The following is a 55,480-nucleotide window of genomic DNA, read 5'->3' as shown; positions in this document are numbered from 1 at the left end:
GAGGTGACGACAATCCCGACTCCTGCCGCACCCCCGTTCACCCGACTCCCCTCTGCCGCTGTCCCCGCCCCGCGAGGACGCTACTCCAACTGTGAGCTATAGCGGCTTCCTCTACCTTCGCTATTTTCTGAGCACAAACCCGCACTACATCGTGTTATACAGATCACATTTATGGTGGTGGCGGGCTCCTTGACTCTGTGTGGTGCACGCCTGGCCGTGGAGGACAGGTGGCACGGCTCGCTTGGGATGTAACGCGGGGACGCTGTCAGCAAATAGAAAACTGTGAGAGGTGCGATTGGGACGAGCCAGATGGGGCGGGCATGATAGCGATCAGGGCGGTCGTATCTGAAGCTGTTCTGAAGTCTCTCATCGTGCCGAGGAGTGATGTTCGGAGGGCATCGATCCGATCGATCGGAAGGAGACGAGGTGAGGCAGGAAGCCGACGGCGACAGCGTGGCGCACGCCGAGGTGTTCGCGCACTTCTATGCTCGACACTATCGCCTCGTCCTCACGGTTGCCCAGCAACGTCTATCGGGAGTCGCCGATGCCGAGGATGTGGCAGCGGAGACCTTCCGGATCACGTGGGCTCACCATCAGTCCGGAGGTGATCTCTCTCTGCCCTGGGTGTACAAAGTGTTGCGCAATATCATTGGCAACGAGTACCAGCGCGTGGCTCGTTCGACGGAGCTGTTTAGCCGGATCGGTGGGCTCAGCGGCGATAGCTCCTACAGGATGGAGACCGCAGATGCACTGGATGTTCGCCGGGCTCTGGCAGGACTGAGAGAAACCGACCGCGAGATTCTCTACATGGCCTATTGGGAAGACCTCACTCGTGCGGAGATTGCGTCGATCCTTGGGATATCGACGGTGACCGTGCGGGTACGGCTGTTACGTGCCCGACAGACGCTCAAAGCGTTGCTGTACAACGCCGTCGAGGACGCTCACAGTGAGGAGGTCAAGGATGGACGAGTTTGAACGACGCATCCGCGATGCGCGACCACTGAGTGGGCACCGACACCTCCCGTTGACGGGGCGCGCGAAACAAGAACTCGCTGACTTGGTTCTCTCCTCCCCAAATGTCCCACCAGCGAGTCGACGACTCGGGCCCAGCCCGGGTCACCCTCGACGATTCAGCCGGCGGCTGATGCTCATCGCATCCTCCCTTGCAGCGTTCGCCATAGCCGGGGGCGTCACACTCAACATTCTCCCCGACACACCGGCATCAGCGGCGACCCCACCACTGCTCGTCACCGATCACATAGATGCTTCCGCGGAAGAAATTCTCGACGAGTCAGCAAAGTTGATGTTGCAGCGCGACCCGCCGCCGAACAGGATCCGGATGGAAACCTGGGTGCTGAACACCGAAATCGACGCCAACGGCACTATTATCTCCTCGTCCGTCGAACCGCGGCACGAAGAGATCACGTTCGTCGGCGACGGGAACGTACACGTCGTAGTTACCGTTGCGCCCCCATTCCCTGGACAAAAGACCGAGCATCTGGCCACGCCGGGGACGGTGCTGTCAGACGAGACGTTCGCACCTGGCGAATTTGACACTCCTTACCCCGAAGCAGTGCCGACTGAACCGACAGAGATCGCTGACTACCTCGCCACAGTGGCAGGAAGCGAACAGCCGCTAGGAGCTGGAGAGACGATCCAGGAGGTCTCCAGCATTCTCTCCAGCAACGTCCTCTCTCGAGACCAGGAGAGCGCGCTTCTCTCCTACGTCAGCGGTCTGCCTAATCTGGAGGTCGCGGGCCGCGTCACCGACCGCCTCGGACGTGACGGCATCGCCATCCGCGCCACAGACCGCGACCCCGGACACGTCGAAGACCTACTCATCATCTCGCCCCGCGCGGGCTCGATCACCGCAGCTGAGACCATCTACATCGGCAACGACCGTACGGACATTGCGTCACCATCTGTCATCCATTACGTAGCCTGGGACCGCTGACCGGTCTCGTCTTTCTCACAAGAAAGTGACCACGACATGCGAAGAGCATCTCGCCTTACCGCCACGCTCACCTTGACCTTGATCTTGCTTCTTGCCCCGCAGAGCTCCTGGGCAGCAGGTCCGACAGACACATCGATGCAAGAACGCGTCGATGACGTAATCGAGGACTTCGGAGGCTCCCAAACCGGTTGGAACGAGGTTACCTGGGGCGAAGGCGCGATCGTGCTCACTCTCGATCCCACCGACACTGCGCCGGGCTCCACTCCCAGAGCAGCGACTGCGCGAGAGGTCTCCGCCAAATGCGCATCGGGACGCTACTGCGTCTACTCCGCAGCAGGGTTCCGGGGCAACAAACTCAGTTACGCGACCTGCCCTGCAACATATACCTCGTTCGCTGCGCTCCATGGGAAGGTGCGTTCCGTAAAGAACTCCCGCAGTTCCGGCACAGTGCTTGCCTACGCTGGTTCCCAGGTGAAGGCAACAGTCAAAGCAGGCAGAGGTGCCAGCAGCGTTTCCCGCATCACCAAGATCAGATGCTCCTGACAGCACATCGATTCCATGTGGCATCGACTGGGGAAAGTAAGTGCCCGCCGCACGAAGAAAGAGATCTTTGCGCGGCGGGCACTGTCGTCAGGCACGGCGTGGAGCCGTGACGAGGGCGGCTACAACCATCGAGATGATGAAAGATGTCCACGCCTCGCCCGTGAGGCCGAAGAAGTAGTGAATTCTCTCCAGCGCTCCGCTCACACGCATGGGCACCTGCTCGGCCACAGCATCACCGATCTCCCCGAGTAGAGCGTACGAGAGGATGAACACAACGGCCGCGAGGACCGCAGACCAGGCGACGCGACGAATCCGTCTCTCCCGTCCCCAGGTCGCGACCGCGACAACCACGACCATGACACCGGCAGCAACGACAGGCGGCCACCGGCTATCCGCCGGGACTTCCAGAAGCGCGGCGAACGCAAGGCTGTAAAGCGCCTGCGCGGCGAACCCGCCCACGAGCGCACCTCCCATGATTGCGCGACGCCGCAACATGACCTTAGATCCGTGCAGCCGATCAGTACTTTCCATAACCCACCATCTGCGCCTCGGGGCACAACCAACTCACCAGGCACGCGGCACTTGCGTACTTCCGCTGGTAGACAGTCTTCCACTTTCCACTGATCGAAGAAACGTACACCTCGTGATTCGGCATTTGACGATGACTGCCGGAAATGATGCTGTACGACCCGTTTTTGGTGATCGTGATCGTAAAAGCACCCTGAATCGAGTTGTACTTACAGAACGGGTTTCCCGCTTTTAGCCGGAAGCGAAGATCGACATCGGTCTTCGTTTTTCCGAGCTGCTTGATAGACATATCCTTTGTAGAAGCTGTCTTCGTAGCCACAAGCTTTCCCTTGGAGTTGTAAACCTTCGTTGCGCCGACGTTCTTGGAACTCCCGATGAGTCCCCGGCCGTCCCATCGAACGTTCGCGTTCATACTCGTGCGAGACGTGCCTGAACTGGCACCGAAGCCGCGGTTGTCCCCACCGAACTTGTAGCTGCTCCTATAGCTGCCGCAACCTGCCCGCGGTGCACTGAGCTTTGCTTGCGGAATGAACGTCCTGTATCTCACCGTCGATCCCGTATAAGCGGCCATTGCTTCAATCTGGGTGTTATGTTCCGCAGCCTCTGCTGCCAGGTCCGTCGAGTCAGGTACCACGACGTCGAACCCCTGGATCGTCACCTCGTCGTCGTGAAGAGGGGCTGCCCCTTCAGGAAGGATGGTCTCCACCCGATAATGATGGATTACGCCCGGGACCGCGTCCGAGTCGCGGAACGACCGCTCAGACGTTTCTGCGAGGAGTTCATCGTCGCGAAACACTGCATAGCTGCGTGACGCGTCGACACCCTCCCAGGAAAGATCAACGTGCTCCGTGTCCACCGCCGCGAGCGCTCCATGATCGGCGAGAGAAGCATCAACGATCACTGTCTCATCGCCCTTGAACGTGCCGAGCTGCACCCCATCGGTGATGTCAGCGTTCGGTGCCGCTCGACGCCCCAAATTCCCATCGGGTTCGGCACCATCGATGACAAGGTCACCACTGGACAGCGCGTCGAGCGTGTACTCAGCGTCTTGACCGTTCGGACCTTCTGCATGCGCTGGCGCGACCATGCCCGCTACGAACACCCCCGCTGCGATCGCAGACGCACACGTCCACACAACTCGTCTTCGTGGTCTCATGGCTGTTCCACCTCCGGAGTCTCCAGGCGCGCGGGACTGTCCCACGCGCCCTCACTGGTCTTATTTGCCGACCTGCGCTCCGCGTTACACCCCGCCACGTCGACCACCACATCCCTGTCACGGCCACCCCTGCGACCTCCCAACCGCGGGCTGTGGCGTAGACACGACAGCCAGCCTCCTGCCGTTCCACCCCACGCTCGGTGCCCTCAGGACCGTCACTGATCCTGACGTACACCACCGCCGGCAACGACGATGCTGATCCCGTAGCCTGTTCCTGCTCTTCGTGGCCCATGTCCTGGCTCCACCTTCCTACTCGTGTGAAAGGTAGGCGCGTTTACAGAACCTCGGCTAGCTCAGCACTGCTCACGGCGCTTCCAATCAATCTCGACGGTGTCGGAGGCAGACTCAAAGGTGGTGCCCCGCCTGACGTATCCAACAGGGTGAATGATGACCGTCATGAGCGCCTCCACCACTGAACGCCGACGCGAGAGCGTTCACTCCTCATCGTTCCACCACGCACGGGCGTCCACGACTCCGACGAGTTCGGCGAGCGGATCGATGTCGACCAGCAGGAGCCCTTCACCCGAACAGCACCGACATGTCGTCGATGAGGGTGAGCACCACGGGAACAACGCCCAGCAGAATGAACGCCGGCAGAATGCACGCCCCCAGCGGAATCACCAGCTGCACTCCAAGTTTCGCCGCCGCCAGCCTCCGGCGCTGATGTTCAGCCCGGCGTAGGTCGTAGGCCATAGCGGACAGCAGGCCGGCAAGTGCCGCTCCGGTCTGGGCAGAGAAGCGGATGAGCACAATGACTTCGCTCAGATGCTGATCGTCAAAATCCGTCTGTCCCAGCTCAAGGGCTCGGCTCAGCGCACCCAGATTCGACCGGTCACCGCCAGCCGCAGCGGCCAAAGCCAACGCTCGCCCAATCGGCAAACCCGCGCGAAGACAGATGGCGGTGAGCTCAAGGTCGAAGGCGAGCGCCTCAACATCAGATTCGCCGGGGTCGCTCTTCTGCTCACGACTGAGCCCCAGCAGACCCTCCAACAAACCTGAGGACCTCTTTTCTTCGCCCGAGCCCGCGTTCTGCGTATCAGCGCCGGCTCGATCACCAAGGCTGACTCCGCCATCAAGCACCCGCTTGAGCCGCGCATCCGCATCCCCGATCCACAGCCACACGGCAGCAGCAATGAGAACCGCGGCGACCACCCCGGCCATCACAGTGCCCTCTTCAACATCCGGCGCATCCACAGTCGACCGACCACCAAAAGAACCGCCCCGCTGATGCACGACACGGCCCCGGGAACGGAAGTCAGGAGTTCCGCCGGATCGGCGCCGATGAGCACCGCCAGACCGAGTGACAGAAGCGGCAGCGCGGTGAGCACCTTCACGGTCGACTGGGGTCCGGCCAGCGCAATGGCCCGCTCGCGGGCTGAATCCGTCTGCATCCGCGCGGTCTTTGCAAACCGCTCGAGCAGGTTTGCCGCAGGGGCTCCCGCAGATTCGGCGACGAACCACACCGACGCCATGTGAAGCAGAATGTCTTTCGACTGCGCGGGAAGACCTTCGGCCTGCGCGGAGATCGCCTGATGCGGAGCAGACCCAAGCTCAGCAGAACGCGCCGCCGTAGCCAAAGCTGCCTGCAGGTCCTCTGGCCCGGGCAGCTTCGACAGGTGTTCCAACACCGCCGCCGGTGCCGCACCCACACGCAGCAGTTCCGCAGCCCGGTCAATGACGGCGATAGCGGCCGCCGCATGTTCGTCATCAGCTGCGCCCGACTTGCGAAACCGCCGCACCAGCCCCTGCAGACCATCACCCGCACGCGTCCGAGGCCCATCCGAATCATCGCGCGGCAGCAGCTTATTCAGCCGCCTTTCGGCGGGGTCCCACACCCACAGCCCGGCCGCCGCGGCGGCCAGCAGCGCAGCGAGCACGATCATGACCGCTCCCCCTGCTTCCGCCTCAACCAGTCCACGAAACCATCCCAACCGGCACCAGCCCCGTGTTCAACGCTCCACACTGTTGCCAAGTCCGCCGAGGTGCCGCCGGCTTCCGCCGCCACCTCACCAGAAGTCTGGGGTTCGGTAGGGGCAGTGTGCTCGGCGCTTGTGCGCGCGGCGATTTCGGCGAGCCTCCTGTGCCCGTCACGTCTGCGGGTGATGTGCAGGATGACATCAATTGCCGTCATCGACTGGGAGCGCACAGCCTCCGGACTCATACCCGCAAGCGCCCCCAGTGCTTCAAGACGGGCAGGGACCGCCGACGCGGTATTCGCGTGAATAGTGGCACACCCGCCTTCGTGACCGGTGTTGAGCGCGGTGAGCATGTCGCGGACCTCAGCCCCTCGACACTCCCCGATGATCAGCCGGTCCGGCCGCATGCGCAGGGCATTGCGCACGAGGTCAGCCATTGACACTTCGCCCATGCCCTCGACGTTTGCCTGTCGGGCTGCCAGCTGAACCACGTGATCGTGGCGCACATTGAGTTCACGTGAGTCCTCAACGATGACAATGCGCTGGTCAGCCGGTATTTCGGCTAAAAGCGCGCCCAGCAGAACTGTTTTCCCGGACCCGGTTCCGCCCGATATGAGGATGTTGGCCCGCACTTCCAGCAGCTCCAGAAGAACCTCGGCGATCTCCGCGGTAAGAAAAGACCGCTCAATGAGCTCTGACAGTCGAAAGCCTTTGCTGCGGGGCACGCGAAACGACATCACGGTGTGCTCCCCTGCAAGCGGCGGGATGAGTGCGTTGAGCCGCACTCCGTCGGGCAGGCGGACGTCGACCAGGGGCTGGGAGTCGTCCAGGCGCCTCCCGCCGAGTGCTGCTAAGCGCACAGCGAGAGCCCGCACATCATCTTCGGTTCCCAAGGACAGCGGTACGGGCACCAGCCCGCTTCCCCTGTCCACCCAGACGTCCTGCGGGCTGTTGACGAAGACGTCCGTTGTTTCGGGCTCATCGAGCAGTGACTGCAGCGGACCGGCCCCACCCAGCTGAGCCGAGATCCGGCTGACCAGCTCCAAGAGCTCAGCCGAACCGACCACCCGGCCGCTGCGGGCGAGCGCGGTTGCAACAGATCCCGCTGTCACCGGCCCGGGGTTTTCCAGCAGGTGGGTTCTGACATCGCGGATGAGCTCCGCATCGAGCCATTGACCGTCAAGAGTCACAGCGAACCGCCTTCCACGATCTTTTCGGCCACACGCCCCACGTGGGTGCGTGCAATCGGCAGGCCTTCGCCGCGGTCAACGGCGGCCGCTGCCTGTGGGTCGTCCTTGATGACGCCCACCAGCGGCAGTCCGATGGTGTCGGCCACGAGTTCGGGCCGAACACCACCCCTGCCGGCGTCGCGCACAGCGATGCGCACGGCCGAATTGACCGCTTCCAGACGCCGGGCGACCCGCGATGCCGCAACCGCGGCGCGCACCCTCCCGGGCACCACCACGGTGAGTTCGCTGCACATGCGCGCCCACTGCACGGGCGCGTGCCGCGGTAAATCGACGACCACCAGCTCAAAGGCCTGTTGCGCGGCAGTCATAACGGCTTCGAACACTTCCGGGGTGAGCTCTTCCGTTCCCGTCCGATCCCACGACAGCACGGCCAGTCCCTCTGTGCGCGGCAGTGAATCTCGCAGAGTCGACGGCCGCAGTCTGCCGCGGGAAGCCGCCAGGCTGGGCCAGCGCAGGCCGTCTTTGCCCTCTGCACCCAGAACGAGGTCGAGCCCGCCTCCCAGCGGATCGGCATCAAGCAGCACCGTGTCGATGTCCTGCGCGGCGGCACTGCGAGCGACCGCGCAGGCGAGCACCGAGGTTCCCGCTCCCCCGACTCCGCCGACGAAACCCCACGTCTGCGCGGGCTCTGCCGGGGGTTCCACGGCGTTGATCATGCGAATGGTCAGCCATTCCGCACCGGCGGGCAGCACAGCCACGGTGTCAGCCCCCAGCCGCGCCGCGGTCGCCCACACCGCGTTGGACTGCGTCAGCGTCACAAGGACGGTGGGCACGTTGCCGACGTCCGGGGCTTCTGTGATGTCATCGCCGATCAGAACGAGTGCGGCATCCTGCCATCCGCCGTTTTCCGGCAGACGAATATCGAGCCCCAGGCCGATGCCGTCTGCCAGCGCGGCACAGTGATCAATGAGGCTGGGCACTCGGGTGAAGAGCACTACGCGAGGTCGATTCATGCCTCCACGATCGCGCCGTCTCTCAGCCCCGAACACCCGCAAAAACCCGCTGTGGACAAACGCTCCCCTATCCACAGCCGGCAGCACCCAAGTCACAGACAAGGCCGAGGTGGAACTCCCCAGGAGTTCCACCTCGGCCTTTGTCGTGGAGCGGCACGGCCGCCGACGCCTGCCGAGAGCTCAGGTGCGCGGAATGCGGCCGGCCTGCACGCTCTGGCAGATCTGCACACCTTCGCCTACGCCCTTTTCCACAGCCTCTGCGTTCATAGTGATCCAGCCGATCACGTCCCGACCGCTTGTGTAGGCGGCACCGGCTTCGCCGTAGCCTGCGGCATCGGACAGCAGCGCCGCTTCCGGCACTGCAACACCCGTCACATCAACGCCTGAGGACACCATGTGGATGCGGAACAGGGCGCGGGCAATGAGTCCGTTGCCGATCACAAACGGGCGCATCGCGAGGATCTCTCCGTGCAGAATGCACGCAACCACGAAGCCGGGCAGGCTTTCGTCCTGCAGCAGCGCTTCGAGGTCGGCCAGGCGCTGCTGGACTTCGTCAGGGCTCGGGGCTGCGGGAAGTCCGCCCATGTCACCGGGCTCTTCGCCGGCGCGGCGCGGCCTGCCCAGCTGATCGTCGTCAGCCAGGCCCGCCCCGGCCGCCAGGCTCAGCCTGGCCAGGTGACCCATAAAACCAGAGCGCAGAGCGTCCGGGGTCTGTGACAGTTCGTCGGCGACGGCAGCCACCCGCACCGCGGCGGTCAGCTGCACACCCGACATGTCGTCGGTGACTTCACGCCCAGCGCCGATGACCTCGCGCACATAGTTCAGCGGGTAGCGAGCACCCTCCAACGCGGCCGAGGTGCGCGCAGCCCGCACTGTCGCTTCGGCGCGGCATTCCGCCATCCGCTTGCGCAGCGCGTTGTGCCAGCGCAGCTGCGTGCAGGCGGTGCGGACCCGCTCGACGGCCTCTTCGACCGCCGGGACCTGCGCCAATGCGCGCAGGGCCTGTGAAAGATCCGTCATCAGCCGCGCTCAACTCCATGGACGTTGCGCAGTTCGCCGATCCGACCGTCTTCGCTCTGCACCGTGAACGAATCGCCGTTGTCCGCCATCGCCAGAATCCACTTTCCGGGCTCCAGCTGGAACGCCGGGTTGCCGGCTGGGTCAACGGCCACGCGCGGTTCCGGAACCGCAAACCAGAACGGGGTCTGCTGCGGCTGGGCTTGCTCGGACTGAGACGTGGGGAACGCCTGGAACAGCTGGGTCTCTTCCTGAACGGGCTCTTCCCGTTCCGGCTGGGGCTGCTCCTGCCTGCCCTCGTCTGCCGAGGCGCCGCTGAGCTCGGTCGTGTCCCGCCGGCGAGCGCCGTCATCCGAAGCGGTCAGATCGGATTCGCGGCCATAGTGCTTCTCCGCGTCGCTTCCCTTGGAGTCGGCGGTGGTGGAAAGACCCGCAGCCTCCGAGGGGGAAGTTTCCTCAGCAGAAGGCGCGACCGGGTCTTCGGGAACGGGCGTGAAGTCTGCCGGAGCGGCCGACGCTGCGGCGACATCGGCAGCCGGTGCAGCAGGCTCTGCTGTTTCCGATGCAGCGGGCGCAACGGGATCTGCTGTCTCCGATGCCGCAGCAGCCGCGGGCTTCGCGGTTTCTGCCTGCGAGTTTTCGCCCGTGGGGGCCAGCGCTTGTGCAGCGTCTGCCGACTGCGACTGCGCACTGCTGGCTGACGGCTGCGAATACGCCCCGATGTGTCCTGTACCGGCGTGCGAGCCACGCGCGGCGTCGCTCTGGTTCGGCTCCTGCTGAGCGGGCGCAGATTCAGCGGGTGCGGGCTGAGCGAAACCAGGGTGTGCCGGTCCGCTCTGTGCCTGCACGTGCTGGCCGGAGCCGGGCCACTCTTGGCTCTGCTGGGCAAAACCGGGCTGTGCCGGTCCGCCCTGAACCTGACCGTTCTGAGCAGGAGCACCCGGTACAGGTCCGGGCTGACCGAAACCTGGCTGCACAGCGGGAGCCTGCGCCGGGGCGCGACGCACGGGGCGGGCCTTGGGGTGCGCGGGAACGGATTCGCGGGCGTCGAATTCAGAAGCTCCGAGTGCCGGAATCATGGTGAATACGGTGACGAACGCCGCCAGTCCGGCGCCAAGCAGACCAATGAACGCACCCCACGACGGAGTGGAAAAGGCAAACAGGTGGATGAACCGCACGAACTGCACTGCCGCACCGGACACAGCCAGGGCCGTGACGAACTGATCCGGGCTGAATGATCCGATGTGCTGCGGGAACGAACGGACAGTCTTGTTGAGAACGCCGATGAGACCGGCAGCGAGGACCGGCAGAACTCCGAGCATCAGAACACCCGAGCCGTTCAGGCTGAACGACCAGAGCCATTCATAGCTGTCCGAGTAGAACGAGTCCGTCCCCCACTTGTACTGAGGCAGGAACATGGAGACGAAAACCAGAAATGCGCCGACGGCCAGAAGGATTTCGCGAAGCCCAAACGCGGAAGGCTGCTTGGGTGCTTGAGGCTGTCCGAATCCTCCGGCGCCACCGGCGGCAGAACCGCTGGCTGCCCCGGGGGCGGATGCGTTCGCTGCTCCGGGCGCTGCACCGGCGGGCGGGTTCTGGCTGAACGCCGGCTGGCTCGCGGCGTATGGCTGTCCCTGGCTGAAGGCCTGCTGGCTTGCAGCCGGGCTCGCCCCGTATGGCTGTCCCTGGCTGAAGGCCTGCTGGCTTGCAGCCGGGCTCGCCCCGTACGGCTGTCCCTGGCTGAAAGCCTGCTGCGCGGCCTGAGGATCCTGCGGGCTGTTGTAGGGGCCGGGCTGCGAATCACCGCCGGAATAGTGCGGCTGATTGCCGTATGGACTGCTCATGCTCAATGACTCCTTAGTTCGCGGTTGGAGGGCGAGCCTGCAAACCGGGCGGGCCCCGTCAGTGCACAACGGCTATGTTTTCACACGGCGGCATGAACGTGAACTGAACAAGACACAATCGGCCTCTGCAGATCGCGCCGCGAATACATTCACCCCTTTTGCACCGAGTGCTGCCGGCGTTAGTGTGAAGATCACAGCCGCCGCGTGCGCAAAGAAGCTCACGGGGTCGGGACTCACCGACGAAACGAGGATGTTTTGGCAGACGAGAACACACAGAGCCTTTTGCAAGAAGACCGCACCTTCGCTCCCCCGCAGGCATTTGCAGACCAGGCCAACGGAACCGAAGACCTCTACCGGCGCGCAGAAGCCGATCGCCTGGGCTTCTGGGCTGACCAGGCCCGAGAACTCATTTCGTGGCACAAAGAATTCACGGAAGTCCTCGACTGGACCAACCCTCCTTTTGCCAAATGGTTTCAGGACGGCGAACTCAATGTGGCCTACAACTGTGTGGACCGGCACGTGGAAGCCGGCAACGGCGACCGCGTGGCCCTGCACTTCGTGGGCGAACCCGGAGACACCCAGGACATCACGTACGCGGAGCTTTCACGCCGCGTCAACCAGACGGCCAACGCCCTGACAGAACTGGGAGTCAGCCGCGGTGACCGCGTAGCCCTCTACATGCCGATGATCCCCGAGGCAGTCATCTCGATGCTCGCGTGCGCCCGTCTGGGTGCCGCGCACTCCGTGGTGTTCGGCGGTTTCAGCCCCGATGCCCTGCACTCGCGCATCATGGACGCTCAAGCAGAAGTCGTCATCACAGCCGACGGCGGTTACCGCCGCGGCAAGCCCAGCGACCTCAAGGCCACGGTCGACGAAGCCCTGGCCCACGGTGACACCCCTGTCCGTCACGTGCTCGTCGCACAGCGAACCGGCGAAGACGCCCACATGGTCGAAGGCCGCGACCAGTACTTCCACGATGTCGTCGACCGCCAGTCCACCGAACACTCCCCCGAGTTCTTCCCAGCCGAACAGCCGCTGTTCATCCTCTACACCTCGGGAACCACCGGAAAGCCGAAGGGCATTCTCCACACCTCCGGCGGCTACCTGACCCAGGCGGCGTACACCATGAAGTACGTGTTCGATGCCAAACCGGAAACCGATGTCTTCTGGTGCACCGCGGACGTCGGCTGGATCACAGGGCACACCTACATCGCCTACGGCCCACTGGCCATGGGCATGACAGAGGTCATCTACGAGGGCACCCCGGACTCTCCGCACCAGGGCCGCTGGTGGGAGATCGTCGAAAAGCACGGTGTCACCCAGCTGTACGCCGCCCCCACCGCCATCCGCACGTTCATGAAATGGGGCGAGGAGATCCCGGCGAAGTACGATCTTTCGTCGCTGCGCCTGCTGGGCTCGGTGGGCGAACCCATCAACCCGGAGGCCTGGATGTGGTACCACCGGGTGGTCGGCGGCGAGAAGTGCCCAATCGTCGACACGTGGTGGCAGACCGAAAACGGTGCGAACATGATCGCGCCCCTGCCCGGCGTTGTCTCTACCAAACCCGGTTCGGCGCAGCGCCCGCTGCCGGGAATCAGCGTCGACGTCGTCGACGACAAAGGTGAGCACATCGGGAAGAACCAGGCCGGCTACCTCGTCATCACCGAACCGTGGCCGTCGATGCTGCGCGGTGTTTACGGCGATGACCAGCGCTACAAGGACACGTACTGGTCGCGCTTTGAGAACATGTACTTCGCCGGTGATGGCGCGCGCTTCGATGACGATGGCGACATTTGGTTCCTCGGCCGCGTCGACGACGTCATGAACGTATCCGGCCACCGCCTGTCGACCGCGGAAATCGAATCGGCTCTGGTGTCGCACGACGCTGTTGCCGAAGCTGCTGTCGTCGGAGCGGACGACCCGACTTCCGGCCAAGCCGTCATGGCCTTTGTCATCACCCGCGGTGATTTTGCTGACGACGAAGGGGCAGAAGAACAGCTGCGGCAGCACGTCGGACGCGAAATCGGGCCGATCGCCAAGCCCAAGCGCATCTACTTTGTTGATGACCTTCCCAAGACCCGTTCGGGCAAGATCGTCCGCCGACTGCTGAAAAACCTCGCCGAGCGCAAAGACGGCGGGGACTCCTCGACGCTGGCCGACGCTTCCGTCATGACGAGCATCCAGGCGGCCGTTGATCGCGCACACAACTCCTGAGCAGGGCTCATGCACGAGCGCTTCGGGGCGGGCGGGGACTCCTCTGCCCCTCCCGAGGCGCCTGTGAGGGTCATCTCATCCCCACCTATCGTTGGTGCTGATGAACAGTTCCCACTAGTATCGTGACAAAGGCCTGCATTTCTAGGAGGACAACGCCCCATGTCTGATCGTTCCATTGCGCAAATCGTGCGGGACATTTCTGCCGACTCGAAGGCTCTGGCAGAAGAAGAAGCCGCACTGGCCAAGCAGGAGATCAAAGAGGGTTCCGTCAAGCTCGGCACCGCCATCGGTCTGACGGTCGTCGGCCTGGGCATCCTCATCATGTCCCTGTTCGTCCTCACCGCGTTCTTCGTCGCGATCTTCCACGACTTCGCCGGATGGGGCTGGTGGGCAAGCACGCTCATCGTGTTCGGCATCTACGTGGTGATCGCCTCGATTCTCATCGCAATTGCGGTACCGCTGCTCAAGAAGGGCAACCCCACGCCGACTCGCGCCATTGACCGCGGCAAGTCGGTCATCGCGGCGGTCAAGACCGCACTGACCAACCCATCGGGTCCGCGCGTGTGAATCTCTGAACCCCAAACACAAGAGGGGCCAGTCCGTCTGGATTGGCCCCTCTTGTGTTTGGGGTTCTTCATGCCCGGAGAGCTCAAACATCCTGCCGAGGTGAAGGTCAGGTGGGTTCACATGTCGATGTGCAGGCGATTGGATCGGTCCCACTCCCGCGACCAGCCGAGGGCCTCGAACGCGCTGTCGAGAAGCCCCGCAGTGAACCCCCAGGACCGCAGAACGCCAGCGTCGAAAACCGGCGAATGCCACCCGGTTTTCGGCACCTCGAACACCCCGCGGTTGTCCGGTGCCACAAGATCGGCCACCGGGACCCGGTACACGGACGACGATTCCGCCTGGTCCACGGCCCGCAGCGACTGCAGACCCTCCCACGAGGCGATCACGGGCGTCACACTGTGCCTGCTGACGGGAACCCACAGCGACGGCCACGTGCCGATGACGTCCACACGACCCGGGTCAACTCCCGTCTCTTCCTGTGCTTCTCGCAGAGCGGCATCAATCGCGGTTGCGTCCTCGGGGTCTTTGCGCCCACCCGGGAACGCCACCTGGCCGGGATGATTGCGCAGAGTTTCGGCCCGTTTGAGCAGCACGACATCGACATCGCCGAAATCCCCCAGACGGTCCTGTTCGCGCAGACCCGCTTCGGTACGCGGCTGTGTACCGCGGCCGAACAGCATGAGCACGGCCGCTGGACGCACAGAATCGTCCTGTTTCGGCCTGCGGTGATGAATCCAGTGATCGGAAATATCCGACTGCGCCAGACCGCTGAGAGCTTCCACCAGGCGATCATCGCTCACAGCTGCCACCCGCCGTCCGGAACCTGCAGGCCGTAGGCGAGCTTCGCCTCGGCCTCGGCAGGATCAAGCGGACCGGTGCCGAAACTCGGACACAGGCGGGCAATCGGGCACACACCGCAGGCGGGCCCGCGCGCGAGGCAGATGCGCCGGCCCAAGAAGATCAGCCGATGCGACACCATCGTCAGATCAGACTTCCTGTACAGCGGAAGCAGATCAGCCTCCACCTTGTCGGGATTGTCTTCGGTCGTGAAGCCCAGCCGCCTGGCCAAACGCCCCACGTGAGTGTCAATCGTCAGCCCGGGAGTTGAAAAGGCATTGCCGAGCACCACGTTCGCAGTCTTCACCCCAACCCCGGGAAGGCGAACCAACGCGGCCTGGTCGGCAGGCACCTCGCCCCCGTGGTCCTCGACCAGCTGCTGGGCTAAGGCGATGATGTTCTTCGCCTTCGACCGGTAGAAGCCCGTGGGCCGGACAATCTCCTCGACGTCTTCCAGCCGAGCCTGCGCGAGCGCCGTTGCATCCGGATAAGCCGCAAAGAGCTCCGGGGTCACCTGATTGACCCGAATATCCGTAGTCTGCGCAGACAGGACCGTCGCAATCAGCAGTTCAAACGCATTGCGAAAATCAAGCTCCGCACGCGCATCGGGAAACACCTTCTGCAGCATCCGGTCGATCTTGCGCGCCCTGCGGACCCTGCCCAACTGAGTTTCCTCGGCAAAGCGACGCTGACTGCGCTCAAGCATGCTCTTCTGCGCCACACACACTCCTTTATCTGCTGGTCAGCATAGAACACGGACCCGTGCCACACCCGGTGAGCATTGCTAGGATTGAGCTGAATCACATTGCGGCAGAAGTTGACTGGGCCGAAGAACCGCGTCCCAACGTCGCAGAACAGCAACCTGGAGGTACAGACGTGGATATCGAAGTAGTCCGCAGCGCGACCCTGTTCGCAGGACTCGATGACGAATCGACGAACGCCCTTGTCAAGTACATGAAGCCGCGCAGCCTGCGCCGTGCCGCCGTCCTCTTCCACGAAGGAGACTCCGGCGACGAGCTCTACATCGTATCCTCCGGCAAGCTCAAGGTCGGCCGCGAATCCGACGACGGCCGCGAAAGCCTCCTGTCGGTCGTCGGCCCCGGCGAAATCATCGGCGAACTCGCGCTCTTCGACCCGGGCCCACGCTCCTCGACCGTCACCGCTGTCAGCCAGACCGAACTGCTCAGCCTCAAGCACGAAGACCTCATGGCCTGGCTGGAAGGCCGCCCGCGGGCCGCAATGAACCTGCTGCGCGCACTCGCCCAGCGTCTGCGCCGCACCAACGAAACCGTCGGCGACCTCGTGTTCTCCGATGTTCCCGGCCGTGTCGCGAAGGCACTCCTGGACCTCAACCGCCGCTTCGGTCGCCCCGCACCGGACGGCAGCCTGGTGCAGCACGACCTCACGCAGGAAGAACTCGCCCAGCTTGTCGGCGCATCGCGTGAAACCGTCAACAAGGCTCTGGCTGACTTCGCGCAGCGCGGCTGGATCCGCCTGGAAGCACGCGCTGTCGTCATCCTCGACATGGATCGCCTGCACAACCGCGCACACTGATCCACCAGCCGCCGGCTCTGCCGGTGAAGGCTGAAAAGGCCCGCCCAGCCAAACTGGGCGGGCCTTCAGTGCCCTCTGGCGCTGCTCAGCCGCGGCAGCTCAGCCGTGCTTCTGCACGTATTCCAGCTGAGCGGCCACAATCGTATTGACGGTCTCCCGCATGTTCTGCGGTGCCGTGGCATACACGGTCCGGCCCACCTTCTCAGTCAGTTCGTGCTCAGGTGAGATTTCGACCCCGGTGAGCTCCGCCTCGTGCTCCTTGAGAGCCGCACGCACTTCGTCCAGCCGCTCGCGGCGGTGGGCAATGTAGTAGTCCAGAACCTCGCCCGGGTCCGTGATAGCGTCCCCGTGCGCAGGCTGGATCTCGGTGACAAGCCCCTCGTCCACCATGCTGCGCAGGCGCGTGAGCGAATCCAGGTACTTTTCGACCGAACCGTCACCGTGCATGATGACGGTTGTTCCGCGCCCCAACACGGTGTCACCGGAGAACAGCACACTGCCGAACAGCACGCTGATCGAATCGAGCGTGTGCCCCGGCGTTGGGATCAGCTGGATGCGGTCGTCCTCCGCTGGACCAAACTCGAGGACCGCATCGTCTCCGTGCAGATCGTCGTGCTCCAGTGCGGGAACGAAGCGCGCGAACCTGCTGTCAACAGCAAAAACCGGTGTCTGCGGCGCCCAGCCGTCGACCGTCTTCAGCAGGTCTGAATGATCCCAGTGGTGGTGGGTGAGCACAATGCCTCGCAGCTCACGGTCCCCCACGAGCTCGCCCAGTTCCTGCAGGTGCGCTTCGAGTTCAGGGCCGGGGTCGATGATGACGGCGGCTGTGTCATCCGCCGTGAACAGCACATAGGAGTTCGTGCCGTCCAGCGTCATGGGGCTGGGGTTGTCTGCTGTGCGGCGAACAAAACGAGGTGCCGCCTGCTGGTCTGGTGTCGTCATTCTTCTTCTGGTGGTTCGCTTTCTGATTCCGACAGCGTTGTCGGATCTTCTTCTTCACTTTCAGTTGTCAGCTGAGACAGTTCGTCAATTGCGTGGTCGGTCTGGTTGTCAATGCTGATGTACCAGTCGCCCTTGTGCTGCAGGACTGTCGGCTGCAGGGGCCTGAGGTCGCGAATCTTCAGCATACTTGCGGCCGCGCTTGGGACAGTGCGCAGGGATTCCAGCACGAGGCGCGTTGCCACGCTGATGAACTGGGCTGAGGCGCCTTGGCCCTCTTCCCACACATCGACGGCACCCAGGATTTCCTGTGGGGTCATCCATCCGCCCCACGACTGGTTGATTGATACGAAGTCCACGTGCTGGCCGGGTGGGACCACGCACACGAAGTACACGGTGTCGTAGCGGCGCAGCTGCCACGAGGTGTTGACCCACCGCATCCACGGTTTGAGGAGGTCGGGCCGGAACTCAACGTCACGGCTGCGCAGCACCGCGGGAAAGGACACACGGTGATCGCGCAGCTTCTTCCCCGCGGTGTGGAGGAACTGCGGTTCGATGTCGGTTACTACACGCAGGTCGTGTCCCTCAGCCAAGGTGATGCCCATGTTCTGCAGGGCCAGCCGGCCGGCAGCGGAGAAAAACGCAACAGCGCGGCCGGAACGGTTCAAGCGCAGAGCCCTGGCGCAGCGCTCTGATGTCCAATCGCCCATTGAAAGCTGGCGAGAATCCTCCGGGCGGACCACGCTGAAGGGGAACGAAAACCTGTTGCGGTCACTGACGCCGCGCTGGTCGGCCTGCCGAGTGATGAACACCTCGAGTCCCTTCTCGGTGTCACGCACCAGCACGAGGCTGACCGCCCTGCGCGGATAGTCGGGGTTGGGCTGTGTGTCAGCGGAGCGGAAAAGCTCGATGGTGCGCACCAGTTCGCTGGAGGCGCGAATCAGGCGGGTGGGTCTGTTCGACCCACCCGCCTGAAGACTCGGCGCAGACTTCTGCGCCGGCTGAGCGTCAGTCGCGGACGCGGAAGATGAATTCAATCTCGACGCAGGTGCCCTTGGGCAGGGCGTTGGTGCCCAGTGCCGAGCGTGCGTGCTGACCGGCTTCGCCGAAGATGTCGGCGAGGAAGTCCGATGCGCCGTTGATGACTTCGGGCTGCTGCTTGAAGTCATCGGTGCTGGTCACGAAACCGTTGACCTTGACCACGCGCTCGATCTTGTCGAGGTCGCCGATGACGCTTTTGGCTGCGGCGAGTGCGTTGAGCACCGAGTAGCGGGCGGATTCCTGGGCCTGTTCGACGGTCACGTTGTCGCCGAGGCGGCCGGGGTTGGCAAGTTCGCCGTCGCGGAACGGCAGCTGGCCCGAGGTGAATACGAGGTCACCCGACTTCACTGCGGGCAGGTAGGAGCCGGCGGGCGCTGCCAGCTGCGGCAGCGGGAAGCCGAGTTCATTGAGGCGGTCTTCGATCTTCGACATATCAGCCTTTCGGACGCTTCATGTAGGCAACGAGTCCCCCGTTGCCCTGGGGACCTTCCACTACCTGGACGAGTTCGTAGCCGTCCTCACCCCACAGATCGAGGATCTGTTTGGTGTTGTGGATCATGAGGGGCACGGTGACGTACTCCCACTTCTGCATTTTCTCCCCTTTCGGTGGACGGGTTCAATTGTACGAGCCGCAGGCGCTGCCGGCACGGTGCGCGTCATAGACGCTACAGCCGCGTGTCAGTCGTCGTCGCCAGCGTCGTCATCCGATTTCTTCGCGCTGTTTCCAACAGGGCCGCCAATGCCCTTGTTGTCCTTGACGATCTTGACCGCCTGGTTCATGTAGCTCTGCCAGGTGGCGCCGGAGTAGGTGGCACCGTAGACGCGGCCGCGAACAACGCCCTTGCCGTTCTTGCGCCAGTCGCGCGAACCATTCGGGTCGCCGGTCCACACGGCTGTCGACATATTGGAGGTGAAGCCCGCAAGCCACGTGGATCCGACTTCGAAGTTGGTGGTACCGGTCTTCGCTCCAGCAGGAGCGCCGATCTTCAGCCGCGTGGTGGTTCCGCCGTTGAAGGTCTGCGACAGTGCGTAGGCCACGTTCTGGGCGACGTCTTCATCGAGTGCACGGTGGCAGTCGGGGTCCGGGATTTTGACCTTCTTACCCTCGCCGTCCGTAATCTCCTCGATGGGAGTGGGCTGGCACAGCATGCCGCCGGAGGCAAACACAGAATAGGCGTTTGCCATGTCGATGGGAGCAACCTGCACAATGCCGAGAACCGACGACGGCAGGAGCGCTTCGACAACACCCAGCTGTTCGTGGACGCTTTCCAGCGACTGACCGTTGCCGTACTTGATGCCAAGAGCTTCGGCAGTCTTCATGATGCCGCACATGTTGAGCTGGTTGGCCATTGCAGCGTAGGCGGTGTTGACCGAGTTCTTCGTGGCCGCCAGTGCGGTCATCTTCTGAGTTACGCGCGAGTCACCGGCGTTGTTCGGCGACCAGTTGGAGCCGTAGCTGTCACAGCCGTCATACCGCCATGAGCCCGCCGAGAAGGTGCGCTTTGTGGCGTCGACAGAGCCGTTGAGGCTGTGGCCTTCTTTCAGCCATTCAGCCAGCACGAACGGCTTCCACGTTGAGCCCACCTGGAAGCCGTTTGCCCCGTTGTAGGCCTTCTGCACGTTGTAGTTGATCGCGGTGTCTTTGTTCTTCTTGCCCTCCGTGACGGAGTAGTTGCGGTTCTGCGTCATGGCAAGGACTTTCCCGGTGCCCGGTTCGACCGTCACGATCGAATGGCCTGCACCCGAAGGATCGCCGATTGGAACGCGCTTCTTGACCTCCTTGAAAGCGGCTTTCTGCAGCTTGGGGTTGATGGTCGTCTTGATGGTCAGACCGCCGCGCTGCAGGAGGTTGCGCCGTTCGTCCTTGGTCTTGCCGAAGGCCTCGTTGTTTTCGATGTAGGCCTGCACGTAGTCGCAGAAGAAGCCCATGTCGCCTGCACCCATGCAGCCGTTGGACGTCTTGGTGACCTTGAGGTCAAGGCCTGATTTTTTGGCTTCTTCGTATTCTTCGTCAGAGATTTTGCCCAGCTGGTGCATGCGGGCAAGCACCACGTTGCGACGATCCAGCGCGTTTTCCGGGAAACGTTCGGGGTTGTATGCGCTTGGGTTCTTCACAATGCCGGCCAGGGTTGCGGCCTGAGCGTAGTTGAGTTTGGAAGCCGGAATCGACCAGTAGTGCTGCGCAGCCGCTTCGACACCGTAGACATTCGGGGAGCCCGAATAGTTGTTGATGTTCATGTAGCGGTTGAGGATCTCTTCTTTGTCGTACTTCTTTTCGACCGCCACTGCCAGCTTCGCTTCGCGGAGCTTACGGGCGTAGCCCGCCATACCGGAAGCTTCTTTGGCCGCCTGCACGCCTTCTTCGTCGGCTTCGGCGTGGGCGTTTTCCGCAAGCACGTTCTTCACGTACTGCTGAGTCAGCGTCGATCCGCCCTGTTTGGAGGACGAAACGAGGTTGTGCACAAGAGCACGGCCGATGCCTTGGAAGTCAACACCGCCGTGTTCAAAGAAGCGGTAGTCCTCAATGGCGACCGTGGCTTCCTGCATGGGCTCAGAGATCTTGTCCAGCGGAACTTCTTTGCGGTTGAGCCAGTAGAAGCTCGCAATCTGCTTGCCGTCGGCATCGAGCATGCGCGACTGTTCGGCCAACGGCCTTTCGTCGAGCTGCGCGGGCAGGGCGTTGAATATCTTGAGAGCGTTGTTCGCACCGATGGATGCCACACCCACGGATGGGATCGCAAGACCTGCACCGACGATTCCGGCAACGACACTGACGGCAATGAACTGCATCCATGCCGTGAAAGTCGATGCCGCAGACGCTGATTCTGAAGACACCATGCCCAATATCGTACAGGCGACGCCTGACACGGGCACTCAATACAGGGCCCCGGCCGGACCGGTCAGCGGCTGATGAGTTCCAGGACCGACACCTCGGGCCTGCAGAACAAGCGGATCGGCGCCATCGGCGCCACCCCGACCCCAGCGGTGACGTTGACAAGCGCCCCGCCCCGGCGGAACAGACCGCGGGCTTCGTCGCGCGGACGGTCGCAGTTGGTGGCCGGCGCACCGTAGAACGGCACTCGGATCTGCCCGCCGTGCGTGTGACCGGCCGCAATCAGCTGCGCCCCAGCACCCGCAAGACGATCGAGCACACGCGAGTACGGAGCGTGTGTCACCCCGATCTTCACTTCTGAACCGTCCGGAAAAGCGGGAGCTTCGGGCGCATCGGCTTTCATGTGCGCATCACCCAAACCTGACAGACCGATCCGCGTTCCCTTGATGGTGATGACAGCGCTCCGATTGTCCAGCTGTGTCCAGCCGCGCTGCTCAAAGGCATCAATAAGCCCGCGAGCGTCGAGATCCGGCGGATTGCTGTGGGCCTTTGCTACATTCGACGGGCCCAGAAGATAGCGGGCCGGATTTTTGATCCTCGGCGCCCAGAAGTCATTCGAACCGAGAACAAATGCGCCTGGGATGTCCAACAGCTCATCAAGGCTGTCAAGCACGATCGACTTGGTCGAACCGCCGTAGTTATCGCCGGTGTTGAGGACGAAATCCGGCTGCAGACGGGCCGCCAGACTGCGCACCCAACGCGGCTTGCGTCGCTGCCACGCCGTCTGGTGAAGGTCCGATATGTGCAGAATCCGCACGGGTTCACGGCCCGGCGGCAGCACCGGGATTCGTTCGCGGCGGACAGCGAACATGTTCGGTTCGACCAGCACACCGTAGGCGGCGGTTGCCGCGGCAGCAGCGCTCAGCCCCAGTGCCGCACGGCGAAGAGGACGGGCAGCAGAACGTGTCATAGTGCCGAAGTCTAGTCGGCCGCGGGGACGTCCCGCCCTTCCGCAAGGTGGGGGTGCTTGTCGAGGTCGCCCAGACGGCGGTTGCGCGCCTCGAGCTGGTGTTTGGTGCGGTATCCGCCGATCATCCGGGCAATGATGTAGAAGAGGAAGCTGATGGTCGTCACGAACGGGCTGATGGGCACGACCGGAGATCCGAGTGCGATGAGGATCCCGCCGACCGATGACGTCACGGCGAAGACAACCGACAGGATCGGCACGACAATCGGGTGGGAGGACAGCTGCATGGCGGCCGCCGCCGGGGTCACCAGCAGGGCCATGACCAGCAGAACACCGACCACCTGCACAGACAGTGCAACCGCCAGGCCGAGTGTCACCATGAACACGACAGTGAGAGTGCCGGTGGGAACGCCTTTTGCCTTGGCGATCTCAGGATCGACCGATGCGAACTGCAGGGGTCGCCAGATGACGCAGATGACAGCCAGAACAACAGCTGCGCACACCATGAGTAGTTTGGTCTGGCCGGGGCTGATGGCGACGATCTGTCCGGTCAGCAAGCCGAATTTATTGGCTGAGCGCCCGTCGTAGAGCGCAAGGAACAGGATTCCCAAGCCGATGCCGAAGGGCATGAGCACGCCGATCATCGAGTTCGCCTCTGAGGACCGAATGCTGCCGATGCCGATGATGAATGCCACCACCAGCGAACCGATGATCGAGCCGTACACCACGTCGTAGCCGATGAACAGCGCGAAGGCGGCTCCGGCAAAAGACAGTTCGGCGATGCCGTGCACGGCCAGGGCGATGTCGCGCATTTTGACGAAAACCGAGACGACACCGCCGACAACGCCCAAAAGGGCTGCCGCGATGATCGAATTCGACAGCAGCGACAGCAGTTCGCCGTAGTCTTCGAATGTGAAGAGACCGTTCACAGTCCAGCCTCCTCGGGGTGGTGATGGTCGGCTTCCGTGCCGACCACAACCAGCTGGCCGCCGACGGTCACCACCTCGATCTTGGTGCCGAAAAGTGAGCTGAGAGCCTCGGAGGTCAGCACCTCGTCCGGGGTGCCCACCAGGAAATGGCCACCGGCAATGTACAGAACCCGGTCCACGTACTTCAGAATCGGGTTGATTTCGTGGGTGACGAACAGAATCGCCATGTTCCGTTCGCGCCGTTTTTCATCCAGCAGCCGGGCAACCAGGTGCTGGTGGTTGATGTCGAGACTCAGCAGCGGCTCATCGCACAGCAGCAGCTTGGGGTTACTGGCCAGTGCCTGGGCTAGCCGCAGGCGCTGCAGTTCCCCACCGGAGAGAATGCCGACGGGACTGTCGGCGAAATCAGTCGCCCCGACCTGAGCGAGGAGCTCATCAACCCGCCGCTCCTTTTTGCGGTTGGGCAGGCCGAAGCCGAAACGGTGTCCGTCGATTCCGAAGCGGACGAGGTCGCGAGCCCGCAGCGGGGTGTCACGGTCGACACCCCGCTGCTGGGGCACGTAGCCCACATCTGCGTCACCGCGGTAAGCCGCGTGGCCGTTGACTTCGACGGTCCCCTCATACAGTCGGTACTGTCCCAGCAGGGTTTTCAGCAGCGAGGTTTTACCCGTGCCATTGGGGCCGAGCACGGCAATGAATTCTCCGGGCTCAACGTCAATGGACAGGTGGTGCCACAGCACCCTTTCGCCGAAGCGAAGCTGGCCGTCAGTGATCGACAGTGCGGGACTGGAAATGAGGGAACACGTCCTTTCGGAGGGCTGGGTCTGATCAGCCTTTAAGGGCCTTTTCCACGTCGTCGATGTGCGATCCCATCCAGTCGACGTAGGTTTCGCCCTCATTGAGGGTTTCGGGCAGTTCGACAACCGGCACGCCAGCATCGTCAGCGGACTTGCGCAGGGTTTCAGCCTGCTCGTTCACTGCCTGCGGATTGAAGCCGAGGACAGCGACCTCCTTGTTCTTGACCTGGTCCTGGGCCTGCTTGAGAACCACGGGTGCTGCGTCCGAACCTGCTTCAACTGCCGACAGGAACTTCTGCGGAGTGATGGTTTCCAGACCGAGGTCTTCGAACAGCCACAGTGCAACCGGTTCGGTTGCCGCGCTCTTCTTGCCTTCACCGGTCTTTTTGACCTCATCAGCCTTCTTCATGAGACCGTCGAGCTCACCCTGAAGCTTATCGGCATTCTCTTCGTAAGCGGCTTTGTTGTCCGGATCTTCTTCAGACAGAGTTTCTTCGATTGAGTCGACGACGTTCTTCATAGCGCTGACGGAGTACCAGATGTGCTCGTTGAACGCGCCGTGGTCATGACCGTGTTCGTGGTCGTGGCCTTCCTCGCCATGATCGTGGTCGTGGCCCTCTTCGCCGTGATCGTGACCGTGGTCATGACCCTCTTCACCGTGATCGTGGTCGTGTGGTTCGTTCGCGGAGTTTTCCTCTGCTCCCGGCAGCTCCGAGACCTCAACGCCGTTGACGACCTTCGGGTCTTTGTCCGCTGCTTCAAGCAGGGTGGTCATGAACGCGTCGTAGCCGCCGCCGTTGACGATGACAACATCGGCCTTCGACAGTTTGAGCTGGTCGTTCGACGTCGCTTCGTAGTTGTGCGGGTCCTTTGATGCATCCGAAATGATCGGCTCGACGTTAGCGGCGTCACCGGCAACCTGAGACGCGAGGTCGGCGTAGACATTCGTCGAGGTGACAACCTTGAGCTTGTCACCCGAATCCGTCGATTCGGCGTCACCAGTTCCGCAGCCGGCAAGAACCAGACCCGCAGCAGCGGCAATGGCCGCAATGCGCACAGACTTCATGAGCGTGCAACTCCTTTGAATAGAAGGCAAATGACCTCAATGTAGGTTTCGCACTCGAACATCTACCAATAGACATATGCGCACGCGGGCATGCAAAAGCAGGGTGGGTGCGGCCATTTCAACCGCACCCACCCGCTGTGAACTCAGGCGACTGCGCGCGTCAGCGATCCAGCAGGGCCGCCAGCTGAACCGTGTTCAGAGCAGCGCCCTTGCGCAGGTTGTCGTTCGACACGAATAGAACCAGGCCCTTGCCCGCCGGCGCGGACTGGTCAGCTCGGATGCGGCCGACAAACGACGGGTTGCGGCCCGCGGCCTTCAGCGGTGTGGGAATGTCCGCCAGTTCAACACCGGCGGCTTCTGCAAGGATTTCCTCGGCGCGCTGCGGTGTGATGTCGTTTTCGAACTCCACGTGGATTGCCAGCGAGTGGCCGGAGAACACCGGCACACGCACGCAGGTGCCGGCAACAAGCAGTTCGGGCAGACCCAGAATCTTGCGGGATTCGTTGCGCAGCTTCTGCTCTTCGTCGGTTTCACCCGAACCGTCATCCACGAGCGAACCCGCCATCGGCAGAACGTTGAACGCAATCGGGTCGGTGTACACCTTCGGCTCCGGGAAGCGCGCGGCAGAACCGTCGCGCACAAGCTGCTTGGAGTCGGGAAGAACATCTTCAGCCTGACCGTAGAGCTCGTTGACACCGGCCAGTCCGGAACCCGAGACCGCCTGATAGGTGGCGACCTTCAGGCGCACAAGCCCCGCCTCGTCGTGGAGGGGTTTGAGGACCGGCATGGCAGCCATCGTCGTGCAGTTGGGGTTGGCAACAATCCCCTTGGGGATCGAGCCCAGGGCTTCCGGATTGACTTCGGAAACCACAAGCGGCACCTGGTCGTCACCGCGGAAGGCCGATGAATTGTCGATGACGGTGACACCGGCTGCGGCAAAGCGCTCGGCCTGTGCCCGCGAAGTCGCTCCGCCCGCGGAGAAAAGCGCCACGTCCAGTCCCGCGGGGTCAGCTTCGGCGGCGTCCTCTACAACAATCTGCTTGCCGCGAAACGGCAGAGTTGTGCCTGCCGAACGGGCCGAGGCGAAGAAGCGAACACTCGCGATTTCGAAGCCGGGTTCGGTTTCGAGAATGTCGCGGATGACCTCGCCAACCTGGCCGGTAGCCCCGACAATGCCGACATTAAGGCTCATCGTCCTGTACCTCCGTAGACAATTGCTTCGCTTTCAGATCCGTCGAGATCGTATGCGGTGTGTGCGGCGCGCACGGCGTCGTCGAGGGCGTCTGCGCGGGTCACCACGCTGATGCGGATTTCTGACGTCGAAATCATTTCGATGTTGACCTTGGCGTCTTTGAGCGCTTCGAACAGTGTTGCTGTCACACCGGGGTGTGAGCGCATGCCGGCGCCGACCACGGAGAGCTTGCCGATCTGGTCGTCATACCGCAGGTCTTCAAAGCCGACGTTGTCGCGCTGCGCTTCGAGGGCCTTCATAGCCTTGGCCCCGTCAGACATGGGGAGGGTGAAGGAAATGTCGGTCCGGCCGTTCTGCGTGGTCGAGATGTTCTGCACGATCATGTCGATGTTGATCTCTTCGCTGGCCACGATCCGGAAGATCTCCGAGGCCTTACCCGGAATATCCGGGACGCCGACCACGGTCAGCTTGGCTTCGGAGCGGTCGTGCGCAACACCGGAGATGATGGCCTGTTCCATGGCTTCCTTCTTTACGTCGTCTGCGAATTCGGGTGGTACGGGTTCGTCTGTCACCCAGGTGCCCGGGTGGGGGCTGAAGCTGGAGCGCACATGAATCGGCACTCCGTAGCGGCGTGCGTATTCAACGGCGCGCAGGTGGAGGATTTTGGCTCCGCTGGCGGCCAGTTCGAGCATTTCGGCGTAGGAAATGGTGCCGATCTGGCTGGCGGTGGGGACGATTCGCGGGTCTGCGGTGAAGACACCGTCAACGTCGGAGAAGATTTCACACACGTCAGCGCCCAGTGCCGCCGCGAGTGCCACCGCCGTGGTGTCAGACCCGCCGCGGCCCAGCGTGGTGATGTTCTTGGTGTTCTGGGAAACACCCTGGAAGCCCGCGACGATCGCAATGTTGCCTTTGTCGATGGCTTCCTGGATGCGGCCGGGGGTGACGTCGATGATGCGTGCGCGCCCGAATGCTTCGTCGGTGATGACACCGGCCTGGGAGCCGGTGAACGACTGCGCGGAGTAGCCCAGGTTTGCGATTGCCATGGCGAGCACAGCCATGGAGATGCGCTCTCCCGCGGTCAGCAGCATGTCGAGTTCACGGGCCGGCGGCAGCGGCGAGACTTCTTTTGCGAGGTCGATGAGGTCGTCTGTCGAATCGCCCATTGCGGATACGACGACTACGACGTCGTGGCCGGCTTTGCGGTATTCGACAATCCGTTTGGCAACGCGCTTGACGCCGTCGGCGTCAGCTACGGAGGACCCGCCGAATTTCTGGACGACTAGGCTCACTTCACACACTTTCTCCCGGCAGCGCTGTTTACCGCTGATCAGTTTAGAGGACGGCGTTCAGCTGACTTTTGTGCGGCCTTGGAACGCTCTTCCCAATGTGACTTCGTCAGCGTATTCGAGATCACCGCCCACTGGCAGGCCGGAGGCCAATTTTGAGACGGTGACTCCGATTGAGGACAGCAGGCGGATGAGGTACGTGGCTGTTGCTTCGCCTTCGAGGTTGGGGTCGGTGGCGAGAATGCACTCTTGGACGTCCTCGCTTTGCAGCCTGGGCAGAAGTTCGCGGATCCGCAGGTCGTCGGGCCCGATGCCGGACATGGGATCGATTGCGCCGCCGAGAACGTGGTACAGCCCGCGGTATTCGCGTGTCCGTTCGAGTGCGACAACATCTTTGGGCTCTTCTACGACGCAGATGAGGCTGCTGTCGCGGCGCGGATCAGAGCAGATGGAGCAAAGTTCGCCTTCTGCCACGTTGCCGCACTGGTCGCAGAAGCGGACGTGTGTTTTGACGTTTGTGAGAGCGCTGATGAGCGAATCAACGTCTTCGCGCGGTGACTGCATGACGTAGAAAGCCAGCCGCTGTGCGGATTTGGGGCCAATGCCAGGCAGCTTGCCGAACTCTTCAACAAGGTCGGCAAGTGCGCCTTCGTAAACACTCATTCGGTGATCTCTTCGAGGATGACTCCGCCCAGCAGGCGCTGGACGACGGGAATGCCGACTTCTGGGGATTCAGACACATCGAGGTCTTCGTCGACGTTGAAGTCGGGGTAATCGGATTCTGCGGCCTCACCCCAGCCGTCAGCTGGCGGGGTCTGGCCGGTCTCCTGCCAGCTGTTCGCAGGGTCGACGTGAGCCGGTTGATCCACGCTGTCGGGCCGACCCATGTTGCCCACGTAGGCGTACGGGTTTTCCCGCTGCTGCGGGGCCTGTTCCTGCACGGTCGATGTGGGCGGGCCTGCGAAGATGTCTTCGTCGGCGTAGGCGCCGATGAAGTCGTAGTCGTCAGCCGCTGAGCTTTCCTCCGCGGGCTGGCGTTCTTCCGCGGGGCTGTCCTGCTGTTCTGGTGTGTCGTCGATGTCGGCTGGCGGCGGCACGACGACCGCCGGGGCTTCGACGGCACCATCACCCCAGGACGTGCCGGCGTCTTCCGGCGCGGCGTCCCAGCTGTCTGACGAAGTGGGCTCAGGTTCCGGTTCCCAGTTGCCCGCCGAGGAGTAGTCGGCTTCCGCTGCCCCATCGCGGGCAGGCTCCGGTTCTGCCGTTTCGTTGCCCGCCGGGGCAGGGTCAGGTTCTGGTTCCGGCGCGGGCTCACCGTAATCGACGGCCGGCTGATCGCCCTCCTGGTCGTCGTCTTCGGGGGTTTGCTGCCAGTACTGTTCGCGGTCGGGGACTTCCTGGTCCATAGCCTGCTGACCGACGACCGCCTGGATCTGTGCTTCTGTTGGCCGGCTGGGCGGCCGGGTTTCGCGGTTCCCACCTTCCCGAGGTGCCTGCTGCTGGTGCTGGCCGCTGGAGTTTTCGTGGGTTGAGGGCGATTGGTACCCGGATGCGGGTGCGTCCATGCGCAGGTTGACGTGTTCGCCCACCTGCCCGATGTCGACTTTCACCGTCAGTCCGAGGACTTCGCTGACGGCGGCTTCGAGGGCCTGCGGATTGGATCCGCGCGTGAACGCACCGACCGCACCTTGGTTGTTAAAGGCCAGGAGCAGTCGGCCGTCCTGCAGATCTTGCGGCACGGCGTTGCCCGCCAGTACTGCGCGGGCCAGTTTGGCGCTGCGGCCGACCACGTCGAGAATCGCCTGCCACGAACGGCGGATGGCGTCGATGTCCTGCCCCGCGGGGCTTGTTGCCGCCTGCGGTTGAGCAGGCTGTTCGGCAGTCGGCGGCGCCGAGGCCGGAGCAGCTGCTCGCTGCGGCTCACTGGGCTGCGGCTTGCGGTTCTGCTGCTGGCCCCGTGGCGCTTCTGCGGCCGCCGCTGCCTGCGGTTCCGGCTGTTCGCCGCGCTGTTCACTGCGGGTGCCGCCGTCACGCTGTGGCACCGGTGAGGATTCCTGTGCTGGGGCCGCCTGCGGAGCCGATTCCTTCTGGCTTTCCTGCTGCGGTTCGGACTGTCCGGAGGCGAGCGCTTCAGCTTGCGAAGCGACATCGGCGAGATCGTCGAGATCATCCCAGGAGTCACGCGACTCCTGCTGAGCCGAGGATGTCGACTGGCCGGAGCGGCTTCCCTGCTGGGCAGCGTTCTGCGAAGCAGGCGTACTCTGCTGTCCAGCCTGCTGGCGGCCGGCTTCCGTTTGTTCGGCGCTCGGCTGTTCGACTGCCGGCATAGCGGCTTGTCCAGCCGTCGCCTGGGGCATACCCGGAACGGCTCCGGATGCCTGCATGCCCACCCGTCGTTCCATGCGTTCGACACGGGACAGCACGGAGCTGCGCGCGCCGTCCATGGCCGGCAGCAGGATGCGCGCGCAGATGAGTTCGAGCTGCAGGCGCGGTGATGTCGCTCCGGTCATTTCTGAAAGACCGGCATTGAGGAGGTCGCCGGCGCGGGACAGTTCTGCCGGACCGAGGGTCTGTGACTGCTGGACGAGCCGTTCCAGGAGGTCTTCGGGAGCCTGCGGCAGGAAGGCGCGAGCGTTCTGCGGGGAGGTGCTGATCACCAGGAGGTCGCGAATGCGCTCCAGGAGGTCTTCAACAAAACGGCGGGGGTCCTGCCCGGATTCGATAACCCGATCGACCACGCGATAGACAGCCGCACCGTCGCCCGCCGAGAAGGCATCGACGATGTCACCCAGCAGCGAATCAGGCGTATAGCCCAGAAGAGCCGTGGCCCGTCCGTAGTCGATTCCGTCTGGCCCTGACCCTGCGATCAGCTGATCGAGAACAGACAGGGAGTCACGCACTGAACCGCCGCCAGCGCGGACAACGAGCGGCAGCACGCCCTTGCCCACCGGCACACCTTCCTGCTGGCACAGGTGATCCAGGTACGAGGTCATGGTGTCCGGCGGCACCAGGCGGAACGGGTAGTGGTGCGTGCGCGAGCGAATAGTGCCGATGACCTTTTCGGGTTCGGTCGTGGCGAAGATGAATTTGACGTGCTCCGGAGGTTCTTCCACCAGTTTGAGCAGCGCGTTGAAGCCCTGCGGGGTGACCATGTGGGCTTCGTCGAGGATGAACACCTTGTAGCGGTCTCGAGCCGGCGCGTAGACAGCGCGTTCACGCAGGTCACGCGCATCGTCAACACCGGAGTTCGAAGCGGCGTCGATTTCCACGACGTCCAGCGATCCCGGACCGCCAGTGGCGAGATCGCGGCAGCTGGCACACTCACCGCACGGCGTGGGCGTGGGGCCTTCCGCGCAGTTGAGACAGCGTGCCAAGATACGCGCGCTGGTGGTTTTGCCGCAGCCGCGTGGGCCGGAGAACAGGTACGCGTGGTTGACCCGACCACCGGCCAAAGCGGCCTTGAGCGGGTCGGTCACGTGTTCCTGCCCGATCACCTGGTCGAAGGTGTCGGGGCGATAGCGACGATACAGAGCTGTTGACACGTCTACAGCCTACTGGGAGGCACTGACATGAGATCTGCGCCAGGCCCCATTCAGATCTTCTCCGAGCGCACCTCGACCTGAGCCTGCTCCTGTCGCCCAAGCGCATAGAGCACAATTTCAGAGGGCTTGCCGGAGACGACTTTCGACTTGACGTCGGTCTTGCCGAACGAGAACTCCCCAATTCCCGGGGCAATGAACTTCACTGCCGTTTCCGGCCGCCACGGGGGAAGGCGCACCATGGTCGGCAGCGCCGACCACAGCTGCTGTTCGAGTTCGGGCAGGATGTTGCGGCGGGTCCACCCGCGGCGAGCCCGGCGCACATCTTCTACGTGCACGTAGAACTCGACTGTGTTCGCAAGGATTTCACCTGGACCCCAGCCGACCGGAGACAACACCCCGGGACCTTCTGCGACCATCCCGACGAGCTGCTTCCAGTCGAGTTCGCTGAGTTCGTTCCGGCGCTGCTCAGAGCGCTTGCTCAGGAACGGAATTTTGGCGGTCGTCTCGGTCGCTTCGCCCGCCATGGCGGACGGATAGCGGTCGCGGATGACGATGTGGACGGCGAGATCGCGCGTGCTCCAGCCGTCACAGAGAGTAGGGGCATCTGGGCCGACTTCGCGGAGAAGAGCCGCGAGCGTGAGCCTCTCGGAACGGGCGAAATTCGTCATGTGTCCCAGCCTAGTCACACAGTGCGGATTTGGATACGCCCAAATGCGCAGAAGCTCCATTCAAAAGCGGCGCATCACCCAAGCACTCTGTCTTTCCAGGCCCGGAAGAATTCCCCCACACGACTGAGCGACCGGTAGTCGGCCAGTTCATCAGCCCGGGTCGGCCCATCGGTGATGATGACCACCGGTCTGCCTTCTCTGGCGGCTTGACGCACAAAGCGCAGGCCGGACATGACCGCCAGCGACGTCCCAGCCACTATCAGGCCCGGAGCTGCGGCAGCCGCGGCAGCCGCATCCAGGGAGCGCTCCCTGGGCACTGTTTCGCCGAAGAACACCACATCCGGTTTGAGCAGACCGCCACAGGCAGAACAGTCGATCATGCGAAAGTCCGCAGTGTCCCTCAGCGGAACATCGCCATCGGGAGCTATCTCAACCATGTCGATGACTTCCCCGTGATCGCGCAGGAAAGCCGCGTTTTCCTCATCAAGCCTCTGCTGCACCCATTCGCGGTCGTACATCGCCCGGCAGTCCAGGCACACAACGCGATCCAAGCGGCCATGGAGATCGAGAACTCCCCGCGAACCTGCCTTTTGGTGCAGGCCATCGACGTTCTGTGTAAGGAGTGCCGCCGGGTACAGCTGGGCCAACGACAAATGCGCTTCATTGGGCTGGGCATCACGCATGAAGGACCACCCCATCCAGGATCGCGCCCAGTAGTGGGTGTGGTTTTCCCGGGATGCGGTCAGCTGCTGAAACGTCATGGGACGACGGTTGACCGACGATGGGCCTCGATAGTCCGGCAGCCCCGAATCCGTGCTGAACCCGGCTCCAGTGAGAACGGCCCAGTCGCGAACCGGCCGGGAGCACAGCACGTCGAGGATCTCTTCGTCCGTGTGGCTGGGTTCCGGGCGGACGATCCCGCGCAGCGGGTCGCGAATAATGCTCATGTGGCTCCTTGCGGCGATACAGTGGCCGTATGGCTACCGTACTCTTGGTTCACCACTCCCCCACCGACACGGTCACACCGCTTGCCGAGGCGGCACGGGCGGGCATATGCATGCCAGAGCTGGAAGGCGTTGAACTCATTGAGCGCCAGGCTCTCGAGGCGACCGTTGACGATGTTCTTGCCGCTGACGCCTACGTGCTGGGCACCACCGCGAACTTCGGCTACATTTCCGGCGCGCTCAAGCACTTCTTCGACACCGTGTATGACGATGTGCGCGAACCCACCAAGGGCCGCCCCTTCACGTACTGGATCCGCGGCGGATTCGACACGACCGGCGCTGAAAGGGCAATGGAGCAGATCACCACTGGCCTGGGATGGAAGCTCGCAGCGCCCGCGGTTGTCTTCACCGGCGACGTCACCGACGAGCGCAGAGAACAACTGACAGAGGCCGCGGCAACTGTCGCCGCATCAGTCATGGGCTGAGCCACGGGCAAACCAAAGGGCGACTGCGGTGGATAACCGCAGTCGCCCTTTGGTTTGCCGGACAGGTCCGGACTTACCGGACCGTTCCGAACGAAGTCACTTGTTGAACTTGTCCTTGACTTCGTTCACCTTGTCCTTGGCGTTGTTGATGTCGTCCTGGTGTTCGTTGACGGTGTCTTTCGCGTCGTTGAACTTGTCCTTGGCGTCGTTGAACTTATCTCCGAGTCCCATTGTTCAGACTCCTTTCGTATCGACTACTCTTCCACACTTTCGCATCTGCCCCCGGCCTGTAAAGCTCAGCAGGTGAACTTCAGCTGAGAAGACCCCGATAAACTGATCTGCACAGAAGCCCCGTAGAAAGGCACTTGTGACCACGAATCCCGCGGAGCGTCCGCAGCTGCGCCAGGAGGATCAGCTGTGGATCACCTCTGAAATCAATCAGCCCAGCTGGAACTTCATCAGCGGCTTCGGTTTTTTCTTCTTCTCCGCCGGTCTTGTCTACACGGTCCTGACCTCGCCGCTTTCGGGCCCTGCCAAGACGATTTCGGCGCTCGCGTCGCTGCTGATCGTTGTGCCTGGCATTTACTTCATCAAAATCGGCCTGGCGCGCATCATCCCCCTGCGTCGCCTGCGCAAGGCCGTGACGCCGATTGCCCATCTGGATGTCGATGCTGTGCACGGGCACAATCCCGATGTCCTCATCGTCGAACTTTCCAACGCACACTCATATCTGATCACCGGTCCCGCCGTGAACTATTTGGCACACACAAATGTGCTGCACGGTTCCCAGCGCCCGGACGATCTTTCATTCGATTTCTTCTCGACCCCGCCCACTGCCGATGACGAGGCGGCCTCCCCCATCCGCATGCTCATCGCCGATCACGGTGCTGCTGTCGGCAATGCTGAGTGGTACGCCAAGGCCTGATCCCGGCCCACCCCAAATGACGAGGTGCCACTCACCTTTCCAGGTGAGCGGCACCTCGTGATCTAGGCGGTGATGAACACCGCGGCTGCGTCCAGCCGGTCAGTTCTTGAAGTTGTCGGCGACGTCCTTGATGTCGCCCTTGAGCTGGTCGAGCTTGGCCTTGCCCTGGTCGCCCTTGCCTTCGGCCTTGAGGCCGCTGTCGTCAGATGCAGCGCCGGCAGCTTCCTTGGCGCGGCCCTTGAGATCTTCAGCCTTGCTCTTGATGTCGTCTCCGAGGCCCATGTCTTCTCCTTGAGCTGTCAGCGGCGCCACTGGTGCGACGCCTGGTCTTCTCACCCTTTCGCACCAGCGGTCGGCTTTCAAGCGAGGTGACCACATGCGACGGTATGCCGAGGCTTTTCCCAGGCTGTGAACGCAGCTACGCGAGGGAACGATGACAAGTCCACATCAGGCAACGCGATGGCCTGCCTTGCTGAATGCGTCGTATATTTCCATGCCTTTCTGTGTGGAGCTAGCACTACACACACCGACCACTGACACATCCCGCGCACTTATGGTGTGCTCTCCTGCGTCCTTGTACGGGGGCGCAACCGTCTGACCATTGACGGACATTATGCAACTCTTTAGCATCAACAGTGCTGACAGGTGTCGGCTTTGCCGTCTGCAGACAGCAAAGAAAGGAAGACCCTTGACCCAGAAACCTATATCACTCCCCCCTGTCGTAGCCGTGGCCGCTGCAGCGCTCACCACCGGGTTGCTGCTGGCGCCCTGCAGCAGCGCATCACCGGCCCATGCCGAGGTAGGTGAAGACTTCACTGCCATGGCTCCGAAAGCTGTGGACTCAAGCTCTCATACACCGGGCGACTTGCGCTACAACGGCGGTGAAATCGAAGTTGTCGCTGGCGGGGACTCGATACTCATCACAGCCCCTCCACCATCGGCGTCGGCCCGGACAGCAGTACCGGTCCCGCACTGCGGCTATAAAGCAAAGAATCGGACGAAAGTTGCCACCTATTCGCGAGCAGGCGTCAAGGGATTCGGCGGCAACAAGGCATACCTCCGATGCGGTTCATACGGCAAAGCAGGCTGGGGACTGCGGCACATCGGCGAGCGACACAAGAGCGATTGGGAAAACAAAGCTGCAGGATCGGGCTGGTACGACATGATGGAGTTTGCGACTAAACAGGCCCTGAAGAAACCGAAATCCGCAACCAGACAAGCGAACGATACGTACGCCTACTGCGCGCCGATTGAGCTTCGGTATAACGGCAAGGTCTACGACAGGTTCGCGGTCAAGGCCCCCGTGTCTCATGGCGGCAAGAACGTAATCACCTCCTACCCAACGAAGAAGTGCTGATGGGAAAACCGATCAAAGACTCAGACCTGTTGCTTGCGGGGCAGCTCGCAGAGCTCCTCGGCGCCGTCGGTGACATCAGAATCGCCGGGCCGATCATGACGATGCCGATGCGCGGTGCCGAAGGGTCTGTGGTGTTCTTCGAGTTCGATGTCCGCGGCTTGGCGGATGCGGTCGAGGCAACGTCGTCGTCCGCTGTAGCTGCGATGGGCAACACACGCGGAGCGCAGCGCGCCGCGCTGGCGCTTATCGCCAACGGGATCCACGAGGACCATGCCGATGAGTGGGACCTGTCGGAATCCGGTGATGTGGTCTACGAGGCTGACGACGACTACCAGCCGGTGGTCATTGACATGGAGAACTTCCCTCCTCGCGGGTGAGGTTTCGGTGGACTAACCGGGGACATTGGTCGACAGCATCGGTTTATATTCGCGGGAACGGCGCTTCACAAAGAATGCACACCCCGCGGGCCAGATTTGCGCGGTAATGCAGACTCACGCGTTAATGCGCTGCAACAACGCGTGACTCTGCATTAAAGCGTGAATCTGCGACGGAGGCACCCAATGGAAGGCGACTGGGAGCACGCCGAGGTCTTCGACGTCGACGTCCCGGTCGCGGATGCAAATGCCGATGACTACGACATGCTCGTACTGCCCGGCGGCACGCTCAACGCCGACTCACTGCGCCTTGATGCAGATGCAAGCAAACTCGTTGAGGCGTTCTTCGCAGCCGACAAGCCTGTCGCTGCGATCTGCCACGCTCCCTGGATCCTCGCCCAGACCGGTCTGGCCAAGGGACGCACGCTGACCTCGTACGAATCGATCAAGGTCGACATGCAGAACGCCGGGGCAGCCTGGGAGGACTCCGAACTCGTCGTCGACGGCAACCTCATCACCTCTCGCAACCCCGGTGATCTGGAGGTCTTCAACGCCGCACTCATCGAGGCCCTCTCGAAGTGACGTTCAGCTACTGACCGGCGACGGTTCAGGACTGCAGGCGGCTGCGGTGGACGAGAGTGAGCACAGCGATCGTGTCACGGTCAGCATCAAGCCGGTGGGTCTCCTGTGGGATGTCGGCAGTCTCACCGGAGTCGAGGGTGATCGCCTCACCGGATTCGCCGGTCAGGGTGGCGGCTCCGCGGTGGATTGTAATGACCGCCTCACCGGGGTTGGGGTGGTCGGACAGCTGCGCGCCCGCACGCATCGCGATGAGCATGCACACGATTGCGGCATTATCCGAGGGGATCCGTTTGGTCGCCAGCTTCGTCGGTTCGTCGGCGGCGCGTTCGAGCAGCTCGTTGCCGACGTCAATGATCGAGAAGGTCATGCCCATGAGTCTAGACAAGTCCAAGTCCTCCGCTAGCGTGGTGTCATGCCGTTCGCCATCATCACCCCGCAGGCCACTCCACAGCCCGACGTCGAGCTCGGGGCTGCGATTGCGCGCGTGCACGTCGCCGGATGGCGGGAGGCCTACGGCCACCTGCTGGACGAGCGCTTCTACGACGATGCGGTGTTGGCCACCCGCACCGAGCAGTGGGCACAGTGGCTGACGCAGCCGGAATCATGTGCGCGCACGCGCCTGGCCGTTCGCACCGATCCCAGCACCCCGGTCACGTCACTGGGCCTGTTGCCGAGCACCGATGTCGTCGGGTTCGCGAGCGTCGGCGAGGCCCGCGATGACGACCGCACCGGCTTGGAGCTGTGGGCGCTGTACATCCTCAGCCGTCACTACGGGGCAGGCCTCGGCCAGGCGCTTTTGGATGCGGCGATCGGCACTGCGCCGGCCACCCTGTGGGTGGCTGAGGACAATCCGCGCGCCCGCAGCTTCTACGCCCGCAATGGCTTCACACCCGACGGCACCCGCAACGTCGATGCAGCCGCTGATGATCTGGCTGAGATCCGCATGACCCGCGGCGGCCAATGACCTGGAAGGCCGGCTGCCGTTTTGGGATCATCGGTTGAGCATGCTGGTCAACTGACGACAGCGGCGCCGACTGGACGTAGACTGCGGCCATGCGTTCTGCCGCTCTGACTGCCCGCCTTGTCATCCCTGCCATCTGGCTGGGTCTCATCATCGCCATCGACCTCATTGAGGCGCCGCTGAAGTTCCAGGCCCCCGGCATCACGATCCCGCTGGGGCTGGGCATCGGACGGCTTGTGTTCACTGCGATGAACATCGTCGAAGGCGTGCTCGCGCTCATCCTCATTGCAGCCGTCGTCACGACCCGGCACATCCGCCCGGCCTGGACACTGCTGGCGACGATCGCCGGACTGCTGATCGTCAAGGTAGCAGTCGTGCGCCCGCTGTTGAATACGCGCACTGAAGCCGTGCTCGCCGGCACTGCAGAAGCGGGCAGTTCAGTGCATGTCATCTACATAGCCCTCGACGCGGCACTCTTCTTTGTGCTCGCCGCCTTCACCTGGGTACAAGCTCGAGCACTCATCGCACCGGCCGCCGCAGCCGGTGTCTCCGGCCGCGGTGCCGTCACCGAGTCAGAGCGGAGATAACGACCGAGACGATCATCGCGAGCACGAGCGAGTTGAACCCGAAGGCGACGACGACGTTGGTGCGCACCTGCCTCCAGGCAGCCTTCGTACGGATCTCTGCTGAAAAGCCGGCAGCCATCGTCGAGGCGAGCACTGCCAGGGTGAGGTAGTCGTCGAAATCCTCGGGCGGTTCGCTGTGGAAGCGGATGTGGCGCTTGTCGGCATCGGGCACGTTTAGGTGCATGTAGGCGGAGGCGAAGGCGAGAACCATGAAGGCCCAGGCCGCGGCAACAGCGACGATGCCGAGTGCTAAGTAGAGCGGTGACTGGCGCACTACCTCAGTCTGGGCGAGCACTACGGTCAGGAAGATGGCGAAGGCGGCAGCGGTGACGGCGAAGTTCGTCGCACCAGTGAATCCGAGCGCCCGCGCCCACCAGCGCTTCTGCACCCGGACTTCGCGACGCACCTGGCCGATGAGCGCCGATCCGTTGAGGGGCTTGTAGCACCGTATCGTCCACGTGACGTAGATGATGACGAAAAAGTTCCAGAACAGCAGGTAGAAGAGGACGAGGAGCTCAGTAGACAGTGATCTGCCCGTCGAGTCGGGGCGCAGCAGGAGAATCCAGGCCGTTTCGATCAGCAGGGTCAGGAGAATCGCGGAAACAGTCGAAACAGAGTAGCGGACGGCATCGGTCGCAGTCTTCAACGGCTTACCCTCACTCGCATCGCAGATTCGGTGCTGGAAACAGTGTAGCCAGGCAGGAGCAGTGCGAATAAGTGCTCGACCGTGACGAATCCGGGCACCGTGGGCCGATGTACGGCCCACCATCAGCACTGGAGCGCTCCACCAAAACAAGAAGAAGGCCCCTGACCGAATGGTCAGGGGCCTTCTTCATCGCGCGGAGGATAGGGGATTTGAACCCCTGAGGGCTATTAACCCAACACGCGTTCCAGGCGTGCGCACTAGGCCGCTATGCGAATCCTCCGCAAGACAGCATACAGAAGTTTGTGCGGAAGGACGAATCAGCCGTAAACCGCAGATGAACACAGCCTGCGCAAACCGCACTGCCCGCATCGCGAAAAGAGGGGCTGTCCTATAGATGTCCTAAAAACTGCCCGCACTCCCCCACTCCACCCCTGCGCGTTCGCTTTGTCGTTCCCACATGGCCTATACTCGATTCGGCCCTTCGCGTGGCAGCATCTTGTGAACTCCCCCAGGACCGGAAGGTAGCAAGGGTAAGCAAGCTCTACTGGGTGCGCGGAGGGCCCTTATCGTCTTCAAGGCGCCCCACCGCGGTCTATCACTTTCTTATAACTTCCCTTCACGGCGCGGACCAGTGCTGATGGTGGGCACACATCGCCTGTGACCCTTTCGCAATCAAGATGCAACATTGCAACCAAAAGCGAAAGGTAGAATCGCGGAAGCTCAAAACCGTACCTCGGGCAGCATCAGCGCGTTGCCCGATCACTGCTCAACAGCGCTTTATATCAGCTTTTCCGAAGGGGTCCCGCGTGCGATTTCGCCTCTTGTCCGCTGCTGCAGCGGCAACGTCAGCTCTTCTGCTCATCAGCGGATGCTCGGTTGTTGACGAAACGAATCCGATCGCCAAAAAAGAGATTCCCAAGCCCACGGTTGAAGTGACCGCGGACGCGCCTGGAAAGAAGCTCGCGCTCAAAGTCACTGATGGCACATTCGAAAACGTCCAGCTGATCGACGACGACGCCGAAGGCGCCCTTGTCGACCTGGGTGAATTCAAGGACTCCTCCGACGGCGCTTCAGAAGAGCCGACCGACGGCGCCACTGACGCAGCCGACAGCTCAGACAGTTCAGACGAATCTTCAGAGGACGCTTCGGAAAGCGCTACCCCCTCCGCTGACTCTTCGGCAGACGCGTCCACTGACCCGTCGGCTGACGCATCCTCTGACCCCTCGGCTTCAACCGGCGAAGAAGCCTCCGACGATCAGCAGACCGCGTGGGAGTCTTCCTACCGGCTGGCCGGCGATTCGACCTACACGTGGACCGCTTCGGCACTCGATGCTGACGGCAAGGAGCACACGCTCACTGGCACGGTCGACACCGACAAGCTCGAACGCACCGAGATCAGCGCCCGCACCCTCATCGGCGACAACCAGAAGGTCGGCGTCGGTGCGCCCATTATTGTGAACTTCGGCAGCACAGTGCCGGAGGAGTTCCGCGCAACCGTGGAAAGCCGCCTGGGCCTGACCTTCAAAGACTCTGACGGCAACGACCGCGACGTCGAAGGCTCCTGGGCTTGGCTTCCCGATGTCGACGGGATTTCACGCATCCACTATCGGCCGCGCGAATACTGGCCCGAGCACACCGACGTTGACCTTCGGATGAACCTCAAGGACGTCCCCATGGGCAAGAGGCAGAAGGGCGAAAAGGACGTCGAACTGAAGTTCACGGTCGACCGCAACCAGGTGGTTGAGGGCAACACCAAGACCCACCGCATGGTCGTCAAGCGAAACGGCGAAACCAAGTGGGACTTCCCCGCGTCCTTCGGCCGTTCCGGTTCGCGCACGGAAACCCACAACGGCACGCATATCGTGATGTCCAAGCACGAGTACTACGTCATGCGCAGCCAGCAGTGGGACTACGAAACCCCCACCAGGCACGCAGTGCGCATCCACAACAACGGCGAGTTCATCCACGGCGCACCGTGGTCGGTCGGCTCGCAAGGTTCGGCAAACGTGTCGCACGGCTGCGTCAACCTCGCACCGGGCAGCGCGCAGAAGTACTTCAACTCCGCCCTCTACGGCGACCCCGTCGAAATCAAGGGCTCTAGCGTTTCGCTCAGCCCCGCCTCGGGAGATGTTGCGGACTGGACCTACGAATGGGACGACTGGACCGCCCTGTCGGCCATCCCGGCTGACCAGCGCGAAGCAGCCGAAGAAGCCATGAAGGAAAACGCCGCCTCGGCATCGCCGTCGGCTGACGCGACCGACCCCTCCACGGAGGGAACCTCGGCTCCCAGCGAATCGGCCACCGAGGAAAGCACCGACTGACCTTCTCCACACAAAGCACGAGGTGGGGCTCACCTTCCCAGGTGAGCCCCACCTCGTGCTTTGGGGTCAGTCCAGAAGCCGCGACCTGATGAGGAACCGCAGCCCCGTGGGGCTTTCGATGCTGAAGCCACCGCCCCTGCCGGGCACTGCATCAACCAGCAGGTAGGTGTGCTTCCAGTACTCGAACTGCTCCTTTGACATCCAGAAGCCGATCTCCGCAGACTCTGCGGGCACATCGGGCAGAGTGAACGTGCCCAAAAGCACGTCCGACCCTCCGGTGAGGAACTCACCTTCCGGATAGCACATGGGAGCAGACCCGTCACAGCATCCGCCGGACTGATGGAACATCAGCTGGCCATGCTGCTGTGTGAGCTTCTGCAGCAGCTCCACCGCCGCCGGGCTCAGCCCCACGCGCGAGCGCTGTTCACCATCGATCTCAGGCCGCGCTTCGACTTGCGCGGTCACTGTGGTGCCGTCCTGGTCTCCGGTGATGTCGTCAGCCATTGTCAGAAGAATCCCATGGGGTTTTCGTCGTAGCTGACCAGCAGGTTCTTGGTCTGCTGGTAGTGGTCGAGCATCATGAGGTGGTTCTCACGGCCGATGCCGGACGACTTGTAGCCGCCGAACGCAGCGTGCGCCGGGTAGTTGTGGTAGTTGTTCACCCACACGCGGCCGGCCTGAATGTCACGACCCGCGCGGTACGCGATGCCGCCGTTGCGCGACCACACACCGGCACCCAGGCCGTAGAGCGTGTTGTTCGCTTCCTTGATGACAGAGTCGTAGTCGGTGAACGATGTCAGCGCGAGGACGGGGCCGAAGATCTCCTCCTGGAAGATCCGCATGCTGTTGTCGCCCTTGAAGACCGTCGGCTGGACGTAGAATCCATCGGCGAGGTCGCCGTCGAGGTGGTTCTGCTCACCGCCGATGAGCACTTCTGCGCCTTCGTCCTTGCCGATCTGCAGGTACGACTTGATCTTCTCAAGCTGATCGGTCGAAGCCTGCGCGCCAATCTGCGTGTCCGTGTCCAGCGGGTTGCCCTGCTTGGTGTTGCGGACGCGCTCAAGGCCGAGTTCGACGAAGTCGTCGAAGATGCTCTCCTGCACGAATGCGCGCGACGGGCAGGTGCAGACTTCACCCTGGTTGAGGCTGAACATTGCGAAGCCCTCGGCCGCCTTCTGCCGGAACGTGTCATCAGCTGCCATGACGTCTTCGAAGAACACGTTGGGGCTCTTGCCGCCCAGTTCCAGGGTGACGGGAATGAGGTTCTGCGATGCGTACTGCATGATGAGCCGGCCGGTGGTCGTTTCACCGGTGAACGCGATCTTCGCGATGCGCTTGTTCGAGGCCAGCGGCTTACCCGCTTCGACGCCAAAGCCGTTGACGATGTTGACCACGCCGTCGGGCAGCAGGTCGCCGATCAGCTCAATGAGCACCATGATCGAGGCGGGTGTCTGCTCGGCCGGTTTGAGAACCACCGCGTTGCCCGCAGCAAGAGCGGGAGCGAGCTTCCACACCGCCATGAGCAGCGGGAAGTTCCACGGAATGATCTGGCCGACCACGCCGAGCGGTTCGTTGAAGTGATAGGCAACCGTGTTGTCGTCAATCTGCGACAGGCGGCCTTCCTGAGCGCGGATTGCGCCGGCAAAGTAGCGGAAGTGGTCGATGGCCAGCGGAATATCAGCCGTCAGCGGTTCGCGGATCGCCTTGCCGTTGTCCCATGTTTCGGCAACAGCGAGCATTTCGAGGTTCTCTTCCATCCGGTCGGCAATCCGGTGGAGGATGAGCGCGCGTTCAGCAGGGCTTGTTTTGCCCCATGCGGGGGCCGCTTTGTGCGCGGCGTCGAGTGCTGCCTCGATGTCGTCAGCGTCTGACTGCGCGACTTCGCAGAAGACTTTGCCGGTAACCGGGGAGGGGTTTTCGAAGTAGCGTCCGGCCTTCGGCGGCGTCCACTGCCCGCCGATCCAGTTGTCGTAGCGGGACTTGAAGGTCACCTTGCTGTCAGGTGTGTTGGGTGCTGCGTAGACCGTCATGATTCTCTCCTTTGAGACTTCAGGTGCAGTGCTGCAGGACGTCGATGTCCTCTCCTCAAACTACGCACCTGCTCGCGGGCAGACAAGGGGTGTCTCGAAATCAGGAGCATACTCACGAGGTGGGGCTCACCTTTCCAGGTGAGCCCCACCTCGTGCGCTTCGGTCAGCTGTTCAGCTGCTGGTAGATGTCTTTCGGCACCCGGCCGAGCGTGTAGAACTCGGGGTTTGGCCGCATTCCCGACACTGTGGCCATGCGGTTGGACAGGCCGAAGAACCCGGTGATGGCGGTGATGTCCCACACGTCTTCGTCATCGAAGCCGTGCTCGGCCAGGCGCGTGAAGTCGTCTTCACTGATGTCTGCGGGGTCGGTACAGACTTTCATGGCGAAGTCGAGCATGGCCTCTTCGCGGGGTTCAAGGTCGGCATGCTTGTAGTTGACGGCCACTTTGTCTGCAATGTCCGAGCTCTTCTTGAACAGGCGCAGCAGCGCCCCGTGGGCGACGACGCAGTACAGGCACCCGTTGGCTGACGAGGTGGCTGTCACGATCATTTCGCGGTCGGCTTTTGTCAGGCTGCCGGTGTCTTTGTCCATGAGCGCGTCGTAGTAGGCGAAGAACGCGCGGAACTCTGCGGGTCGGCGAGCCAGTTTGATGAATACGTTGGGAACGAAACCGGACTTTTCGGCTTCTGCTTCGATCCGCTGTCGGATGTCGTCGGGCAGGTCTGTCAGAACTGCGTCAGGAAATCGTTCAGTCATGTGAGCCAGGCTACATGCGGTCACGTGGTTTGGAAGGCAACGTTTCACATCTGGAGATCTGGGCCATTTAGTTCGAAACTGGCATAGAATTGAGGAAGGGTATCGCACAGAAATCTTCGCCGCCGTCACTGTTGACTATTGAACTGCGATTTTCAGCAGCGATCGTCGTGTCCAGACAGAGGAATAGAAGGTCATGCGCAAAAGCATCATCATCGCGATCGTGGCAGTGGTCGCACTCGTCGTAGGCGGGGTCATGTTCGCCGCCCTCGGAAAGAAACCCTCCACACTCACGCTCAAGCCCAACGTGCACATCGCCGGTGGCAAAGACGGCTTCACCGTCCACGATGTCACCGAGGACAGCGTCACGATCGACGAGGACAGCTCGATCGCAGAAGGCGCAATCGTCGCCGGAGGGACAGGCCAAGCAGCTCCGAACGGCTTCCTGCGCAAAGTCACCTCCGTTAAAAAGCAGGACGGCGAAATGGTGCTCGAGACTGAGCAGGCTGCTCTGACTGATGCAATCAAAAAGGCCGATATCAACCTCGACATCAACATCGACCCGGACGGCAATCACACGCTTGACGACCACGGCCCGTCCAAGGGGAACCCGCTTGGCGCGGCACCGGCGCACGCGGCCCCCGTCGCAGCCGATGGGGAAATCTTTTCGTATTCGGGTGACGAACTCGACGCCACCGGATCTTTGGCCCTGTCGCTCAACATGAGGGTCGCCGAGAACGGCAAAATCGACTTCGAGACGAAAGCCGACCTGAACCTCGACAGCGAGTTCAAGCTGCAGAACCCGGGCGATTGGAACAAAGACCTCTTCACCAAGCAGGTTCTGCCGGTGACGATCATCGTCGATGACTTCCCTGTCACTCTGGTCAACGAGCTTTCTGTTTCGGCCAACGGCAGTGTTGACACAGAAGCGGATGCGACCGTCAAATCAAGTCTCGAGCGGACCGTCGGGTACCGTTACCTGTCCGGCGAGGGTCTGTCGCCCATTGACGAAGAGAGCGAGCAGACATTTGAAATCGCCGCGGCAGATCAGGACAACCTCGATGCTTCAGGGCACGGCGCGGTCAATGTGAACCTCACCAGCAGCGTCTTCGGGATCGCCGGCCCAGAGATCACAACCGGCATTGACACTGACTTCGATGCTTCGCTCGAAAAGGCCGAACCCAAATCCGACAAAGCCGAGCTCATTGAGCTTCCCGGCCTTGACGGCACCTACGCCGGAAGCGCCGATGTGACGGCGACAGCCCCTCTGGAAGCCAAGTTCAACGCGAGCGAAAAAGCCGGCAACCCGTTTGACGGCAAAAAGAGCCGAGAAATGGTCAATGCCGAACTGTTCAAGGCAGAAGAGCCGCTGGAGCTCTACGCCTACTCACGCGAAATCTACCCCGAAGGCTCTGGCGGAAAGAAAGCCCTTGCCGAACTCGAGGGCAAGATGTTCGTATTCTCGTCTGGCGCTGGCGCGTGGAACACAAGCATCACGATGGAAAAGGACGGCAAGTTCACCGGCTCATACATAGATGCCAACGTCCGCGGCGAGCACACCGCTGAATTCAACGGTCGCTTCGAAGTCGCCAAACGGGTTGACGAATACACGTACAAGCTCAAACTCAAAGACCTGAAGACGACCACCCCGACGGGCGAAAAGACCGAAAGGGACGGTCGTACGATCGAATACGCTGAGCCGTACGGCTTTGAAAAAGGCGAGGAGTTCGAGCTCTACCTGCCCGGCCACTCCACGGACAGTCTCGATGAGGAATACACGGGCTGGACTGGCCACTGCAAGAGCAATGGCTCAACCATCGACCACTACGGGCTGTTCAACGTCGAACCGAAATACGGCATGTGCACGGTCGACGACTGATTTCCGAAGTGTCAGTGCTGAGGTTCAGCACTGACACCTCTCGCGTTGCGGCCACCCGTGCTCAGAGGGCTTCCGCTAGTGCTTCGCGTCTTGGCGTGGGACGACGACCCTGCGGTAGATGATGAGCAGTGACGCTGCGACAGGAATCGATGCAATAGCCCCGAGCACTCCACCGAGCGTCGCTCCGGCAATCGCGGCGATGATGACGATCGGCCCGGGAACGTCGGTCACAGCCTTCATGATGCGCGGGTTGAAGACGTAGGCCTCAATCTGCATGTACACCAGGTAGTAGATCGCGGCGATGAGCGCCAGGGTGGGTGAGCTCATCAGGCACGACACCACAATGACGCATGATGCCGAGATCGTCCCGACCAGTGGAATGAGCGAACCGAGGAAGGCGATGAACGCCAAAAGGGCAGGCAGCGGAGCCCCGATGATGGTGAGGAACACCGCCGACAGCACTCCGTTGGTGGCCGCGAGCGCGCTCTGGCCCAGGATGTAGCGGCCAACCGAACCGGTGATCTCCTCCGTGACGTCCTCAACGTCATCACGTTTGCGTGCCGGCATGAGCCGGTAGAACGCCGATTTGATGCGGGGCAGTCCCGCCGCGAAGTACAGGGTGAGGATGATGACGATGATGACGTTCGTGGTGAACGTCATGACTCCCGCACCGAGCGTCAGAACACCACCGCCGATGCTGGCGAGGTTCGCAGGATTCGAGGCCCAGGCGCCGGCGTTCTCAAGGCTCTCGTTGAGGTCGATGCCGAACGGCAGGTTGTCTTCGAGCTTCGCAAACCACGGCTCATGAATAATGTCGTCGATGATCCGCGGGATGTCGCCGATGAACTGCTGCACCTGCCGCACCACTGGCGGGACGACGAGCAGCAGAACGCCGGCTGCGACGATGACGACGGCCAGCGACGTGATGGTGACAGCCCATCCGCGTTTGATTCCCCGGTTGTTGAGGAACCGGATGACCGGCTCAAGACCGAGTGCGAGGAACAGCGCGCAGGCAATGCAGACGATGACACCGGCGAGGTCGTCGACCAGGTGAAAGAGCCCGTACGCCAGTCCTGCTCCGAGCATGCCGAGGAACCCGATGACAAACGGGTTCGCGTTCCGGCCGTTGATCGTGATTGCGCTCACCCGTTCAGTCTAGGTCCCACAGGCCGCAGCGCTCAGGCCTTCTTCGACTTCGCCAAACCAATCGCAATCAGCAGGCTCACACCCATGAACGCACCAGTCATCGCGGTGACACCCCACCAGCCGAAGTCCTGCCAGGCAAGCGGCGTGAGGTTCCCCGCTGCTGATGACCCCATGTAGTAGAACAGCATGTACATGCTGGCCGCCTGAGCGGGCAGACCGAGGCGGGCGGCGCCTCGGGAGGGGACCCAAGCAGACGCGATCGAGTGGGTGATGAAGAACCCCGAGGCGAGCACCAGCAGACCAAACACAATGACCGCCAAAGGCGAGGTCGCGAGCAGTCCAACACCGACCAGCGCAGTCAGAGGACCGAAGACAATCACCGCCCGCATTGAGTAGCGGTTGGCCAGCCGTGCCGCGCGAGCGCCGACAAAACCTGCCACCGGATAGGCCAGGTAGAGCAGACCGACCACGGCAACCGACAGACCGTAGGGGGCTGCCTCAAGGCGGAAGCCAAGAACATTGAACGTACCGACAAAAGCACCCATGCCGAAGAACGCCAGCACGTACAGGCCCACCAGGACAGGGTCGGTGAAAACCTTGGCGAAGTCGCGCAGAAGCTGCCGCGGATGCGCCGGGTGGGGCGCAAAGCCGCGCGACTGCGGCAACAGCAGCCACGCACCCACAGCACACGCAGAGGCAGCAAGTGCTGACACAAACAGAGCGAAGTGAGCCGCATCCAGCCCTAGGGGCGCGCCCAGATCCAGCCGTTCGTGCAGGCTGACAACACCGGACGTGATGAGGCGAGCGCTCAGACCTCCGAGCGTTGTGCCGAAGATGTAGATCCCCGTAGCAGCCGTCGCGTAGTCCGGGTGGATTTCCTCTTTCAAATACACCGCTGCGGTGGCGGGCAACCCGGCCAACAGAACACCCATGACAAAGCGCAGAATGAGGAAGGTCGGCCAGTCGGTGACAAAGGCGCTCACCAGGCCCAACGCGCTTGCTGACAGCAGGGAGAAGCGGATGAGTGCGACCCTGCCGATCCGCTCGGAAACGGGGGCTGCCGCAATGAGCCCAACCGCAAGACCCGCCGTTGCAACGGACACCGAAAGGGCTGACTGTGACGGGGAGATCCGCAGGTCCCGCGTGAAATAGGGCAAAATAGCTTGCGTGTTGTAAAGCAGCACGAAGGTTGCCAGGCCCGCGACGAGCAGACCGATTTCGATCTTCTTCGTCTGCCGGTGCCCGCGCGGATATCCGTCGAAGCTGCTCACGAAGTTCACGATACTCAGCGCTCGGCTGACATCGTCGGCAGGTACAGTCTGACGCCCGAGCCTGTAAGAGGAGAAGCACGTGTCCACTATCCCCGAACACACCGACGGCGCAGCCCCCGCGGATTCGCTGCTCGCCTGGATAACCCACCCGGCATCGCTGACGCTGCCGGACTTCCACCTGTCCGCCGAGGAGCTCCGCAGCACACTCGCAGCTGTTCTCACTCAGTTCCAGCAGGATCTCGAAGCGATCGCCTCGGACGAATCACCCGCTGACTTCTACAACACTGTCGTCGCCCTGGAAAAGGCGATGGAGCCGCTGCGCCGCCTGTCCGCAGTGGCCGGTGTCTTGCAGGGTTCAGCCCACACGGACGACAACAGCGACGCGCTTGCGGAAATCGATGCGGAACTGTCCTCGGCTTTCCTCGGCGTTGAGCTCAACTCCGCCCTGTTCAACAGGCTTGAGGCGATCAACGACACTTCCCTTCTGCCGGAAGACCGTCGTCACCTGCAGCTCCTCCTGGCTGATTTCATTCGCGCCGGCGCCCGCCTGGACGATGACGGCAAGAAGCGCGTCGAGGCGGTGTCAGCGGAGCTGACCCGTTTGGAGAACCGCTTTGCGAACACCGTCCTGGCTGAAACCAACGCTTCGGCTTTTGTGATTGAACGCGGCGGCCCGTACTCACCTGACGGGCTGACTGAGCCTCAGCTGGCCGCCGCCGCTGCCCAGGCGCAGGAACGCGGTGTTGACGGTTGGGTGCTGCCTTTGGAGTCGACGACAGTGCAGCCGCCGGCTGAATCACTCACCGATCCGGAGACCCGCTCGGCGCTGTTTGCTGCGTCCGCTGATCGGTGCAGTCGCGGCGGTGAGGGTGACACCCGAGGTCTGGTTGCAGACATCACGGCGCTGCGCGCCGCTCTGGCCGGTGTGCTGGGCTACAGCTCGTTCAGCGAGTACGCGATTGAACCGCAGCAGGCCGGCAACCCGGAACAGGCTTCGAGTCTGCTCATTTCGCTGCTGGAGCCGGCCAATCAGCAGCTGCAGCGTGAACTCGCAACGATTGAGAAGACCGCGCAGCCGCAGAGGCTTGCCGCTGAGGACATCCCGTTCTGGCTGCGCCGCGTGGGTTCGCAGCTGTACGGCATCGACCACAGCGAAATCAGCAAGTACTTCGAGTTCAACCGGGTGTTGCACGACGGTGTTTTCTACGCCGCGAGCGTGCTGTACGGATTGAGCTTTGAAAACGTCACCGACCGTTTCGCAGGCCGCCTGTGGGACGAAACCGTCACGGTGTGGGAAATCTCCGAGGGCGCCAAAGTTCTGGGCCTGGTCTGCATCGACCCGTACACGCGCCCCAGCAAGCGCGGTGGGGCGTGGATGGCGGAACTCGTGACCGGCGCCCGCCTGACAGGTGAACAGCCCATCATCACCATGACGATGAACGTGCCCCGCCCGGCACCCGGCGAACCGGCCCTGCTGAGCCTGGACGACGTCAACACGCTCTTCCACGAGTTCGGCCACGTGTGGCACGGACTGTTTGCCGATTCCACCTACCCCAGCCGGGCAGGCACCTCGGTCCCCCGGGACTATGTTGAGTTCCCGTCGCAGCTGAACGAAATGTGGATGCTCCACCCGGATGTTCTGCCGAACTACGCCCGCCACATCACAACGGGCGAACCGCTGCCGGAAAACCTGGTCGAGCAGATCAAGCAGGCGCAGAAGTTCGGGCAGGGCTTCGGCACGATCGAATACCTGGCTGCCGCTCTTCTGGACCTTTCGTGGCACGGTCTGGAACCGGGCGAACAGATCGAGGCGGTTCTCGACTTCGAATCCGAGGTGCTGTCTGCCGCCGGGTTCTCGCCGTCCGTGCAGCCGCGCTACCGTTCGCCGTACTTTATGCACGCCTTCAGCTTCGGCTATGCGGCCGGCTACTACTCGTACCTGTGGTCAGAGCAGCTGGCCGCCTACGTATCCGAGTGGTTTGACCAGCAGGGCGGCCTGAAGGCCGAGTCCGGTCAGGCGTTCCGCCGCTCCATTCTGGCGCCGGGCTTCTCGGTTGACCCGGAACAGGCCATCACCCAGTTCTTCGGCGAACAGCCCACCGTCGATCCGCTGCTGCGCCGCCGCGGTCTGCCAACCCGAGAACAGACCCAGGCCGAGGTGCCGGTCGGCTCCCCCGCCGACACCTCGGCAGCCGCCGGCTCCCCCGCCCAGGCACCTGCCGAAACCCACCCGGAAGCACCTCGGGAGGTCTGAACCGTGCACGAACGCAATCAGCGAGTCCAGGCTGACCTCGACAAAGCCGGCATCACCGGGGAGATCACGATCTTCACCGTACACCTGCCCACGGCTGCCGATGCGGCTGCTCACCTGGGCATTGAGACAGGTGCGATTGCCAACAGCCTCATCTTCCGGCTTGACGGCGAACCGGTGCTCATCATGACCTCCGGCGCGCACCGCGTGGACACGGGTTTTGTCGAAGAGCAGACCGGCGGGAAGATCAGCCGGGCCAACGCGGACGTGGTGAAGGAAGCCACCGGGCAGGTGATCGGCGGGGTTGCCCCAGCTGGTCACAGCAAGCCGATTCGCACGTTCATCGACCGGGCGCTCGCGGCCTATCCCATGCTGTGGGCGGCCGCCGGCACCGCGGATTCGATGTTCCCGCTGACGTACGCGGAACTGCTGCGCCTGACCGGCGGAGAGGAAATCGACGTTGAACGCTGACACTGTCCCGGGCTCCGGAAGACAAGAGCCCCACGAATCCCGTCCTGCTTCCGCACAGTCAGCCCAAACCGCGGGTGCGCGACTGGTTGCCTTCGCATCGTCACGTGGGCGCTACTACGCGGTTGTTCTGGCGTTCTTCTGCGTGGCTCTGCTCGTGTCGAACATTTCAGCCACGAAGGTCATCGCGTTCTTCCCCATGGGCGAAAGCACCGACAACTATTGGATTGTGGCCGACGGCGGCGCCTTCCTATTCCCGTTCGTGTACATCATGGGCGACGTCATTTCCGAGGTGTACGGCTTCGCAGCCGCCCGCAAGGCCGTCATCATGGGCTTTGTGTCGCAGCTGGGGGCCTCACTCATCTTCCTGCTGGTCATCATCGCCCCGCCCGGCCCCGGCTATGACGGCCAAGAGGCTTTCGCCGCGGTGTTGGGCTTCTATCCGCGGATCGTCGCGGCATCGCTTGCCGGCTATGCCGTAGGCCAGATGCTCAACGCCTTCGTTCTTGTGCGGATCAAACGTCGCATGGGCGAGCGCGCCCTGTGGGTTCGCCTGCTGGGTTCGACGGGTGTGGGCGAAGCAGCTGACACCGTCATCTTCTGCACCGTGGCCTTTGCCGGTGTGATTCCCGGCGGTGAGTTCATCAAGTACGTGCTGTTCGGCTTTGTGTACAAGGTCGCGGTCGAAGTGCTGTTCCTGCCCGTCACGCAGGTGGTCATCCGCTGGTTCAAGAAGCGCGAGGGCACCTACTCGATCGAAACCGACGCCGAGCGCAGGGCTGAAGGCGCCCGAGTGTGAACGCGCTGTCCCGGCTGAGTTCGCTTAGTTCGCAGGGCCTGCCCCTCTGGGGCCGGGCCGCCCTGGTCGCCGCAGGTGTGGCCGCCGGTGCGACAGCCGGCTGGCTGTCGAGTTCCGCATGGATGAACGGGGTGCAGGCCCGCACCCGCCGCGGGTGGTGGAAGCACTTTCACGAGGCGGAGCTCGCCTTCTTCCCCGACGGCTCGTTTGGTCCGGTGTCAGGTTGGTCCGGTGACGCGCCTCCCCTCAGGGTCAATGTTCTGGGTGATTCCGCAGCCAGCGGAGTGGGCGCTTCCAGCGCTGACCGCGGCTATGTCGGCCTTGTACTGAAGCGTTTGGCTTCTGAGGCCGGCGCACCGGTTCTCGTGTGCAATATCGCCCAACCGGGAGACTCTTCGTGGCTTCTCATGGAGCAGCAGCTTCCGGAACTCAAAGCTGGGCGCATGTTCGCTCAGGCTGATGTCACGATGTGCGTCATCGGCGGCAACGACATCGCCGACCGCGCGTTCACTGACGATGGATTCGCGTGGACTGCTGAGCGCCTGTATCCGGCACTGCCGGCGGGGACTGTCGTATCAACCGTGCCGAGCTTCGGTCTGCCCGCATTTGAGCGCAAATGCCGTGCAGCGAATGCCCTGATCCGCCGTCTGGCCGCTGAGAACGACCTTGAACTTGCCGAACTGTACGCGGCAACAGCGTCCCTGTGGTCGCGTAGCACCCTGGGGATTCCACGGCAATTCTTCACAATGGAATCGGACGTCTTCCACCCCAATGACCACGGGTACACCGTGTGGGCAGAAGCTGTGTGGCCGGCCGTCAGGCGCGCGTGGCTGCGAAGCTCTTCCGCAAAGATGTTCGCCTAAACACAGTCTGTACGGGTACGTACGCGCACAACATGTGTTCAGGCGGACACGTCTCCTGAGGCCGACGTCAAAACAGCAGCGCCCGGGCTCCTTGCGGTACCCGGGCGCTGTCTGCTTCTCAGCTCTGGACTTTCAGATCTGAGCTCAGTGCGGCTGTGTCAGCGGTGCTGATCAGGCGTCTTCGTGTGCGTCCGTTGCAGCGTTCTTGCTGGAGCAGCTCTTGTAGCACTCGCGCAGGTGAACGCCGAGGTCGGCGTCCACGTTGGTCCAGTACTCGAAGAACTGTTCGCGGATGCGGTCGACGGTGATGGCCATGCACTGTCCGCACAGCGTCTCCTTGAAGCGGTCCTTCTGCTCGTCGGTGAAGACGTCGCGGTAGAGGATGCCTGCCTGGCCGAAGTCATCGTCGTCCTTGCGCAGGGTTGCTGCAGCGCGGACGAGCGAGCCGTCGTTCTCCCAGCTTGCTTCCTTGACCGACTCGTCAGCCACTGGGCCACCTTCGGTGCCGTAGAAGTGCGGCGAGTACACGCGGTGCTCAGCAGGCGTGATCGCGTAGTTCATGTGGCCTTCGTGCATGTAGTTCTTGGCCTCGGTGGCACGCGGCTGGTTAACCGGCAGCTGGTTGTAGTTGGTGCCGACGCGGTTGCGCTGTGCATCCGGGTAGGAGAACACGCGGGCCATGAGCATCTTGTCCGGCGAGATTCCGGTGCCCGGAACCTGGTTGCCCGGCGTGAACGCAGCCTGCTCAATCTCCTGGAAGAAGTTCTGCGGGTTGCGGTTCAGGGTCAGCGTGCCGACCTTGATGCGCGGGTAGTCGGCCTTCGGCCACGTCTTGGTGAGGTCGAAGGGGTTGAGGCGGTAGGTCTTGGCCTCTTCGTACGGCATGATCTGGACGTACATGTCCCACTTGGGGAAGTTGCCGTCCTTGATCGAGTTGAAGAGGTCGCGGCGGTGGTACTCGGCGTCCGAGCCTGCCAGCTTCTCGGCTTCTTCAGCCGTCATGTTCTCTTCGCCCTGCTGGGTCAGGAAGTGGTACTTGACCCAGAAGCGCTCGCCGGCTTCGTTGATCCACTGGTAGGTGTGCGATCCGTAGCCGTTCATGTTGCGCCACGTGCGCGGCAGACCGCGGTCGCCCATGAGGTAGGTGACCTGGTGGCTGGACTCAGGCGAGAGCGTCCAGAAATCCCACTGCATGTCCGCATCGCGCAGGCCGGAGTCGCCCAGGCGCTTCTGCGAGTGGATGAAGTCGGGGAGCTTGATGCCGTCGCGGATGAAGAACGTGGGCGTGTTGTTGCCGACGATGTCGAGGTTGCCCTCGGTCGTGTAGAAGCGCAGCGAGAAGCCGCGGACGTCGCGCCACGTATCAGGCGAGCCCTGCTCACCGGCAACGGTCGAGAAGCGGATGAGCGTCTCGGACTTGGTGCCGGGCTGGAAGACGGCTGCCGAGGTGTACTTCGACACGTCTTCGGTGACTTCGAATTCGCCGAATGCGCCGCCACCCTTAGCGTGCGGGTTGCGCTCCGGAACGCGCTCGCGGTTGAACGATGCGAGCTTCTCCAGCAGGTAGTGGTCGTGGAGGGCAGTGGTGCCGTCCGGGCCCATCGTGAGCGAGTGCTCGTTGTTCTGGACAGGCGCACCTGATTGGGTGGTCAACCGGTGTCAGTCATGTGCTGATTCCTTTCAAGGGGCGATTGTGGATTCGGAAACTTGCGAGCATTCGGCACACAGGCCGTAGAAGGTCACTTCCGTGACCTCCGCTGCGAACCCTGCCGGCGGGTGAATGCACGGCGGGGCCTGCGTGGCACACGGAGTGTCTTCCACTGCGCCGCATCTGCGGCACACAGTGTGGTGATGGTTGTCGCCGTGGTCGAGTTCGAAGAGCGCAGGGTGTCCTCCCACTTCGATCTTGCGCACAAGCCCTGCACTCTTCAGTGCTTCGAGCACGCCGTACAGAGTTTGGAAGCTCACCGTGGGCAGGGTCTTTCGGACGTCGTCGAGCAATCGTTCGACGCTGAAGTGACCGTGCCCGCTGAGCGCTTCCAGCGCTGCAACGCGCGGCGACGTGACACGCAGACCCACAGCCTTGAGTGCCGCACGAGGGCCCTCGTGCGCATTCAGGGCCGCTGATGGATCTGCAATGTTCATCACTTTCGGCCTAGTCGCTCTTTTGAATAGTTCAAACAAATGTAGGCAAACGCACAGTGAAGAGTCAGCGCAAGCACTAGAGTTCGTCACATGACACCGGAGTTGCGAATTACCGATCTCATCCCAAGCCTTCAGCAGCTCGTCGACCTCTATGACTCTGTCGGCTGGTTGGCCTACACAAGGGATCCCGAGGCGCTCGCGGCGTCGGTCGCCGGGTCTCAGTGGCTGAGGTCAGCGTGGTGCGGAGAATCTCTCATCGGCCTCATTCGCATTCTCACCGATGGCCACACAATCGCCTACCTGCAGGACATCCTCGTTCACCCCGAGGAGCAGCGAACAGGGGTAGGCAAGGCGCTCATGGCAGAAGCAGCGGACGCGTTTTCTCATGTTCGCCAATTCGTTCTCATCACTGATGACGAAGAACGCCAGCAGTCTTTCTACCGAGCCTGCGGTTTCAGCACAGCCGCCGAAAACAACATTCACGCCTTCGTGAAGTCCCAGTAACCGTCCACAAACCCTCGGCCTTCTGTGTCCTTGAGATACAGGTATGTGGGGCAAAATGGCTGACAACAAGGTCAAGATGCGACCTTTTGACATCGCTGAACGCCTGCAGACGAAGGAGCAGGTGGCCTACTGTCTTAAAGCTGTGCTGGAGGATCAAGACCCTGATTTCCTCAAGTCAGCTCTGGGCGACATCGCTCGCTCCAAGGGCATGGCAAAGCTTGCCAAGGAAATCGGCCTGGAGCGCGAGTAGCTCTACAAGTCCCTGAGCGCAGAAGGCAACCCGTCGTTCAAGACGCTGTTCAACCCCATCAAAGCCCTCGGCATGACGATGCGCATCGACTACGCCACGAGCGACAAGAAGATCGAGCTCGACCCCGACATCCCCAAGCGCAGCGACGCGTCAGCCTGAGAGCAGAAGGCGGGCGGCGCCTCGTAAGCCCAAAAGCTGAAACCGAACAGAGCCCAGCGCGGCTAGGGCGTGTCTGATAAATGT

Annotated in this window: 57 protein-coding genes, 1 tRNA gene and 1 other RNA gene; 22 read left to right on the top strand and 37 right to left on the bottom strand. The window is 62.5% G+C overall.

Annotation, left to right across the window (positions count from 1 at the left end; translation table 11 throughout):
• Positions 1–426: 426 nt before the first annotated feature.
• From HMPREF3087_RS05395 to HMPREF3087_RS10815, 3 genes are all read left to right on the top strand, one after another.
• Entirely contained in the window at positions 427–975 is a 549-nt protein-coding gene (locus HMPREF3087_RS05395; protein WP_019174482.1) for an RNA polymerase sigma factor, read from the top strand.
• A 169-nt stretch (positions 976–1,144) separates the two neighbouring features.
• A complete protein-coding gene (locus HMPREF3087_RS05390) occupies positions 1,145–1,954 on the top strand; it encodes a hypothetical protein (protein WP_019174481.1) in 810 nt (269 codons plus the stop codon).
• A 36-nt stretch (positions 1,955–1,990) separates the two neighbouring features.
• Positions 1,991–2,497, top strand: coding sequence for a peptidase inhibitor family I36 protein (locus HMPREF3087_RS10815; RefSeq protein WP_070428361.1), 507 nt, complete (start codon positions 1,991–1,993; stop codon positions 2,495–2,497).
• Positions 2,498–2,584: 87 nt separating this feature from the next.
• Here the strand turns inward: HMPREF3087_RS10815 and HMPREF3087_RS05380 are convergent, their stop codons facing one another.
• The 8 genes from HMPREF3087_RS05380 to HMPREF3087_RS05345 all read right to left on the bottom strand — a co-directional run bounded on the left by HMPREF3087_RS05380 (position 2,585) and on the right by HMPREF3087_RS05345 (position 11,221).
• Entirely contained in the window at positions 2,585–3,028 is a 444-nt protein-coding gene (locus HMPREF3087_RS05380) for a hypothetical protein (protein ID WP_231863257.1), read from the bottom strand.
• Positions 3,015–4,112, bottom strand: coding sequence for a DUF3238 domain-containing protein (locus tag HMPREF3087_RS05375; protein WP_231863256.1), 1,098 nt, complete (start codon positions 4,110–4,112; stop codon positions 3,015–3,017). The genes HMPREF3087_RS05380 and HMPREF3087_RS05375 overlap by 14 nt, the downstream gene beginning before the upstream one ends.
• A 648-nt stretch (positions 4,113–4,760) precedes the next feature.
• On the bottom strand, positions 4,761–5,435 hold the full coding sequence (locus tag HMPREF3087_RS05370; protein WP_141738882.1) for a type II secretion system F family protein: 675 nt from the start codon (positions 5,433–5,435) through the stop codon (positions 4,761–4,763).
• Positions 5,402–6,124, bottom strand: a complete 723-nt coding sequence (locus HMPREF3087_RS05365) for a type II secretion system F family protein (RefSeq protein WP_070428359.1) — start codon at positions 6,122–6,124, stop codon at positions 5,402–5,404. The genes HMPREF3087_RS05370 and HMPREF3087_RS05365 overlap by 34 nt, the downstream gene beginning before the upstream one ends.
• Positions 6,121–7,347 carry a TadA family conjugal transfer-associated ATPase gene (locus tag HMPREF3087_RS05360; protein WP_062020153.1) on the bottom strand — a complete coding sequence of 409 codons (1,227 nt, stop codon included), beginning with the start codon at positions 7,345–7,347 and terminating at the stop codon, positions 6,121–6,123. The genes HMPREF3087_RS05365 and HMPREF3087_RS05360 overlap by 4 nt, the downstream gene beginning before the upstream one ends.
• On the bottom strand, positions 7,344–8,360 hold the full coding sequence (ssd, locus tag HMPREF3087_RS05355) for a septum site-determining protein Ssd (RefSeq protein ID WP_062020151.1): 1,017 nt from the start codon (positions 8,358–8,360) through the stop codon (positions 7,344–7,346). The genes HMPREF3087_RS05360 and ssd overlap by 4 nt, the downstream gene beginning before the upstream one ends.
• Positions 8,361–8,540: 180 nt before the next feature.
• A complete protein-coding gene (locus HMPREF3087_RS05350) occupies positions 8,541–9,380 on the bottom strand; it encodes a Fic family protein (protein ID WP_070428358.1) in 840 nt (279 codons plus the stop codon).
• The gene (locus HMPREF3087_RS05345) at positions 9,380–11,221 is read right to left on the bottom strand and encodes a hypothetical protein (RefSeq protein WP_070428357.1); all 1,842 of its coding nucleotides are present in this window, start codon (positions 11,219–11,221) and stop codon (positions 9,380–9,382) included. Before HMPREF3087_RS05345 ends, HMPREF3087_RS05350 begins: the two co-directional genes overlap by 1 nt.
• A 255-nt stretch (positions 11,222–11,476) precedes the next feature.
• Between HMPREF3087_RS05345 and acs the strand changes: the two genes are divergently transcribed.
• A complete protein-coding gene (gene acs, locus HMPREF3087_RS05340) occupies positions 11,477–13,435 on the top strand; it encodes an acetate--CoA ligase (RefSeq protein WP_070428356.1) in 1,959 nt (652 codons plus the stop codon).
• A gap of 159 nt (positions 13,436–13,594) precedes the next feature.
• Positions 13,595–14,002, top strand: coding sequence for a phage holin family protein (locus HMPREF3087_RS05335; RefSeq protein WP_062020143.1), 408 nt, complete (start codon positions 13,595–13,597; stop codon positions 14,000–14,002).
• Positions 14,003–14,118: 116 nt separating this feature from the next.
• Here HMPREF3087_RS05335 and HMPREF3087_RS05330 read toward each other — a convergent pair whose 3' ends face one another.
• Both HMPREF3087_RS05330 and nth read right to left on the bottom strand, forming a co-directional pair.
• Positions 14,119–14,802 (bottom strand): NUDIX hydrolase, encoded by a 684-nt coding sequence (locus HMPREF3087_RS05330; RefSeq protein ID WP_256173048.1) that lies wholly within the window; start codon positions 14,800–14,802, stop codon positions 14,119–14,121.
• Entirely contained in the window at positions 14,799–15,545 is a 747-nt protein-coding gene (gene nth, locus HMPREF3087_RS05325) for an endonuclease III (protein ID WP_070428420.1), read from the bottom strand. Before nth ends, HMPREF3087_RS05330 begins: the two co-directional genes overlap by 4 nt.
• Before the next feature lie 170 nt (positions 15,546–15,715).
• Here nth and HMPREF3087_RS05320 point away from each other — a divergent pair, with 170 nt between their 5' ends.
• Positions 15,716–16,393, top strand: a complete 678-nt coding sequence (locus HMPREF3087_RS05320; protein ID WP_026022688.1) for a Crp/Fnr family transcriptional regulator — start codon at positions 15,716–15,718, stop codon at positions 16,391–16,393.
• A gap of 99 nt (positions 16,394–16,492) precedes the next feature.
• Here HMPREF3087_RS05320 and HMPREF3087_RS05315 read toward each other — a convergent pair whose 3' ends face one another.
• The 15 genes from HMPREF3087_RS05315 to HMPREF3087_RS05250 form a co-directional block, all read right to left on the bottom strand.
• Positions 16,493–17,335, bottom strand: coding sequence for an MBL fold metallo-hydrolase (locus HMPREF3087_RS05315; RefSeq protein WP_070428354.1), 843 nt, complete (start codon positions 17,333–17,335; stop codon positions 16,493–16,495).
• On the bottom strand, positions 17,332–18,369 hold the full coding sequence (locus HMPREF3087_RS05310) for an NUDIX hydrolase (RefSeq protein ID WP_141738881.1): 1,038 nt from the start codon (positions 18,367–18,369) through the stop codon (positions 17,332–17,334). Before HMPREF3087_RS05310 ends, HMPREF3087_RS05315 begins: the two co-directional genes overlap by 4 nt.
• Positions 18,341–18,805: a RidA family protein gene (locus tag HMPREF3087_RS05305; protein ID WP_019174464.1), complete on the bottom strand. Its 465-nt coding sequence runs from the start codon at positions 18,803–18,805 to the stop codon at positions 18,341–18,343. The genes HMPREF3087_RS05310 and HMPREF3087_RS05305 overlap by 29 nt, the downstream gene beginning before the upstream one ends.
• 1 nt (position 18,806) lies before the next feature.
• Positions 18,807–18,965 carry a Sp36 family protein gene (locus HMPREF3087_RS10620; RefSeq protein ID WP_019174463.1) on the bottom strand — a complete coding sequence of 53 codons (159 nt, stop codon included), beginning with the start codon at positions 18,963–18,965 and terminating at the stop codon, positions 18,807–18,809.
• Between the two features lie 86 nt (positions 18,966–19,051).
• A complete protein-coding gene (locus HMPREF3087_RS05300) occupies positions 19,052–21,211 on the bottom strand; it encodes a transglycosylase domain-containing protein (RefSeq protein ID WP_256173047.1) in 2,160 nt (719 codons plus the stop codon).
• 62 nt (positions 21,212–21,273) lie between these two features.
• Positions 21,274–22,176, bottom strand: a complete 903-nt coding sequence (locus HMPREF3087_RS05295; protein WP_070428353.1) for a metallophosphoesterase — start codon at positions 22,174–22,176, stop codon at positions 21,274–21,276.
• An 11-nt stretch (positions 22,177–22,187) separates the two neighbouring features.
• Complete coding sequence (locus HMPREF3087_RS05290) at positions 22,188–23,102, bottom strand: metal ABC transporter permease (RefSeq protein ID WP_070428352.1); 915 nt, start codon at positions 23,100–23,102, stop codon at positions 22,188–22,190.
• Positions 23,099–23,842, bottom strand: a complete 744-nt coding sequence (locus HMPREF3087_RS05285) for a metal ABC transporter ATP-binding protein (RefSeq protein WP_019174458.1) — start codon at positions 23,840–23,842, stop codon at positions 23,099–23,101. The genes HMPREF3087_RS05290 and HMPREF3087_RS05285 overlap by 4 nt, the downstream gene beginning before the upstream one ends.
• A gap of 88 nt (positions 23,843–23,930) precedes the next feature.
• Positions 23,931–24,965 carry a metal ABC transporter solute-binding protein, Zn/Mn family gene (locus HMPREF3087_RS05280; RefSeq protein ID WP_070428351.1) on the bottom strand — a complete coding sequence of 345 codons (1,035 nt, stop codon included), beginning with the start codon at positions 24,963–24,965 and terminating at the stop codon, positions 23,931–23,933.
• Between the two features lie 160 nt (positions 24,966–25,125).
• Positions 25,126–26,157, bottom strand: a complete 1,032-nt coding sequence (locus HMPREF3087_RS05275) for an aspartate-semialdehyde dehydrogenase (protein WP_070428350.1) — start codon at positions 26,155–26,157, stop codon at positions 25,126–25,128.
• Entirely contained in the window at positions 26,154–27,449 is a 1,296-nt protein-coding gene (locus HMPREF3087_RS05270; protein WP_061940957.1) for an aspartate kinase, read from the bottom strand. The genes HMPREF3087_RS05275 and HMPREF3087_RS05270 overlap by 4 nt, the downstream gene beginning before the upstream one ends.
• Positions 27,450–27,506: 57 nt before the next feature.
• Positions 27,507–28,109, bottom strand: coding sequence for a recombination mediator RecR (gene recR, locus HMPREF3087_RS05265; RefSeq protein ID WP_019174454.1), 603 nt, complete (start codon positions 28,107–28,109; stop codon positions 27,507–27,509).
• A complete protein-coding gene (locus HMPREF3087_RS05260; RefSeq protein ID WP_070428349.1) occupies positions 28,106–30,988 on the bottom strand; it encodes a DNA polymerase III subunit gamma and tau in 2,883 nt (960 codons plus the stop codon). The genes recR and HMPREF3087_RS05260 overlap by 4 nt, the downstream gene beginning before the upstream one ends.
• A 50-nt stretch (positions 30,989–31,038) precedes the next feature.
• Positions 31,039–31,656 (bottom strand): TIGR03085 family metal-binding protein, encoded by a 618-nt coding sequence (locus tag HMPREF3087_RS05255; protein WP_070428348.1) that lies wholly within the window; start codon positions 31,654–31,656, stop codon positions 31,039–31,041.
• Positions 31,657–31,730: 74 nt separating this feature from the next.
• Positions 31,731–32,603 carry a Sir2 family NAD-dependent protein deacetylase gene (locus tag HMPREF3087_RS05250; RefSeq protein ID WP_070428347.1) on the bottom strand — a complete coding sequence of 291 codons (873 nt, stop codon included), beginning with the start codon at positions 32,601–32,603 and terminating at the stop codon, positions 31,731–31,733.
• Positions 32,604–32,611: 8 nt separating this feature from the next.
• On the opposite strand from HMPREF3087_RS05250, the gene HMPREF3087_RS05245 reads away from it, so the two are divergent.
• Complete coding sequence (locus HMPREF3087_RS05245; protein ID WP_331711530.1) at positions 32,612–33,085, top strand: flavodoxin family protein; 474 nt, start codon at positions 32,612–32,614, stop codon at positions 33,083–33,085.
• Between the two features lie 96 nt (positions 33,086–33,181).
• Here the strand turns inward: HMPREF3087_RS05245 and HMPREF3087_RS10725 are convergent, their stop codons facing one another.
• Positions 33,182–33,316 carry a hypothetical protein gene (locus HMPREF3087_RS10725; RefSeq protein WP_019174449.1) on the bottom strand — a complete coding sequence of 45 codons (135 nt, stop codon included), beginning with the start codon at positions 33,314–33,316 and terminating at the stop codon, positions 33,182–33,184.
• Positions 33,317–33,452: 136 nt separating this feature from the next.
• On the opposite strand from HMPREF3087_RS10725, the gene HMPREF3087_RS05240 reads away from it, so the two are divergent.
• Entirely contained in the window at positions 33,453–34,010 is a 558-nt protein-coding gene (locus HMPREF3087_RS05240; protein WP_070428346.1) for a hypothetical protein, read from the top strand.
• A gap of 99 nt (positions 34,011–34,109) precedes the next feature.
• Here the strand turns inward: HMPREF3087_RS05240 and HMPREF3087_RS05235 are convergent, their stop codons facing one another.
• The gene (locus tag HMPREF3087_RS05235; RefSeq protein ID WP_070428345.1) at positions 34,110–34,292 is read right to left on the bottom strand and encodes a CsbD family protein; all 183 of its coding nucleotides are present in this window, start codon (positions 34,290–34,292) and stop codon (positions 34,110–34,112) included.
• 406 nt (positions 34,293–34,698) lie between these two features.
• On the opposite strand from HMPREF3087_RS05235, the gene HMPREF3087_RS05230 reads away from it, so the two are divergent.
• The 3 genes from HMPREF3087_RS05230 to HMPREF3087_RS05220 all read left to right on the top strand — a co-directional run bounded on the left by HMPREF3087_RS05230 (position 34,699) and on the right by HMPREF3087_RS05220 (position 36,323).
• Complete coding sequence (locus HMPREF3087_RS05230; protein WP_141738880.1) at positions 34,699–35,367, top strand: hypothetical protein; 669 nt, start codon at positions 34,699–34,701, stop codon at positions 35,365–35,367.
• Positions 35,367–35,744: a hypothetical protein gene (locus tag HMPREF3087_RS05225; RefSeq protein WP_070428343.1), complete on the top strand. Its 378-nt coding sequence runs from the start codon at positions 35,367–35,369 to the stop codon at positions 35,742–35,744. Before HMPREF3087_RS05230 ends, HMPREF3087_RS05225 begins: the two co-directional genes overlap by 1 nt.
• Before the next feature lie 183 nt (positions 35,745–35,927).
• On the top strand, positions 35,928–36,323 hold the full coding sequence (locus HMPREF3087_RS05220; protein ID WP_083272052.1) for a DJ-1/PfpI family protein: 396 nt from the start codon (positions 35,928–35,930) through the stop codon (positions 36,321–36,323).
• Positions 36,324–36,348: 25 nt separating this feature from the next.
• Here the strand turns inward: HMPREF3087_RS05220 and HMPREF3087_RS05215 are convergent, their stop codons facing one another.
• Positions 36,349–36,690 (bottom strand): cupin domain-containing protein, encoded by a 342-nt coding sequence (locus HMPREF3087_RS05215; protein WP_141738879.1) that lies wholly within the window; start codon positions 36,688–36,690, stop codon positions 36,349–36,351.
• Positions 36,691–36,735: 45 nt separating this feature from the next.
• Here HMPREF3087_RS05215 and HMPREF3087_RS05210 point away from each other — a divergent pair, with 45 nt between their 5' ends.
• On the top strand, positions 36,736–37,287 hold the full coding sequence (locus HMPREF3087_RS05210) for a GNAT family N-acetyltransferase (RefSeq protein ID WP_070428341.1): 552 nt from the start codon (positions 36,736–36,738) through the stop codon (positions 37,285–37,287).
• 89 nt (positions 37,288–37,376) lie between these two features.
• The gene (locus HMPREF3087_RS05205) at positions 37,377–37,871 is read left to right on the top strand and encodes a hypothetical protein (protein ID WP_070428340.1); all 495 of its coding nucleotides are present in this window, start codon (positions 37,377–37,379) and stop codon (positions 37,869–37,871) included.
• Here HMPREF3087_RS05205 and HMPREF3087_RS05200 read toward each other — a convergent pair.
• Both HMPREF3087_RS05200 and HMPREF3087_RS05195 read right to left on the bottom strand, forming a co-directional pair.
• Positions 37,849–38,556: a DUF1345 domain-containing protein gene (locus HMPREF3087_RS05200; protein WP_070428339.1), complete on the bottom strand. Its 708-nt coding sequence runs from the start codon at positions 38,554–38,556 to the stop codon at positions 37,849–37,851. The two genes, HMPREF3087_RS05205 and HMPREF3087_RS05200, sit on opposite strands and share 23 nt — an antisense overlap.
• Positions 38,557–38,750: 194 nt before the next feature.
• A tRNA-Ser gene (locus HMPREF3087_RS05195) sits at positions 38,751–38,836 on the bottom strand.
• Positions 38,837–39,028: 192 nt separating this feature from the next.
• Here HMPREF3087_RS05195 and ffs point away from each other — a divergent pair.
• Both ffs and HMPREF3087_RS05185 read left to right on the top strand, forming a co-directional pair.
• Positions 39,029–39,124, top strand: an RNA gene (gene ffs, locus HMPREF3087_RS05190) — signal recognition particle sRNA small type.
• Positions 39,125–39,362: 238 nt separating this feature from the next.
• Complete coding sequence (locus HMPREF3087_RS05185; protein WP_176745013.1) at positions 39,363–40,877, top strand: L,D-transpeptidase; 1,515 nt, start codon at positions 39,363–39,365, stop codon at positions 40,875–40,877.
• Positions 40,878–40,943: 66 nt separating this feature from the next.
• Here HMPREF3087_RS05185 and HMPREF3087_RS05180 read toward each other — a convergent pair whose 3' ends face one another.
• The 3 genes from HMPREF3087_RS05180 to HMPREF3087_RS05170 all read right to left on the bottom strand — a co-directional run bounded on the left by HMPREF3087_RS05180 (position 40,944) and on the right by HMPREF3087_RS05170 (position 43,664).
• Complete coding sequence (locus HMPREF3087_RS05180) at positions 40,944–41,381, bottom strand: DUF779 domain-containing protein (protein WP_070428337.1); 438 nt, start codon at positions 41,379–41,381, stop codon at positions 40,944–40,946.
• A gap of 2 nt (positions 41,382–41,383) precedes the next feature.
• Positions 41,384–42,907, bottom strand: a complete 1,524-nt coding sequence (locus tag HMPREF3087_RS05175) for an acetaldehyde dehydrogenase ExaC (protein WP_070428336.1) — start codon at positions 42,905–42,907, stop codon at positions 41,384–41,386.
• Between the two features lie 163 nt (positions 42,908–43,070).
• Positions 43,071–43,664 carry a peroxidase-related enzyme gene (locus tag HMPREF3087_RS05170; protein WP_070428335.1) on the bottom strand — a complete coding sequence of 198 codons (594 nt, stop codon included), beginning with the start codon at positions 43,662–43,664 and terminating at the stop codon, positions 43,071–43,073.
• Between the two features lie 193 nt (positions 43,665–43,857).
• On the opposite strand from HMPREF3087_RS05170, the gene HMPREF3087_RS05165 reads away from it, so the two are divergent.
• Positions 43,858–45,540: a hypothetical protein gene (locus HMPREF3087_RS05165; protein ID WP_070428334.1), complete on the top strand. Its 1,683-nt coding sequence runs from the start codon at positions 43,858–43,860 to the stop codon at positions 45,538–45,540.
• 75 nt (positions 45,541–45,615) lie between these two features.
• Here the strand turns inward: HMPREF3087_RS05165 and HMPREF3087_RS05160 are convergent, their stop codons facing one another.
• Together HMPREF3087_RS05160 and HMPREF3087_RS05155 are read right to left on the bottom strand one after the other, a co-directional pair.
• Positions 45,616–46,686 (bottom strand): AI-2E family transporter, encoded by a 1,071-nt coding sequence (locus HMPREF3087_RS05160; RefSeq protein WP_070428333.1) that lies wholly within the window; start codon positions 46,684–46,686, stop codon positions 45,616–45,618.
• Between the two features lie 32 nt (positions 46,687–46,718).
• Positions 46,719–47,957 carry an MFS transporter gene (locus tag HMPREF3087_RS05155; protein ID WP_070428418.1) on the bottom strand — a complete coding sequence of 413 codons (1,239 nt, stop codon included), beginning with the start codon at positions 47,955–47,957 and terminating at the stop codon, positions 46,719–46,721.
• A gap of 79 nt (positions 47,958–48,036) precedes the next feature.
• On the opposite strand from HMPREF3087_RS05155, the gene HMPREF3087_RS05150 reads away from it, so the two are divergent.
• Genes HMPREF3087_RS05150 through HMPREF3087_RS05135 form a run of 4 tightly spaced genes read left to right on the top strand, consistent with a single transcriptional unit; the run spans position 48,037 to position 52,338 of the window.
• Positions 48,037–50,211 carry a M3 family metallopeptidase gene (locus tag HMPREF3087_RS05150; protein ID WP_070428332.1) on the top strand — a complete coding sequence of 725 codons (2,175 nt, stop codon included), beginning with the start codon at positions 48,037–48,039 and terminating at the stop codon, positions 50,209–50,211.
• Between the two features lie 3 nt (positions 50,212–50,214).
• Positions 50,215–50,679, top strand: a complete 465-nt coding sequence (locus HMPREF3087_RS05145; protein ID WP_070428331.1) for a YbaK/EbsC family protein — start codon at positions 50,215–50,217, stop codon at positions 50,677–50,679.
• Positions 50,669–51,475 carry a queuosine precursor transporter gene (locus HMPREF3087_RS05140; protein ID WP_141738877.1) on the top strand — a complete coding sequence of 269 codons (807 nt, stop codon included), beginning with the start codon at positions 50,669–50,671 and terminating at the stop codon, positions 51,473–51,475. Before HMPREF3087_RS05145 ends, HMPREF3087_RS05140 begins: the two co-directional genes overlap by 11 nt.
• On the top strand, positions 51,472–52,338 hold the full coding sequence (locus tag HMPREF3087_RS05135) for an SGNH/GDSL hydrolase family protein (RefSeq protein WP_070428330.1): 867 nt from the start codon (positions 51,472–51,474) through the stop codon (positions 52,336–52,338). The genes HMPREF3087_RS05140 and HMPREF3087_RS05135 overlap by 4 nt, the downstream gene beginning before the upstream one ends.
• 171 nt (positions 52,339–52,509) lie before the next feature.
• Here the strand turns inward: HMPREF3087_RS05135 and HMPREF3087_RS05130 are convergent, their stop codons facing one another.
• Together HMPREF3087_RS05130 and HMPREF3087_RS05125 are read right to left on the bottom strand one after the other, a co-directional pair.
• On the bottom strand, positions 52,510–53,940 hold the full coding sequence (locus tag HMPREF3087_RS05130; protein WP_370919320.1) for a catalase: 1,431 nt from the start codon (positions 53,938–53,940) through the stop codon (positions 52,510–52,512).
• Positions 53,941–54,018: 78 nt separating this feature from the next.
• Positions 54,019–54,483, bottom strand: a complete 465-nt coding sequence (locus HMPREF3087_RS05125; RefSeq protein ID WP_070428328.1) for a Fur family transcriptional regulator — start codon at positions 54,481–54,483, stop codon at positions 54,019–54,021.
• A gap of 90 nt (positions 54,484–54,573) precedes the next feature.
• Between HMPREF3087_RS05125 and HMPREF3087_RS05120 the strand changes: the two genes are divergently transcribed.
• Together HMPREF3087_RS05120 and HMPREF3087_RS10665 are read left to right on the top strand one after the other, a co-directional pair.
• Positions 54,574–54,987 (top strand): GNAT family N-acetyltransferase, encoded by a 414-nt coding sequence (locus HMPREF3087_RS05120; RefSeq protein ID WP_019174428.1) that lies wholly within the window; start codon positions 54,574–54,576, stop codon positions 54,985–54,987.
• A 55-nt stretch (positions 54,988–55,042) separates the two neighbouring features.
• The gene (locus HMPREF3087_RS10665) at positions 55,043–55,237 is read left to right on the top strand and encodes an addiction module antidote protein (protein ID WP_197456678.1); all 195 of its coding nucleotides are present in this window, start codon (positions 55,043–55,045) and stop codon (positions 55,235–55,237) included.
• Positions 55,238–55,480: the final 243 nt, after the last annotated feature.

The organism is Brevibacterium sp. HMSC22B09 (assembly GCF_001806795.1).
In the GTDB taxonomy this organism is placed as follows: Bacteria; Actinomycetota; Actinomycetes; order Actinomycetales; family Brevibacteriaceae; genus Brevibacterium; species Brevibacterium ravenspurgense.
The sequence above is the reverse complement of the archived record's forward strand: the minus strand, read 5'-3'. Positions and strand labels throughout refer to the sequence as shown.

Bases quoted from the DNA above. Each gene is read 5' to 3' on its own strand.
- HMPREF3087_RS05300 (WP_256173047.1), bottom strand. From the start codon at position 21,211: ATGGTGTCTTCAGAATCAGCGTCTGCGGCATCGACTTTCACGGCATGG.
- HMPREF3087_RS05275 (WP_070428350.1), bottom strand. From the start codon at position 26,157: ATGAGCCTTAATGTCGGCATTGTCGGGGCTACCGGCCAGGTTGGCGAG.
- HMPREF3087_RS05350 (WP_070428358.1), bottom strand. From the start codon at position 9,380: ATGACGGATCTTTCACAGGCCCTGCGCGCATTGGCGCAGGTCCCGGCG.
- HMPREF3087_RS05120 (WP_019174428.1), top strand. From the start codon at position 54,574: ATGACACCGGAGTTGCGAATTACCGATCTCATCCCAAGCCTTCAGCAG.
- HMPREF3087_RS10620 (WP_019174463.1), bottom strand. From the start codon at position 18,965: ATGCAGAAGTGGGAGTACGTCACCGTGCCCCTCATGATCCACAACACC.
- HMPREF3087_RS05170 (WP_070428335.1), bottom strand. From the start codon at position 43,664: ATGACTGAACGATTTCCTGACGCAGTTCTGACAGACCTGCCCGACGAC.
- HMPREF3087_RS05215 (WP_141738879.1), bottom strand. From the start codon at position 36,690: ATGACCTTCTCGATCATTGACGTCGGCAACGAGCTGCTCGAACGCGCC.
- HMPREF3087_RS05380 (WP_231863257.1), bottom strand. From the start codon at position 3,028: ATGGAAAGTACTGATCGGCTGCACGGATCTAAGGTCATGTTGCGGCGT.
- HMPREF3087_RS05250 (WP_070428347.1), bottom strand. From the start codon at position 32,603: ATGAGCATTATTCGCGACCCGCTGCGCGGGATCGTCCGCCCGGAACCC.
- HMPREF3087_RS05280 (WP_070428351.1), bottom strand. From the start codon at position 24,965: ATGAAGTCTGTGCGCATTGCGGCCATTGCCGCTGCTGCGGGTCTGGTT.
- HMPREF3087_RS05305 (WP_019174464.1), bottom strand. From the start codon at position 18,805: ATGTCGAAGATCGAAGACCGCCTCAATGAACTCGGCTTCCCGCTGCCG.
- recR (WP_019174454.1), bottom strand. From the start codon at position 28,109: ATGAGTGTTTACGAAGGCGCACTTGCCGACCTTGTTGAAGAGTTCGGC.
- HMPREF3087_RS05315 (WP_070428354.1), bottom strand. From the start codon at position 17,335: ATGACGACACCAGACCAGCAGGCGGCACCTCGTTTTGTTCGCCGCACA.
- HMPREF3087_RS05130 (WP_370919320.1), bottom strand. From the start codon at position 53,940: ATGGGCCCGGACGGCACCACTGCCCTCCACGACCACTACCTGCTGGAG.
- HMPREF3087_RS05255 (WP_070428348.1), bottom strand. From the start codon at position 31,656: ATGACGAATTTCGCCCGTTCCGAGAGGCTCACGCTCGCGGCTCTTCTC.
- HMPREF3087_RS05390 (WP_019174481.1), top strand. From the start codon at position 1,145: ATGCTCATCGCATCCTCCCTTGCAGCGTTCGCCATAGCCGGGGGCGTC.
- HMPREF3087_RS10665 (WP_197456678.1), top strand. From the start codon at position 55,043: ATGGCTGACAACAAGGTCAAGATGCGACCTTTTGACATCGCTGAACGC.
- HMPREF3087_RS05235 (WP_070428345.1), bottom strand. From the start codon at position 34,292: ATGGGCCTCGGAGACGACATCAAGAGCAAGGCTGAAGATCTCAAGGGC.
- HMPREF3087_RS05225 (WP_070428343.1), top strand. From the start codon at position 35,367: ATGGGAAAACCGATCAAAGACTCAGACCTGTTGCTTGCGGGGCAGCTC.
- HMPREF3087_RS05210 (WP_070428341.1), top strand. From the start codon at position 36,736: ATGCCGTTCGCCATCATCACCCCGCAGGCCACTCCACAGCCCGACGTC.
- HMPREF3087_RS05375 (WP_231863256.1), bottom strand. From the start codon at position 4,112: ATGGTCGCGCCAGCGCATGCAGAAGGTCCGAACGGTCAAGACGCTGAG.
- HMPREF3087_RS05365 (WP_070428359.1), bottom strand. From the start codon at position 6,124: ATGATCGTGCTCGCTGCGCTGCTGGCCGCCGCGGCGGCCGGGCTGTGG.
- HMPREF3087_RS05165 (WP_070428334.1), top strand. From the start codon at position 43,858: ATGCGCAAAAGCATCATCATCGCGATCGTGGCAGTGGTCGCACTCGTC.
- HMPREF3087_RS05335 (WP_062020143.1), top strand. From the start codon at position 13,595: ATGTCTGATCGTTCCATTGCGCAAATCGTGCGGGACATTTCTGCCGAC.
- HMPREF3087_RS05125 (WP_070428328.1), bottom strand. From the start codon at position 54,483: ATGAACATTGCAGATCCATCAGCGGCCCTGAATGCGCACGAGGGCCCT.
- HMPREF3087_RS10815 (WP_070428361.1), top strand. From the start codon at position 1,991: ATGCGAAGAGCATCTCGCCTTACCGCCACGCTCACCTTGACCTTGATC.
- ssd (WP_062020151.1), bottom strand. From the start codon at position 8,360: ATGAATCGACCTCGCGTAGTGCTCTTCACCCGAGTGCCCAGCCTCATT.
- HMPREF3087_RS05205 (WP_070428340.1), top strand. From the start codon at position 37,377: ATGCGTTCTGCCGCTCTGACTGCCCGCCTTGTCATCCCTGCCATCTGG.
- nth (WP_070428420.1), bottom strand. From the start codon at position 15,545: ATGCTTGAGCGCAGTCAGCGTCGCTTTGCCGAGGAAACTCAGTTGGGC.
- HMPREF3087_RS10725 (WP_019174449.1), bottom strand. From the start codon at position 33,316: ATGGGACTCGGAGATAAGTTCAACGACGCCAAGGACAAGTTCAACGAC.
- HMPREF3087_RS05180 (WP_070428337.1), bottom strand. From the start codon at position 41,381: ATGGCTGACGACATCACCGGAGACCAGGACGGCACCACAGTGACCGCG.
- HMPREF3087_RS05295 (WP_070428353.1), bottom strand. From the start codon at position 22,176: ATGACACGTTCTGCTGCCCGTCCTCTTCGCCGTGCGGCACTGGGGCTG.
- HMPREF3087_RS05345 (WP_070428357.1), bottom strand. From the start codon at position 11,221: ATGAGCAGTCCATACGGCAATCAGCCGCACTATTCCGGCGGTGATTCG.
- HMPREF3087_RS05175 (WP_070428336.1), bottom strand. From the start codon at position 42,907: ATGACGGTCTACGCAGCACCCAACACACCTGACAGCAAGGTGACCTTC.
- HMPREF3087_RS05220 (WP_083272052.1), top strand. From the start codon at position 35,928: ATGGAAGGCGACTGGGAGCACGCCGAGGTCTTCGACGTCGACGTCCCG.